Raw genomic sequence first — 40,695 nt, 5'->3', positions numbered from 1 at the left:
ATCCGCCAACGCGACCAGAATCGACTCCGCCAGGCCGGCCTGCTCATCGGTCAACCGGCCGGTCGCCGCGCAGATCGCCGTCACATACCCCTCCGACAGACTGTCGTCAGCGAACCGGGCCCGGACTACAGGCAGACGAGCCAGCTCGACCGCGAGCGCGACCAACCGCCCTGCCCCCGCCGCGCTCATCCCCGCCGCCGTCCGCAACCACAACTTCGTCGACGCATGCCCATGCGCCCTGGCCTCACCAGCGGCGTGGACCCGCTCCACTCGCGCCGCGACCGCCGAAACCAGCCGATCCCGCGCGAACAACAGATCCTCTACCTCGGCCAGACACACAGGCGCGGACTCCGGCACCACCGCGAGCGCCAGAGCGGACGCCGTCTCCCGGACCGACGCCACCAACGGCCACGACACCCGACCCGCGCCCCTCGCAGTAGCACGGGAGGGGTCGTCGGCGCCTGAAGCCCCGGCGGCCTCGCCGCCACTAAGAGGCTCGCCCCCACTCAGAGGCTCGTCCCCGCTCAGAGGTTCATCTTCGCCCGGAGCCTCATCTTCGCCCGGAGCCTCGTCTTCGCCCGGAGCGTCGCCGTCGCTGGAAGTCTGGTCACGGGCAGGGGCATCGGCATGGCTTGGGGCGGCGGCCGCGCTGTGGTCGGTGGCGCTCAACCTTCCGTCGTCCGTGGGGCCCTCGATGGGGAAAAGGGGCGATTCGGGGGAAGCGCTGTGGTTGTCAGTGGCGGCGCCCGGCTTTTCATTGTCGACGCGAGCGGAATGGACGGAGTCCTTGTCGGGGGCGAGAGCCGAGCTGCCGTCCGATTTCCAGGCCTTCGTTCGAGCCGTGATTCGTTCCCACCACTCGGCATCGCATGGACCGGTCTGAGAAGGGCGCTCGTGCCGCGAAAAGAACTCCAATGACCCGAAGAGCTCCATCGCGCCCGCCCCCTCTCTCGAATATTCGAACGTGCATATGAATAATGCCATGTCCGAACACGTGCTCGCAACGGATTTGTGGCGAGGATTAAGAAGTTATTTTGAAATCAAATTTCATAATATGTCCCTTATTGGTGGGCGTAGTGGTGCACCAATGAGCGTTGTTCAACCTGAAGTGGCAGGTCACAAGCCCGTTGCAGGTCAGCAGTCTTGATCACAAATAGAGAAGCCCCTGGTGAGTGGGTTGTCGACCAAGAGCAACACCACTCCAGGAGCTTCGAGTGCTGTTCTACCGTGCCGCAAAAACGGGTGAGGTATCTCTTGGGTGGCCGACATGTGTCTGTCTACCGGCATACTTCTGTCGATGCGTCTCGGGTTCGTCCGCCGCTTCCGGTTGGCGTGCGTCACGGGGCACGCCCTTCGGCGTTTGTTGCTTATCAGTGGGCCGACGTTAGCTCGCAACGGGCGGCGCGTGATCCATGACCTTCGCAACTCGATGGTCGCCTACTCATGATCAGGGAGCGATGGCCTTGGTCGGGTCCACGTGCGCCTGTGGATGCTCTGCCATTCGGATTCCGGGTCTTGCCGAATCGTATGCGGTCACGGTCGGCCGGTTGGTGCAGTCTGAATCCACCCAAGAGTTGGTCTAGGGGTGAAATGTCCCCGCTGGGCGCCATAATGGGCGATCGGGACCTCTCTCCACGTGCATTCGGTCCGTATTCTGGTCAATTAATTCAAGGCGTCACACGCAGGATCAATCCCACCAGAATGACCAGGCGTTCTTGCCGCAGATCTGCTCGGCGTAGTCCGCGAGCGTTCCGGGCCCCTGCAGGATGCTGTCGGGGCAGAACGTCCAGTGCTCGGCGGCGACGTGCAGCGCGTGCTCGAAGGTGGCCGGAGGCGCGGCGACGCTGAGGTCGAGGGTGTTGAATCCCATGCCGATCACCCGTACGCCGAAACGTTCCTCCCAGCTACGCACGACGGCGGCCAGGGGGACGGTCCATTCGTTGTGGTGCACCGCGCCCTGCCAGCCCATCACCGCGAGGGCGTCGGCACCCCGCTCGACCGCCGCCAGACCGAGTGGTGTGCGGCGTCCGGCCACGATCCGGGCGTACCAGTCGGCCACCACGTCGGGGTCGGCCACCAACCGGCCGGGTTCCGCCGTGCCCGGACAGTCCTGGCCGTAGGGCGCGAGGTCGGCCACTCCACCGGCGAGCAGGTCCTGCCAGACCTCCGCCATGAACGCGCCGGCCCGGTAGTTGTCGATCTCGGACGCCGGCTCCGGCGCGATCTGCCCCGCCGACCAGGGCTGTACGGAGTCTTCCAGGAGTACGGGCCACAGGCCGGACCGGGGGTGTTCGGCCCGTAGGTGGGCCCACAGCGACGCGGGGACGGGCGCGTCGCTGAGCCAGAACGAGGGGCGGCGGTGCGTCCGGAGCTTGTCGTACTCCGGATCCGGCCACACCAGGGACCCCGGCGGGAGGCCGGACGGGAGGGCGCGGTCGCCCCCGCCGTCCGTGAACAGTAGCCCCAAATGTTCACCGTCGTCCGTTCTGATCACCACTACCCCAGGATCTCAGAATCACTGTCGGAGTCACCTGGGTCCATTCCACTTCTTCGCGGTGGACCAGATTGAGTGCTGTTCGAGTGGGTGTGCGGCGATCTCAAGCCGAGCAACGTCCCGAGAACGCTCGACGGCCCGGTATGTGGAGCACGGTCATGCGCCGCGTCCACTGGAAGGCGGATCAGCCGCGACCGCAGCCCAGATCCTCGGGAGCCGCGGTCTCCGGCAGGTGGCGCCGCCATTCGTCCTCCGTCAGCGGGCGGCCCGCGACGGCGCACACCGCCTTCTGCGGATCGTCGGGAAGGTTCGTGCTCCACAGGCGTACGGTGCCGTCGTCGCCCGCGCTGGCCAGGACCTTCCCGTCCGGGCTGAAGACGAGGGAGGTGACGAATCCCTGGTGACCCTTGATCGGCGCGCCGATCGGCCGGCGGGTGGCCACGTCCCACAGCCGGATCTCGCCGTCACGGCCCGCGGTGGCCAGCGTGCGCCCGTCTGAGCTGAACGCCGCGGCATCGGCGCCGCCGGCGTGGGCCTGCCATGGCGCGCCGATCGGCCGGCGGGTGGCCACGTCCCACAGTCGGATCACGCCGAAGTCGGGGTCGGTGGGGTCGAGCCAGAGCGTGACCGCGTGGTGGCCGCTCCTGTCGATCTCCACGACATCGGCGCTGGCCTCCTCGGTCTTCTTCGTGGTGCGGCCGGTGGCGACATCCCAGAAGCGCAGCACCCCGTCCACCCCGGCGGAGGCCAGAGTTGCGCCATCAGGGCTGAAAGCCATGTCCGCGATGCCGTCGATGGGGCCGGTGATGACGTTGTTGTCGGGGTCGTGTCCCGTGAGGTCCTCTCCATGACCTGTCATGACGCGGCTGAGGGGGCGGCCGGTGGCCAGGTCCCATACCTGGATGTCGTTCCTTTCGGCGATCGCGACCGAGCGCCAGCCCGGGCTGAACGCGATCTGCTGCATATTCCCGTCGCAGCGATGCCCCTACGCGGCGGCCCGTCGCACGATCTCGAAGCACGAGCTTCCCATCCTGCGCGACGGCGACCGTCCGCCCGTCCGGGGATACGGCGAGCGCGCCTGCCGGAAGGGTTTGACCTCGCCTGCCGTCGGTCGTCCACTGCTGGAGCACGTCGTCGATGGCAACCGTCAACGCGCTGCCGTCGGAGCCGAAGGACAGCACCTTCGCGTAGCGGTCGGAGGAGGTTCCGGCCTTGCTGAGCGTTATAGGATCGCCGATCCGGGCCAGGGTGGTGGTGTTCCAGAGCCGCCCCGTCCCGTCATGGGACGTGGTCCACAGGCGGGCGCCGTCGCTGGTGAAACTCATCGCGACGATGTCGTCGGTGTGGCCGGTGACTGTCGTCCCCGTACGGCGGCCGGTTTTGACGTCCCAGTATTGGACGCTTCGGTCGACGGCCGTGGCCAGGGTCGAGCCGTTCGGGTTGACGGCGAATTTCTCGATCTTCCCCGTGCGGATGGGATCGCCCATGCTGCGGAGCGAGGACGCCTGCCAGAGCCGGACCTCGCCGTCGTGGTACGTCAGGAGAATGCCGCCGTGGAGGCCCAGGAAATCCACCTTGACGGGGAGGTCGGACAGCCGCTGCCCGGTGACCCTGTCCCAAACGCGCATGGTCTCGTCCTGGACGGTGAAGATCGTGCGGCCGTCGGGACCGAACGCCATCTGACTCGTGTCGGGAGGTCTTCTCATCGGCGAGCCTGCGGGCTTGCCCGTAACGACGTCGTAGAACCTGATCCGCTCATCGAGGGTGGCCACAGCGATGACTTCGCCGTCCGGGCTGAAGCCGACGGTGTCCACGCGGCCGTTCGGGTCGGAGACGTCGGGGACCGGCATGATGGGCGCGTTGACCGGCTTGCGAGAGGCCACGTCCCACAGGCGTACTGTATGGTCCTGCCCCACGCTGGCCAGGATCTTCCCATCGGGGCTGAAGAGCGTGCCGAAGATGGAACCGGTGTGGCTGTCCGGCAGGGTGCCGACCCGCCTGCGGCTCTTCACATCCCACACCTCGATCGTGTCGCCGGTGCCGATAGTGACGATCACGTCGCCGTCGGGGCTGATGCCTCCGGCGGTCGAAACGGGCATCACCGTCTGCGCCGTGGTGGCCAGGAAGTCGAGCATGCCCTGCCGGGCTTCGCCACTGTGCCAGATCTGCCACGCGGCTGCGGCCAGCAGGCCCGACATGAACGGATCGCTCTGCCGCACGGCATGACTCCGGTTCATGACCGTGGCCGAGAGTGAGCGGGCCTCGGCCAGAGCCCGCTCGTTGCTCGTGCTCATCCAGGTGACGCCCGCGATCGTGACAAGCGCCACCGTCGCCGCGAGCCAGGCGAGACCCTTCCTGCGGACCTTCTGGGCCGAGGCGGTGAGGAACGCCTCGGCCACCGGCTCCAGCGGCGGGTAGCGGTCCCGGTCGCCGGCCTTCCAGCGGGCCACTGTCTTCCTGACGCTCCTGATCCGGCGGCGGCTGTAGAGCGAGTCGCGGCGGCGCCCATTCCGTTTCCAGCTCTCGGCCTCCTGGTGCAGCTCGGCGATGAGCAGGCGTTCCGCCTCATCCCCGTTCAGCCATCCACGCAGGCGCGGCCAAGCCGTCAGCAGCACGTCGTGAGAGATCTCGGCGCTGTCCCTCCCCAGCACTATGAGGCGCATCGCGGCGAATCTCTCCAGAACCGCCCTGGACTCCGCGTCGTTCACCCGCACCGCCCGCCGGACGTGGCCGCCGTCGGGAGTGATCTGGGTCAGGCACTGGAACAACGTGGGGACCAGCTCCTGCTGCGCCGGCGGCAGGGCGTGGTAGACCTCCTCCGCCGCAGTGCGGACAGCGTTCTCGATGCCGCCCGCCGCGACGTATCCCCGCCGGGTGAGCCGGTCGCCTTCGCGTCTTCGCCAGGTCATCAGCATGGCCTGGGACAGCAACGGCAGCACGCCCGTGTCGTCGGAGCGTGACCCGAGATCGGCCGTGATCATGTCCGCCAGGCCGCCTTCGAGCTCCAGGCCCGCCAGTCTGGCGGGGCCCATGACGGCCTGCAGGCGTTCGGTGTCCTTCATGCCGCCGAGGGTGAACGACCGGGAGTTCTGGGCTTCGTTCAGCAGGTCATACGGGGTGCAGTGGGCCCAGTAGTCGGCACGCAAGCCGAGTACGACGATGGCGGGTGGCCGGTCGTCCGAGCCGACAGGCTTCTCTGTGATGGCGCGCAGAATCTCCAGGAACACGGAGACCTGCTCGGGTGACCGTCCGGCGGCGATCGTGAAGATCTCCTCGAACTGGTCCACGATCAGGAGCAGCCGCCCGGGGGCACCTCCTCTCGCGTGTACCAGGAGGAGTCGGTAGACGATCTCATGTGCCAGGTGCGGTTCGTCGACGACCCGTTCGAGCGGAGCGGCGGATTCGGGGCCGAACGCGACCGTCAGGTGGGCGATCAGCTCGGTCAGAGGGGACGCGGTGGGAGTGAGTATCGCGCGCGGCCACCGTACGGCCTGGGGCAGCTTTTCGTGCCCCGCCGAGAGGCAGGGCAGCAGCCCGGCACGCAACAGGGACGTCTTGCCCGCGCCTGACGCTCCCGCGAGCAGCAGCAGGCCGGAACCCGTCATCCGGGCGGCGACCGCTTCGACCAACTGCTCAGACACCCGTTCTCGGCCGTGGAAGAAAGGAAAGTCCTCCGTTCGCCCGGGCGGGGTGATGCTCGTTCTTCGTCCGGAGGATCCAGCGGCGGACACCCCGGTGAATCTCGTCGCGTACCGGTTCGGGTAAGTCCTGATCGTCGGCGGCCGTGCTCATCGGTTCGACCTCGCCTCCTCGGCGAGAGAGGGAATAGTGAAACGGCAAACGTACGGCTATCTTTTCAAGTTCCGGGTCCCTGTCCCAATAGTCCTCACTCCCTGCTCTCAACTAGTTCGCAGGGAAGAGCCCGCTTCATTATGAAAAGTGCAGGTGAAGGCCTATTGGAGTGATACGGCGATGGTTGCGGCCATGTATTTGGGATCGACATATTGTCTGGCGCCATGCTGATGGGTTCGGCGTCACGACTTTGAGGACGGCGTCCGAGTCGACGCCGTTGACAGCCGAAGAAGTGAAATGTTCCGCTCAGCTGCCATGCGGCGGCCGGACATCGGCGCCGCGTGCGCTCAGGGGAGATCCAGCCGGCAAAGACCTTCGGCCAGTGCCTTCGTGGTCAGGCGCGTACGGCTGTCGCACCCCAGCTTGGCGAAGACGTGCTCCAGGTGGGTGGTGACCGTCCGGACGCTGAGGACCAGAGCGGCGGCGATCTGGGGGTTGGAGTCGCCCCGCGCGACCCGGGTGAGCACCTCCAGTTCCCGCGCCGTCAGTTCGTACGGCAGGGCGCAGGGACGCTCGGCGATGAGGGCGCCCTGGATGGAGCCGTGGAACCCGACGCCGGCGCGGTGGACGCGAAGCTCCCGCCACTGGCCGGCCCCGTCGAGCCACAACCCGCGCCGGGAGAGCTCACGCGAGTCGATGAACTCGCGGGCCAGCGCCGCCATGGCCGGCTCGGTGGCCAGCGCGTCGGACGGGGGCCAGCCCGCCACGGTACGGCACCGCCCTCCGCGCTCGAACGCCAGCGCGCGGAATCCCGGCGGCAGCCCGAGCGTGTCGATGACGCACCGGGTGAGGTCCGTGACGTGCGCCAGCGCGGGGGAGACCGCGGAGATCACAGCGGTGGTCTCCGGAGGAAAGGCGTCCCGCGTGTGGAGGTGCAGCAGCCCGGTGTAGCGCCCCTCGGAAAGGAACAGCGGCGTCGTGATCCCGGCCTGCCAGCCGTACGGCTCCAGGTGGCGGCGGAAGTACCGCTCGGTGCCGGGGGAGCCCATGACCAGGGGCTCCTTCAGCGACATCGCCCGGCGATAGGGGGCGAGGCTGGTGTATTCCTCCGCGGCGTCGGCGTCGACGCGGGCGTACCCGGCGGACACCAATGACCGGTGGCGCCCGGTCGCCGGATCGAACGCGACGAACTCGTAGGCCTCCACCGGGATCACCTGACGCAGCGCCGTCATCGCACCGTGCGCCCCGTCCTGGGCCACTCGAAAGCCCAGTTCGGCGACCGCGTGGAGGTGGCGCGCGCTCAGGCTGATCTGATCCATGGGGTCCTCCAGGATTAGCGTGCCCGAGATCGGTTTGGCAAGGAATACGTAAACCATCCGATGTAGGCGCTTGAACCGCTCTTTACCCTCACCGCAACAGTAGAGGCGGAGGATCAGTGACGCTCAGCAGAAGACGAACCGCCGCGCTCGCGGTGGCGGCGGTCATCCTCGGCGGGGTCAGCGGATGCGGCGGTTCGGGCGACGGGCAGGACAAGCAGGGCGGCGGGGACGCGCAGGCGCCGAGCCGGTTCTCGGTCGCGCTCACCGAGCCGGACCACCTGACACCGGGCAACACGTCGAGCAGCTATTCGATCGCGGTGCTCGACACCATCTTCGACACCCCCGTGTACATCGACGCCGACGGCAAGCCGCAGATGCGCGCCGCGGAGTCGGTGACCAGTTCGGACCAGAAGGTCTGGACCATAAAGATCAAGCAGGGCCAGAAGTTCAGTAACGGCGAGCCGGTCACGGCCGAGAGCTTCGCGGACTCGTGGAACGCCTCGGCGTACGGTCCGAACGGCTGGACCAACAACTACTACTTCGGCAACATCGAGGGCTACGACGCGCTGAACCCCGAGGAGGGCCAGCCGACCACGGACAAGCTGTCCGGGCTGAAGGTCGTCGACCCCAACACGTTGGAGGTCACCCTCACCGGCGCGTTCAGCCAGTTCCCGATCACGCTGGCGTACATCGCGTTCGCGCCGATGCCGAAGGCCGCGTTCAAGGACCTCAAGGCGTACGACCAGGCTCCGATCGGCAACGGCCCGTTCGAGCTCGACGGCGCGTGGCAGCACAACAAGCAGATCGCGGTCAAGAAGTCGGCGGCGTACGCGGGTGAGCGCGCGGCCCAGTCGGACGGCGTCGACTTCAAGATCTACGCGAGCAGGGACACCGCCTACACCGACCTGCGGGCCGGCAAGGTGGACCTGCTGACGACGATCCCCCCGGCGAGCGCGCCCGAGGCGAAGAAGCTGCTCGGTGACCGCTTCGTGTCGACGGCCGGCGGCACGATGGACTACCTCGGCTTCCCGACGTTCGACAAGCGGTTCGCCAACGCCGACCTGCGCAAGGCCGTCTCGATGGCCATCGACAGGCAGGCGATCGTCGACGCCGTGTTCAACGGCGCGTTCAAGCCGATGTCGTCGCTGGTCGCCCCGCTCGTGCCCGGCTATCGCGAGGGCGCCTGCGGTGAGAGCTGCGCCTACGACCCGGCGAAGGCCAAGCAGCTCTTCGACAAGGCCGGAGGGTTCAGCGGCACGCTCAACCTGTACTTCTCCAACGCCGACCCCAGCTACGAGCAGTGGATGACCGCGGTCGCCAACCAGCTCAAGCAGAACCTCGGCATCCAGGACATCAAGTTCCGCAAGATCCCGGCCTCCGACTACCTGACCACGCTCAGGGAGCGGAAGGAGGACGGTCCGTTCCGGCAGAACTGGGTCATGGACTATCCGAGCCCGCAGAACTACCTCGAGTACATGTGGGGTGAGGGCAACCGGATGGGCTGGGAGAACAAGCAGTTCAACGACCTCGTCAAGCAGGCCAACGAGGCGGCGAGCGTCGAGGCCAGCCTCCCGCTCTACCAGCAGGCCGAGGACATCGCGCTCGCCGAGATGCCGCTGATCCCGCTGTGGAACTGGCAGGACCAGTCCGGCTACACCAAGAGGCTGGGCAACGTGAAGCTCACCGCGTATACCAACAACCTCTACACGATCACGGTCGACCGGCAGTGAGGTACGCCGTCCAGCGCCTGATCCAGGCCGTCCCGGTGTTCGTCGTGACCACCTTCCTGATCTACACGATGGTGTTCGCACTGCCGGGAGACCCGATACTCGCGCTGGCCGGCGACAAGCCGGTGCCCGAGCAGGTGCTCGACGTCATGCGCGAGCGCTACCACCTGAACGACCCGCTGCTCGTCCAGTACGGGCACTACATGCTCGGGGTGTTCAGGGGGGACCTCGGTGAGACCTTCACCGGGCAGCCGGTGAGCGAGCTGCTCCAGGACCGGTGGGCGGTGACCGCGCAGCTCGCGGTCACCGCCTGGATCTTCGAGCTCGTCGTCGGCATCGGCCTGGGGGTCCTCGCGGGCCTCCGCCGCGGCGGAGTCGCCGACACGGCCGTCCTCGCCGGTACGACGTTCGTCATCGCGGTCCCCGTCTTCGTGGTCGGGTACACCGCGCAGATCCTGTTCGGCCTCAATCTGGGGCTGTTCCCGACGGCGGGCACGGACGAAGGCTGGCCGGTCAGCTACCTGCTGCCCGGCATGGTCCTCGGCTCGTTCGGCCTCGCCTACGTCGCCCGCCTCACCCGGACCTCGCTCGTGGAGAACCTCCGCGCCGACTACGTCCGTACGGCCACGGCGAAGGGGCTGCGACGCGGGCGGATCATCGGGCTGCACGCCCTGCGCAACTCGCTGATCCCGGTGGTGACGTATCTCGGCATCGACTTCGGCAACCTCATGGCCGGGGCGGTGGTCACCGAGGGCATCTTCAACCTGCCCGGCATCGGCCAGCAGGTGTTCCAGTCCATCCAGCTCCAGGAGGGTCCCGTCGTCGTCGGCGTCGTCACCCTGCTTGTCATGATCTTCATCGTCGCCAACCTGGTCGTGGACCTCCTGTACGGCGTGCTCGACCCGAGGATCCGCCGTGCTTGAGACCATGCCCCAACCCAGGCCAGAACCCGTGTCCGACGTCCCGGACGAGACCGAGAAGGCCCGTGGCTCGCTGTGGCACGACGCCTGGGTGGAACTGCGCGGGCGGGTCGTGTTCTGGCTGTCGGCGGTCATCCTCGTGCTGGCCGGCGCGATGGCGGCCTTCCCCGACGTGTTCGCCGCGATGGGCCCGAACGAGAACTGCAACCTCCGCATGTCGAAGCGGGGCCCCGGCGGTGGTGCGGTCTTCGGCTACGACCTGCAGGGCTGCGACTACTGGTCGCAGATCGTGCACGGCGCCCGGGCGTCCATCATGATCGGCGTCGCGGTCACCGTCTTCGCCTTGGTGATCGCCATCGTCCTCGGGCTGGTCGGCGGCTACTACGGGGGCGTGCTTGACGCGCTGATCTCCCGCGTGACGGACGTCTTCTTCGGCATCCCGTTCGTCCTCGGCGCGACCGTCGTCCTGGTGGCCTTCCCCGGCCACGGGATGTGGGCCATGACGCTGGTCCTCGTCGTGCTGGGATGGACGACGATGACCCGGCTGATGCGCGGTCAGGTGATCGCCGTGAAGGACATGGACTTCGTGGCCGCCGCCCGCATGCTCGGCGCGGGCGACCGGCGGATCATGTTCCGGCACATCCTCCCGAACGCGATCGCGCCGGTCTTCGTGGTCGCGATGCTCAACGTCGGCAACGTGATCGCCGGTGAGGCCACTCTCGACTATCTCGGCGTCGGGCTGCAGTACCCCGACGTGTCGTGGGGTCTGCAGCTCAACGTGGCCCAGGCGTTCTTCGCGGAGTATCCGCACCTGCTCGTCTTCCCCGCGCTGTTCCTCACCGCCACCGTGCTGAGTTTCCTCATGCTCGGTGACGTCGTCAGGGACGCCCTCGACCCGAAGCTCAAATAGCGGCCTCGGCGCCCCGGCGGAAGCAGAAGTCTCCGGCACCGTCCTGACCCGGTACCGGAGACTTCGTCGTTCTTCGGCCGTCCTGAGGCCGTGTTCTCAGGAGGCGGCGGGTGCCGCCGGGCCGTCGACGAGCAGCCGCTCCAGCACGCGGACGCCGAACTCCAGCCCGTCCACCGGCACCCGCTCGTCCACCCCGTGGAACATCCCGAAGTAGTTCAGGTCACGAGGCAGCATCAGCGGCGCGAAGCCGTACCCCCGGATGCCGATCTTGGCGAACGACTTCGCGTCGGTGCCGCCGCTCATCACGTACGGCACCGGGTGGCCGGTCGGATCCTCGGCGCGGAGGGCCGCGGTGAGGCTGTCGAACAGGCCCTCGGCGGGGGAGGAGACCGCGTCGTCGAGGCTGACGAACTCCCGGGTGACCTTCGGGCCGAGCAGCCGGTCGATCGTCTCCAGGAACTCGTCCCGGAACCCCGGGAGAAACCGGCCGTCCACGTGCGCGTGCGCCGCGCCCGGGATGACGTTGACCTTGTACCCGGCCTCCAGCATCGTCGGGTTGGCCGAGTTGCGCAGGACGCCCTTGAAAAGCGTGGCCGCCTGGGGCAGCCGCTCGATCTCCTCGTCCAGCCGGTCGATGTCGATCGTCGTGCCGAGCGCGCGGGAGAGCCCCTCGATCAACTGCGCCACCGCGGGCGTGAGCCGCACCGGCCACGCGTGGTCGGCGATCCGGACGAGTGCCCGGGACAGCTCCACGACGGGGTTGTCGGCGGCGGGCTTGGAGCCGTGCCCGGCGACACCTTTGGCCGTGAGCCGCATCCACGCGGTGCCGCGCTCGCCCACCGCCACGGGATAGATCCGGGTGTCGCCCTGGTGCCAGCTGAAACCGCCGGACTCGCTGATCGCCTCCGTGCAGTCGGCGAACCAGTCCCGGTGCTTCTCGACGACGTAGCCGGCGCCGTACTCGCCGGTGGCCTCCTCGTCGGCGACGAACGCGAGCACGATGTCGCGCCGGGGACGCACCCCGCGCCGGGCCCACTCGCGCACCGCCGTCAAGGTCATGGACAGGGTGCCCTTCATGTCGACCGCGCCGCGGCCGTGGACGCAGCCGTCCTCCACCTCGCCGGAGAAGGGGTGCAGCCGCCACTCGGACGGGTCGGCCGGGACGACGTCGAGGTGGCCGTGGATCAGCAGCGCGTCCGGGTCCGTGCCGTCGCCGGAAATCCGGGCGAGCACGCTGGTGCGCTGCGGGGCGGACTCCACCACCGTCGGCTCGATGCCGACCTCGTCGAGCAGGCCGGCGACGTACTCGGCGGCCTTCCGCTCGCCGGAACCGGGATTGGTGGTGTCGATCCTGATGAGGTTGGAGCAGATGTCGGCGACCTCGGTCATGCGGTATCTCCAGGAGTGAACGTCACGGGTTGGGGCCTCTCAGCACGAGCGGCGGGACCTCAGGCGTCGGGAAGTCGAAGATCAGGCCGTAGAAGGCGAGCTCGGCTTCCAGCACCGCGACGATCGTCTCCTCGCGCCGCCACCCGTGTTGTTCCCCGGGAAACGCCAGGTACGCCCAGCGTCCGCCGTGCCGGTCCAGCTCGGCGGCGAACCGCTCGGCCTGGGACGGATCGACGATCGCGTCCTCCAGGCCGTGCATGAGCAGCGCGGGACCGGACGCCTGGGCCGCGTGCAGCGCGGGAGAACGATCGATGTAGCGCTGCCGCGTCTCGGGAAGCGGGCCGATCAGCCCGTCGAGGTACCGCGACTCGAAGTCGTGGGTCTCCGCCGCCCAGCTCTCCGGGTCGGCGATCGCGTAGTGGGCGACGGCCCCGCAGAACACGTCGCTGTGCACCAGCGCCGCGAGGGAGGTCCAGCCGCCCGCGCTTCCGCCTCTGATGGCGACCTTCCCGGCCCGGCCGTCGGTGAGCAGCCGGCGTGCCACGGTCTCGGAGTCCCGGACGTCGACGATCCCCCAGTTGTGCCGCAGCCGTTCACGGTAGGCCCGGCCGTACCCGGTGGAACCGCCGTAGTTCACCTCGGCCACGCCGATGCCGCGGCTGGTGAAGTACGCGACCTCCAGGTCGAGGATCGGCGCGGCGGCGCTGGTCGGCCCGCCGTGCACGAACACGACGTACGGCGGAGGCCCCTCGGCCGTGCCCTCCGGGGAGGGCGAGCGGAGCGGCGGGTAGAGATGGGCGTGGACCCCGTCGATCGTCACCGACTCCGGCGTGGGCAGCAGTTCCGCCGGGGGCAGGTTCTTCGCGGGGGACAACGTCTCCCGCACGCCGGTCGCGAGCTCGATCCGCACCACCTCGTAGGGCCGGTACGGCGAGGCCGCCACGCCGACGACGTGGGTGCCGTCGGTGGACAGGGTCGGGGACCAGTAGGTGGCGTCGCCGCCGATCTCCCTCGGCGGCGCGCCGCTCTCGTCGAGCACGCCCAGCCGCCGCCGGTCGGCGGTGCCGTACATCGTGACGAGGCTGCCGCCGGAGACGGCGAAGAACGTCTGGCCGAGCTTCCACACGGCGTCGCCGAACTCCATGGGCAGCGGCGTGAGATTGCGGGCCACCGCGCCGGTTGACGCCGTCTCCCCGCCGCTTGTCTCCCCGCCGCCTGTCTCGCCGCTGTCCGGGGCGCCGGGCGGGAGGTCGAGCGGGACGAGGTGGATGTTCCACCAGCCGGTCGTGTCGGTCACCGCGTACAGGCTCCGCGCGTCGCGCCACTCGGCCTGGGCGACGGCGCCGCCCGCGACGACCGTGTACGGCCGGTCCGCGAGGGGGGCCTCCTCGGCGGAGGCTCCGGACGTGCCGTCGAGAGGGGCCACGCAGAGCTCGGTGGCGTCCCATGGCATGTCCGGGTGGTTCCAACCGATCCACGCGATGTGTCGCCCGTCGGGGGAGATGCGCGGATTCATCAGGAAATGTTGGGCTTGGATGACGACACGGAGCGGCCCGCCGTCGAGGGGGACCGCCACGATGGCCCGATCGCGGCCGATCTCCCGTACGCACCACACCTCGTCGCCGTGGATCACGAGGTCGCCGTACCGGGCCGGGCCCTCGGGGGTGAGCGGAACCGGCTCACCGCCGGGAGGGCAGAGGTAGAGCCGCTGGTCCGCCCAGTTGGTGAACACCAGCGAGCCCTGATGGGAACGCCACGACCGCCCGCCGTACTCGATCACCCGGTTGCGGGCGTTCCAGCCCTTGGGGAGCACGTCCTCGACGGTCCCGTCGGCGCGGCGCCGTACGACGCAGCGCCGGCCGCCCTCATGCGGGCGCGGCTCATCCCACCACACTTCATTTCCGGAAATTTCCACCCAAAGCGGTCGATCATCCACCCGGGCCACGTCGATGGCGCTGATGCTCACCGGTTCGGTTCGGCTCACCAGTTTCCTTCGGAGAGAGGGAGTGGGACGTCCGGCGGGTGGACCACATGGACGATCCCCCCGCTGCTGGAGCCGCGCAGCCAGACGTTCTGGAACGCCTCGCGCGGATAGACCCGTCGCACGGTCTCGTCTGAGGGCGCGGCCGGATCGTTGGCGATCACGTCGCCCGCCGGGGTGATGCCGGTGACGACCATGATGTGCCCGCTGGTCGAGTAACCCGATCCGGGCAACTCATGCTCCTTGAACGACTGCGACGTGATCACCGGGATGCCCGCGCAGATGAAGAGCTCCAGCTCTGACAGTGAGCGTAGCCGGGTGACGAACCCCTCGAGCCCGTAGCGGCCCGCGTAGGCCACCCCGAACGGCCAGTTGCCGGTGCCCTGGTAGCCGTGGTCGTACATGTCACGCGCGGCGTGGTCCACGCCGGGGCACGGATCGTCGGGGGAGACCCACTCCAGATCCTCCGGGGACGGGCCGCGCCCCCAGTAGCCCAGCACCATCGTGAACGAGGCCGGGCTGCACCAGGACTCGCCGCCGCCGTCCCACTGCGGCTGGTGGCCTGCGTGCACCTTCTGCGATCGGCGCGGCACGTTCAGCTCGACGCCCGCCGCCTCGGCGCGGGGCGCCCGTGCCGACCGCGCGTCCTGCGCGAGCCGCGCGATCCGGGTCAGCTGTGCGTCCTGAGCGTCCAGTGCGTCCTGGGCGTTCGCAGCGGGGGTGGCCGGTGCGGCCAGGAGGGCCGCCGCGGTCAGAGTGGCATGGGTGGCTTCTGCGGCCATGGTGGTGTTCGCGGCCGATGCCGGTTCGAGGGCCGGGACCTGGTCCGGGGACTCGTCGGCGAGGGGCCGTCCGGCCGGCGCCGTTCCCGCGCCTGCCGTCCCCGTCACTGTGGTGCTGACCGCGCTCGCGGGTCCTCCGGGGGGCACGGCCGACGCCATCACGCCGATGGATCGTATCGAGGCGCCCTCGCCGTACAGGGTGATCCGGATCCGGTAGGCGACGATCGGGCGGGTGGCGACGAAGGTGTCCACCGCGACGTCGCCGTCCTGGTCGCCCTGTCCGGGCAGGGAGGTGCGGTGGATGTCGGTGTCACCCTCGGCCCAGCGGCCCATGCAGTACCACTTGGTGAGGGCGCCGCCCATCGTGCGCGCCTGGAGCTCGACCTCCAGCCATGCTCCGGGAGGTGTGTTCGCCGTCCAGGACGGCACCAGCTCGGTCGCGGGGAAACCGATCTCCCGTTCCGGCGAGGTCCAGCGGGTGTACGTCCAGCCCCTGCCACCGTCACCGTCGATGTCGCCGTTTCCGCCAGGGTTGCCGGGTGAGAGGCCGAACGGATCGAGGTAGACGGCCACGCCGCTCTCTTGGCCCTCGAAGGACCACCGGTGGAGTACAACGCTGCTCACGCGTGCCGACGACGGGGTGACCACCTTGTTGATTGTGGTTTGCGACCCTAAGCGGCGCATCGGATGGTTTACGTATTGGTTTACCTAACCGAAACATTGACCGTGCATGCGGCGCGGCTGCGTGCGCCTCCGGACCGGACATATGCGACAAAACGGTGCGTAGTACTCTCGTCACTGTACGTCGAGGGCCCTTCGCAGGCGGACGCGTATGGCACCACACATGCGGACACCTGAGGTGAGGCCGTCAACCGGGGGTGTCTGCATGGATACATTGCGCCTCGTCCTGGTTTTCCTCCATCTCGTTGGATTCGCCGCCCTGCTCGGCGGTTTCCTTCGCCAGATGCAGCTGCGAATGATGGTGATCGGCCGTCCCGTCATCATCGCCGCCGTCGCCCAGTTCGTCACGGGCGCCGCGCTCGTATGGATCCGTACCGCGCTCGACATGTCGGTCGCCGACGCGAAGATGATCGTCAAGGCGGGCCTCGACCTGGCCATCCTGCTCCTGGCGGTCGCCGGAGTGCGGGCCAGGCCGCCGTGGATGTTCTACGGCGTCGGCGTCTTGGCCGCGGCGGCCACCGGAGTCGCGGTCTTCTGGACCTGACCGGCACCGCGTGCCGGGGATTGGTCGATGCGATCTGTGCCGCACGCGCCGACGATGATGGGCGCCTCGTCCGCCCCTCGGCCTCAGAGGTAGAGGCCGGTGGAGGTGGTGGTCTCCGGTGCCGCGAGGCCGCGCCCCTCCCGGAGCGCGAACAGCTCCGCGAGGGTGGCTCCCTCCGGCCCGATGCCCGCCGCGCCGTACGGGGAACCGGACGCGCCGGACGCGGTGCCGGACGTGCCGTCCGACGTGTTGAGCCAGGCCGCGGCCTCGTCTGGAGCCAGACGTCCGATCTCGATCTGCGCCAGGCATCGGCCCGGCCGGACCACCGCGGGGTGGAGCTGGTTCAGGTCCTCGTTCGTGGTGATCGCCACGAGGACGTCCCGCCCCTGCCCGAGCAGGCCGTCGGTCAGGTTGAGCAGCCGGGACAGGCCCTGACCGGTGGACTGCTTGGCCTCGGCGCGGATCAGCTCGTCGCAGTCCTCCAGAACGAGCATCCGCCAGCGGTGCTCCTCGTCGTGGTCGGGGCAGTCGCAGCCGACCGCCACGTCCATGAGGTATCCGGGGTTGTTGAACAGCCGCTCCGGATCGAGTACGCAGTCGACCTGGCACCAACCGGCCCACTCGCGGGCGAGCGTACGCAGCAGAGTCGTCTTGCCGGTCCCCGGCGGGCCGTGCAGCAGGAGCAGGCGGCCGTTCACGTCCTTCGGCGTGATCGCCATGAGCTGGTCGAGCCGGGTCTTGGCGGCGCGCGGGTAGTTGGGCCTGATCCCGTCCCAAGGGGAGGTCGTGATCGGCTTCGCGGAGCGGCGCTTGCCGTGGTCGGACAGCCACACGAAGCCCATCGCGACGTGGTCCTCGTCCTTGGCGGACGTGTCCTCCGCGCCGCGGGTCGCCTCGTCGAGCACCGAACGGGCCAGCTCCTCGCTGGTCGCGGTCACGGTGAAGGTGGCGGACCTGCTGCTGTAGCGGACCACCCGCAGGGTCCAGCCCTCGCCAGAGATCAGGCGTGACTCGTGACCGTCGCTGTGCTGGGCGACCCGGAGCACCCGCCCGCCCGGAGGGACCGTCGCGGCGTCCAGCCGGACCCGGTCGACGGTGGTGCTGCGGGACCACGGTTGCGTGCCCGTGGCGAACGGCGAGAGGGCGAGCGCGTCGATCACGTCGGCCGGGCTGTCACCGTCGTCGAGCCACACGTTCATCGGCAGCGGCTCGCGGGGTTCGGGGCTGGAGGAGAAGTCGACCTCCTTAACGATGGACATGCCTGCCATGATCCTCGTGCATTGTTGGCGTGTCGACGGATTTAGCACTGTTCGTCGATTACGTGTTCGCACCTCTCATCAGCGTGGCCCTGGCCTGGGTGCTGGCCCGCTCACCGAACATCCTGCCCATCCCCGGCGCCGGCTCGCTCGACCACCTGGAAGAGAACGTCGCCGCCAGCACGCTGAAGTTGAGTGCGGAGGACATCGCCGAGCTCGGGTAAGGCAAGGCGACCTGCCCCCGCCGCGGCCGTCCTGACCGTTGCGCCCGGGACGATTCACACGAAGACCACGAACCGTGGGGCGGATGCTGGCCGGCCGTCCCCTCCCTCGGTCCGCCATAAGGCCCTCGGTCCGCCATGGGGTCCGGCGTCAGGCGGGCAGCTCCCGCTGGAGGAACTCCAGGCGGTTGCCCATGGCGTCGTGGGCGTAGAAGCGGCGGTGGCCGGGGAAGTCGTCGTCCCAGACCACCTCGACACCGTGTTCCGTCAGGCGGGCGGCCAGGCCGTCGAGGTCGGCGACATGGATGCCGGGATGAGCCTTGCGAGCCGGCCGGAAGTCCTTCTCGACGCCCAGGTGGATCTCGACGGTGTCGGCCCGCACCCACAACCCGCCGCGCGTGGCGAGCGCCGGCGGCTTGGGGATCTCGATCATGCCGAGCACGCCGACGTAGAAGGCGCGGCAGGCGTCCTCACCGCCCGGCTCGATCGCGAGCTGGACATGGTGCAGGCCGTAGCCGAAATCGGACACGTGGTCCGGGCCGTATCCCTTGCCGGAGATGGTCTCCTCGGTCATGGGTCCTCCTCAGCGTTCGCCGGATCCGGTACGAGTCTGCATCAGAGATGACCTTCGCATGGCACGACGTACCTCGCACATCCCCGAGATACCTCTGGATCCCAGGTATCTCTGTGGAGACGACGCGCGTCCTCGCATGTCCTTTGTCCGGTGTCGCGTGTCGCGTGGGCCATGCCAGGGCTGATATTTCGGTAGTTTGCCCGATATGCGGACGATCGACTGGGTGGACGGCGCCATCGAACTCGTCGACCAGACCCGGCTTCCGGGGGACTGCGTCTTCCTGCGGATCGAGACCGTCGCGGACCTGATCGGCGCCATCCGGCGCCTTGCCGTACGCGGCGCGCCCGCGCTCGGCGTCGCCGGGGCGATGGGGGTCGCGCTCGCGGCGCGTACCGGCGAGCCGATCGACGCCCTCCGGGCGGCCAGGCCCACCGCGGTCAATCTCGCCTGGGGTGTCGACGAGGCGGCCCGGCACCTGCCGGACGCCGACGCCGTACTCGCGCGGGCCCTGGAGATCCGCGACGACGACATCGCCGCCTGCTATCGGATGAGCGCCCTCGGCGCCGACCTGGTACGCGAACTGACCGAAGGGCCGGACCGGTCCGATGCGTCCGGTGCGTCCGGCGGCTCGGGCGGGTTCCGCCGGATAAGGGTGATGACCATATGCAACACCGGCGGTCTCGCCGCGGTCGAGCGCGGCACGGCCCTCGGCGTCGTCCAGACTCTCCACGAGCGGGGCCTGCTCGCCGAGACGCTCGCGCTGGAGACCAGGCCGCTGTTGCAGGGGGCGCGGCTGACCGCCTGGGAGCTGGGCAGGATGGGCGCGCCGCACCGCCTCGTCGTCGACGGGGTCGGGCCGTACCTGCTGGCCAGAGGAGCGGCCGACGTCGTGCTCATCGGCGCGGACCGGATCGCCGCCAACGGCGACACCGCCAACAAGATCGGCTCCTACTCCCTGGCGCTGGGCGCGCGGCGCGCCGGGGTGCCGTTCGTGGTGGTCGCGCCGGAGACGACGATCGACCCGGCGATCACCTCCGGCGACCGGATCGAGATCGAGGACCGGGGCCCCGGCGAGGTCCTCTCCATCCATGGCGTACGGCTCGCGCCGGAGGGGACGGGTGCCGCCAACCCGGCGTTCGACGTCACCCCGCACGACCTGATCACCGCCATCGTCACCGACCGCCGGGTCATCCGCGTCGATCGCGGCGAGACGCCGTACGAGTCCGGGACGGCCTGAACGCGGGCCCGCGGGGGAGGCGGCGGACCTCACCCTGTGGGCCTCGCCGTGACAGGGCCTCACCGTGACAGGGCCTCACTGTGAGGGCGGCGCGGGTGTCAGGGGGCCTCGCGGGCGGCGCGATGGAACGCGGCACATCAACCAATTAGGGCACCAGGAAAAATCTGGGAAACGATGTTATTTGTTAGGTATGGGGGTTAAGGTCTCTCTGCCAGTAATCCCCCGATCGTGTGCGCGTCCGCGATCGACCGCCGGTTCCGGTCCGATCCCGGGCAGGGACTCCGGCGCCCCCTGTCCGTCGTCGCTCACACGGGAGTACATCCGTGGCCATCGACCTCGTGTCCCGCGCAGAGTGGGGTGCCCGTGCCCCAAGGGGCTCCTACTCGCGGCTGACCTCCACAAAGGGCGTCAAGGTCCACTACACCGGCGGAAGGGTCGATCCGGCGATCGTGGACGACCACGCCCGGTGCGTCGCGGTCGTCAAGTCCATCCAGAGCTTTCACATGGACGGCAATGGCTGGATGGATATCGGATACTCAATGATCGCTTGTCCGCATAGAAAGGTATTTGTCGGGCGAGGTCCGCACAACCTGCCCGCGGCCAACGGATCCGGCCTCAATTCCGGCCATTACGCCGTACTCGGCCTGGTCGGCAACTCCGGGTTGGTCGAGCCGCCCGACGGCGTCCTGCACGCGATCCTCGACGCGGTCGACTACCTCCGGGCCCAGGGCGGCGCGGGCAAGGAGATCAAGGGACACCGCGACGGCTATTCCACCGACTGCCCCGGCGCCGCCCTGTACGCGTGGGTCAAGAAGGGTGCGCCACGCCCGGGGGGCGGCGGCCAGGAACCGGATCCGGAGACCACTCCGAAGTGGCCGGGACGTCTCCTGAAATATCCGCCCATCATGCGGGGCGACGACGTACGCGACTGGCAGCGGCAGATCGCCCGGCTCGGCTACACGATCGAGGTGGACGGCGCGTACGGCCCCGAGTCCAAGGCCGTCTGCGTCCGCTTCCAGAAGGACAGGAAGCTCGACCCCGACGGCGTCGTCGGGAAGCTGACCTGGGACGCCGCCTTCACGCCGCTGCCCTGACCGGGCGGCGAGGCGGCCTCGCCGGGGATCCCGGTCACCCGCCGGTCGCCCGCGGATCATCGCCGGCGGCCCGCGATGTGAGACTTCCGCTCCCGGACATCGGGACCCCGGATAATTGTTCTGGAGGCAGTGCGCCTAGCATCCCTCGCATGACGGTGCCGCCTCTTGAAGTCGCCGCAGCGTTCCCGCCTGGCACGCGGGAGCAGTGGCGCACGCTCGCGCTCGGAGTCCTCCGGAAGTCGGGTGTCCTCGCCGAGGACGCCGCGCCCGCCGCCGCGGAGGCGGCGCTGTCCTCCACGACGTACGACGGCGTGACGATAGCCCCGCTCCACGACGCCTCCGATCTGCCCGGCGCCCCGCGCGTCGTCCGGTCCGCGGGCCCATGGGGCGTACGGCAACGCCACGCCCACCCCGACCCCGCGGTCACCAGGGAGGCCGTGCTGGCCGACCTGGAGAACGGTGTCACCTCCATCTGGCTGGACCTGTCCTCCCTCGGCCCCGAGGCGCTGCCCCGGGTGCTCGACGGCGTGTACCTCGACCTCGCCCCGGTGGTCCTCGACGCGGGCGATCGGGCGGCTCCGGCGGCCACCGTCTTCCTCGACCTGCTGGCCGAGCGGGGCGTGACCGCCCCCGGCGGCAACCTCGGGCTGCCCGCGCCCGTCACGGGCACCCTCGATCCGGCCGCCGCCACGCTCGTACGTCGCTGCCTCGCCGAGCAGCCGGCCCTGCGCGCGTTCGTCGTGGACGCCCTGCCGTACCACGACGCGGGCGGCAGCGACGCCGAGGAGCTGGGCTGCTCGATCGCCACGGGCGTCGCCTGCCTCCGTGCCATGACCGGCGCCGGGATCTCCGTCGAGCAGGCGCTCGGGCTGCTGGAGTTCCGTTACGCGGCGACCGCCGACCAGTTCATGACGATCGCCAAGCTCCGGGCGGCCCGGCGGCTGTGGGCCAGGGTGGCCGAGGTCGTGACGACGACCACGGCGACCACGACGACCACGGCGACCACGACGACCACGGCGACCACGACGACCACGGCGACCACCGGCGGTCCCGGCGAGCAGCTCCAGCACGCGGTCACCTCGTCGGCGATGATGACCGCGAGGGACCCCTGGGTGAACATGCTGCGCACCACGCTGGCCTGCTTCGGCGCCGGGGTCGGCGGCGCGGACGCGGTGACCGTTCAGCCGTTCGACGCCGTCCTCGGCCTGCCCGACGCGTTCGCCCGGCGCATCGCCCGCAACACCCAGTCGCTGCTCCTGGAGGAGGCGGGCGTGGCCCGCGTCCTCGACCCGGCCGGCGGCTCGTGGTACGTCGAGCGACTCACCGCCGACCTGGCGGAGCACGCCTGGGCGTGGTTCCAAGAGATCGAGCGCGCGGGCGGGATGGCCGTCGCGCTGGAGCGGCTCGTCCCCGAGCGGCTCGCGGCCACCCGCGCCGCGCGCGCGGACGGAGTGGCGCACCGCCGCGACCCGATCACCGGGGTCAGCGAGTTCCCCCACCTGAGCGAGAAGCTGCCGGAACGCGAGCCGGGCCCCGGCCTCGCCGTAGCGGGCGCGACCACGGAGGTGGGCCTGCCCCGGATCCGGTACGCCGAGGAGTTCGAGGCGCTGCGCGACCTGGCCGACGCCAGGGACGAGCGGCCCACCGTGTTCCTCGCCACGATCGGCCCGGTCGCCGTGCACACGGCCCGCGCGTCGTTCGCGGCCAACCTCTTCGCGGCGGGCGGCGTCGCCACCGTGACCAGCGGGCCGGGAACCGACGCCACCGCGATCGCCGAGGCGTTCCGCGACGCGGGCACGCCCGTCGCCTGCCTGTGCTCCAGCGACCGGCTGTACGGCGAGCACGCCGAGGCCGTGGCGGCGGCTCTCCGCGAGGCGGGGGCGACGCGCGTCTGGCTCGCGGGCAAGGGCGAGTATGAGGGAGTGGACGACCGTGTGTACGCGGGATGCGACGCGCTCGGCGTGCTCCGCACCACCTTCGACGACCTGGGAGTGAACCGATGAACATTCCTGACTTCTCGGGAATCGACCTGGGATCCGCCGCGGGCGCCGCACCGGACGTCGACGGCCGGGCGTGGGAGACGCCGGAGGGGATCGAGGTCAGGCCGTTCTACACGGCCGATGACCTCAAGGGGATCGACTTCCTGGAGACCTACCCCGGTATGCCGCCGTACCTGCGCGGGCCGTACCCGACGATGTACGTCAACCAGCCGTGGACGATCCGCCAGTACGCCGGGTTCTCCACGGCGGAGGAGTCCAACGCGTTCTACCGGCGCAACCTCGCCGCCGGGCAGAAGGGCCTGTCGGTCGCGTTCGACCTGGCCACGCACCGGGGCTACGACTCCGATCACCCCAGGGTCGCGGGCGACGTCGGCATGGCCGGCGTCGCGATCGACTCGATCTACGACATGCGACAGCTCTTCGACGGGATCCCCCTCGACAGGATGAGCGTGTCCATGACCATGAACGGCGCGGTCCTGCCCATCCTCGCGCTCTACATCGTGGCCGCCGAGGAGCAGGGGGTGGCACCCGAGAAGCTGGCCGGGACCATCCAGAACGACATCCTCAAGGAGTTCATGGTCCGCAACACCTACATCTACCCGCCGGGCCCGTCGATGCGGATCATCTCCGACATCTTCGCGTACACCTCGCAGCGGATGCCGAAGTTCAACTCGATCTCGATCTCCGGCTACCACATCCAGGAGGCCGGGGCGACCTGCGACCTGGAGCTGGCCTACACGCTCGCCGACGGCGTGGAGTACCTCCGCGCCGGTGTGGCCGCGGGCCTGGACATCGACGCGTTCGCGCCGCGCCTGTCGTTCTTCTGGTGCATCGGCATGAACTTCTTCATGGAGGTCGCCAAGCTCCGCGCGGCCCGGCTGCTCTGGGCCGAGCTGGTCCGTGGCTTCGGCGCGAAGAACCCCAAGTCGCTGTCCCTCCGCACGCACAGCCAGACCTCCGGGTGGTCGCTCACCGCGCAGGACGTGTTCAACAACGTCGTACGGACCTGCGTCGAGGCGATGGCCGCGACCCAGGGCCACACCCAGTCGCTGCACACCAACGCCCTGGACGAGGCGCTCGCCCTGCCGACGGACTTCTCGGCCCGGATCGCCCGCAACACCCAGCTCCTGCTCCAGCAGGAGTCGGGCACCTGCCGGGTGATCGACCCGTGGGGCGGCTCCTACTATGTCGAGCGGCTCACCAACGATCTCGCCGCCAAGGCGTGGGGCCACATCCAGGAGGTCGAGCGGGCCGGAGGCATGGCCCGCGCGATCGACCAGGGGCTGCCCAAGCTCCGCATCGAGGAGGCCGCGGCCCGCACCCAGGCGCGCATCGACTCCGGCCACCAGCCGGTCATCGGCGTGAACAAGTACCGCCCCCAGGCCGACGAGCCCATCGAGGTCCTGAAGGTCGACAACACGGCCGTGCGCGAGCAGCAACTCGACAAGCTCCGCAGGCTGCGCGCGGAGCGCTCGCAGGCCGACGTCGACGCCGCCCTCGCCGCGCTGACCAGGGCCGCCGCGCAGGGCGGGAACCTGCTGGAGCTCGCCGTGGACGCCGCGCGCGCCAAGGCGACCGTCGGGGAGATCTCCGACGCCCTGGAGAAGGTGTTCGGACGGCACGCCGCGGAGATCCGTACGATCTCGGGGGTGTACCGGGAAGAGGTGGGCGAGAGGGTGGACGACGTCCGCGCGGCCTGCGCCGAGTTCGAGAAGTCCGAGGGGCGCCGCCCGCGCATCCTGGTCGCCAAGATGGGCCAGGACGGGCACGACCGGGGCCAGAAGGTGATCGCGACCGGGTTCGCCGACCTCGGCTTCGACGTGGACGTCGGCCCGCTGTTCCAGACGCCGGAGGAGGTCGCGCGCCAGGCCGTGGAGGCCGACGTGCACATCGTCGGCGTCTCGTCCCTCGCCGCCGGGCACCTCACGCTGGTCCCGGCGCTGAAGCGGGCGCTGGCGGACCTCGGCGCGGACGACATCATGATCGTGGTCGGCGGCGTGATCCCGCCCGGCGATTTCGAGGCCCTGCGTGAGGCCGGGGCGGCGGCGATCTTCCCGCCCGGCACCGTGATCGCCGACGCCGCGCTGGACCTCCTGCGCGCCCTCTCCCACGCCTGATGACCGAGAACCAGCTCAACGACTACGTCAACGGCGTGCTCGCGGGGGACCGACGGTGGATCGCCCGGTCCATCACGCTGGTGGAGTCCACCCGCGCCGACCACCGCGAGCTCGCCCAGCGCCTGCTCGCCGAGCTGACCCCGCACGCGGGGAAGGCCCGGCGGGTGGGCGTCAGCGGCGTGCCCGGAGCGGGGAAGTCCACGTTCATCGAGGCCCTCGGCACCCACCTCACCGGGCGCGGGCACCGGGTGGCGGTGCTCGCGGTCGACCCGTCGTCGAAGCGGTCCGGGGGCAGCATCCTGGGCGACAAGACGCGGATGGCCCGGCTCGCCACCGACCCGAACGCCTTCATCCGGCCGTCGCCCACGGCGGGGACGCTCGGCGGCGTCGCCACGGCCACCCGGGAGGCGATGGTCGTCGTCGAGGCCGCGGGCTACGACATCGTGCTGGTGGAGACGGTCGGCGTCGGCCAGTCGGAGACCGCCGTCGCCGACATGGTCGACACGTTCCTCCTCCTCACCCTCGCGCGTACGGGCGACCAGCTCCAGGGCATCAAGAAGGGCGTGCTGGAGCTCGCCGACGTGATCGCGGTCAACAAGGCCGACGGCGAGCACGAGATGGCCGCCCGCCGGGCCGCGCGTGAGCTCGCCGGGGCACTAAGGTTCCTCCGCTCGGGTGAGACGGCCCCCGTCCTGACCTGCAGCGGCCTGACCGGCGCGGGCCTCGACGAGCTGTGGAAGCACGTCGTACGCCATCAGGAGGGCGTCGACCTCGCGGGCAAGAGGCGCCGCCAGCAGGTCGAGTGGACCTGGGCGCTGGTGCGGGACCGGCTGCTCGCCCGGCTGCACGAGAAGGCCGGGCCGATCGCGCCCGAGATCGAGCGGCAGGTCCTCGACGGAAGCCTCACACCGAGCCAGGCGGCGGACCGGATCCTCGCCGTGTTTCCTGGTGCGGCCGGGGATTTATGACGAGACTTTCGGGTGCGGTCGGGGATTTGTGACGAGCGGGTCGCCTCATTTCCTCCGAGGTGTTAGATACCGCTACCCCTGGGTGAGTACCGCCGTCCGCGCGCGGCTTTCGGTCCAGAGTGCCGTGTGAATATGGCCCCGTTAGCGATTACGGGGAGGCACGATGCATCACGACCCGTTGCTGCCGCCGCCGGTGGCGCGCGCGTTGGAGGAGTACAGGCACCTGCTGACCGAGCACGGGATCACCTGGGGGGAGCCGCCGCTCGACTACGTCCGGATGATGACGTTCCTTCGGTTTCCCGAGGAGGCGGACCGCATGGACATCGGCGCCGACCTCGACGCCGCCTTCAGGGACGTGCTCGGCGAGACCCTGCCGGACGGGCTCGTCGCCCTCCGGCTCACGCCCCACGGCCACCGCTTCGAGCCGGGGGCCGTACGCGCGGTGGTGGCCGCCGAGCCACTCAGGGCCGTGCTCATCGTCGACTCCTCGCGCGACGCCGCCACCGCCGTCGAGGTGGACGGCACGCCGTACGAGATCCGGGCCCGGGGGGCCCTGTTCGTGGACATCCGGAGCGACTCGGTCGTGACCGTGGACGGCGAGCCGGTCGACCTGTCCCCGCTCCGGCGGCACGCCGTACCCTCGCGGCTGCGGCTGCGGGCCGGCTTCCCGTGCCGCTGGAGCGTGACGTCGGAGGGCGGCCAGGGGTGGTACCCCGGGGGCGCGCCGCACCGCGTCGACTACCACGGCAGTCCGTTCTTCCACGGCGACGACGTCGTCCTCGACGTCCCCGCCGAACCGCTCACCGTCCGGGTCACCCGCGGCATGGAGTATGACTGCGCCGAGGTGACCCTCGTGCCCGAGCCGTGGCGGGAGACGCTCGTCGAGCTGACCCCCGAGCGGATCTACGACGCCGCCGCGCGCGGCTGGTACGGCGCCGACCTGCACGTCCACCTCAACTGGGCCGGTGATCTCGTCGCCCCGCCCGCCGCCGCGGCGTTGATGCAGCACGGCGAGGACCTGCACGTGCTCAACCTCGTCGCGGGCAACGTCTCGGGCGAGCGCGTCTACGACCGGGAGGCCCTCCAGCACTGGGCCGGACGTGACCTGCCCTGGTCGGACGCCGGGCACATCGCCCGGATGGGCGTGGAATACCGCAACGACCTGTTCGGGCACGTCCACGCGTTCGGGGTGACCACCCCGCCGGGTCGCTTCCACACCGGCTTCGGCGGCGAGGCCGACTGGCCGCCGAACGGCACGGCCTGCGGTGAGATGCGGGAGACCGGGGGGGTGCTCGCCTACGCCCATCCCTTCCACGCTCCGATCACCGAGCCGGAGGAGATCATCGGTGTGGGGCGCAGGAACTGCTCGGCCAGGGCCGTCGTGGTCGACGCCGCGCTCGGCCTCGTGGACGGCATGGAGCTGCTGCACTTCTCCGACATCATCGGCACCGCGGAGGTCTACCGGCGGCTGATCGGCGCGGGCAACCGGCTCACGGCGCTCGCCGGGACCGACAGCATGCTGTCGTTCACCCGGCAGGAGACCGTCTCCAGCCCGCCCGGCTGGGAGCGCGTCTACGCCCGGCTCGACGGTCCGCTGACCGCTGAGGCGTACGTCGAGGCCATCCAGCGGGGCCGCACGTTCGCCACCACCGGGCCGTGGCTGGAGTTGTGCGTGGACGGCCACCAGATCGGCGACACCCTGGACCTGTCGCCGGGCGATCGGGTGACGGTCCGAGCCAAGGCGATCGGGCCCGAGGTGCAGCGGATGGAGATCCGCACCGCCGACGGCGTGCTCGCCGAAGGAGGCGGAGGCGAGCTGACCGCGGCGCTCACCGTGACGGAGCCGACGTACCTCGTCGCGATCACCTCCGGCGGCAGGCACCCGCGCTCGCTGCACCGGCAGGTCTACGCCCACACCAGTCCGATCTATCTCGACGTGGCCGGGCGGCACGTCGCCCGCGCCGACGACGTCCGCTGGTGCCTGCGCTGGCTGGACCTGCTGGAGGAACTCGTACGGGGGCAGGCCAGGCTGGACGGCGAGGAGCAGCTCCGCGACCATCTCGACCTCGTCGAGAAGGCGCGCGCGGTCTACCGCTCCCGGCTCTGACGGATCTTTTTCGACGGATCCGGTGGGGTCACTCCGTGGCGAGGGCCTCCGACATCGCCCGCGCCACGGCCATGGCCCCGGCCAGGCTCTCCTTGCCGCCCATGAGCCGGGACTTGCGGGAGTTCAGCGGAGCGCCCTTCGGCCGGTCGGCGCCGTAGAACTCGACGGTGACGACCACCGGACCGTACAGCGCGGTCACCTGGCCGATGCCGGCGTGCACGGTGGGCGTCCGGTTCGTCCGGTACTGGCGGAACGCGGCGTCACCCAGGCCGGTGACATCGGTTGACCTGTACCAGAACAGGCTGTCGGTGATCCCGCTCCCGGCCCACTTCCTGCCCTTCGCCCGCTGGTCGACGAACTGGTTCTTCGCTCCCTTGGGATCCTCGGCGCCGACCCGGTTCGTGAAGCGCTGGACGGTGACGAACATGCCGCGCATCCGCGCCTTCGCGCCCGCGGCGAGGTCGCGGTTCAGCCAGGCGCACTCGACCGTGGTCGAGGCGCCATCCTGCGTCTGCGTGGCCTTCGGCGTGGCATCCGGCGCGTAACGCAGCGCGACCGGCGACGCCGTCGAGCACTCGGCGGGCAACGCGATCGCGGAAGGAGACGCCGAGGGGGCGGCCGACGGCGAAGCGGCCGGGGTTGGGGCCGCGCTGGACGCGGTCGAGTCGACGGGGGCGGTGGCGCCGCCGGCGTCCCGCCAGGCCGCCACGGACACGGCCACCTCGCCGAGGATCCCGGAGACCTCGCGGAGCGCGTTCTCCTCCGTCACGCCCTGGGCGCCCTCCATGGACAGGATCGGGGCGTCCTTGCGCTGCTGGCCGGCCTGGTATTTGACCTGGATCACGATGTTGCCGACCCGCCCGATCCCCTGGCCGAAAGAGTACTTGTTGCTCTTGGCGTCCCGCGCCCAGGTGTAGCGGGCGAACGCCTCCTCGCCGACCCCGGGCAGCGTACGGACCTTGGAGCTGTAGTTCTCCCTCGTCGAGTGGGTCTCGGCGTACTTCCCCGAGGTCAGCTCGGCGTCGTAGAAGTTCCTGGCGACGCGGAGTGCGGTCAGCTCACCGTCCGCGTCGTACCGGGTCAGCTTGACCTCGATGCTGCGTGACCTGATGTACTCCCCGAACGAGAAGTTGTCGTTGCGCAGGGTGCAGATCCACGTGATGTAGCCGCTCGCGTCCTGCCGGTCCCAGGTGTCCCTGGTGGCCGTCGCCTGGGGGACCAGCCGCTCGACCGTGGCCTGCTTCGGCATGGCGCACGCGTCCGGCGGCGCGACCGACGTCCGTGCCGGGGAGGCCGCACCCGCCGCGCGTTTGTCCGCGCCCCTCCCCGGCCCTTCCTCCGAGCGGAGCACGACGAACGCGGCGACCGCACCGGTGGCGGTCAGTGCGGTGACGGTGGCCACGACCGGAACCACCCAGCCCCGGCGGCGCCGCGTGTCCCGCGAGATCGGCCTGACCAGCGTGTGCTGCCTGATCTGCTGGGGGTGCCCCATCGGCGCGGTCGGCCCTGCCGTCATGTGGCCCGGCCCCCCGGCCGCCGTCGGATGGGTGGGGCCGTGCTCCTGGCTGTCCATCTGTCTCCTCGGGGATCAGCTGCGGCCGATCGCGTCCGCGGCGAGTCTCGCGGCGCGTTCCGCCGTACGCCGGGCGGCCGGGGTCACCTTCGGGCCGTCCAGCCGGTGGTACTCCACTTCGGTGATCAGGTTGTCGGTGCGGAACCAGACCGTGCTGGTGGTGGACTTCTGGAAGGCGTTCGAGACGTCCTGGGCGAAGGCTTCGTCGCCGGTCCCGCGCACGTCCCGGACGGCGTACGTGGTCTCGGGGAAGGCGGTTCCCCGCATGGACGCACGCGCGGAACGGCGGCCGGAGAAGGACAGGCGGGCGGCGTCCGGGCCGCTGCCGCCGTCCCGGGCCTGCTCGGCCCTGAGCCGCACGGTGATCGTCCGCCAGACGATCCCGTTCTTGCGGAACCGCCACGCGCACTCGCCCGCCACGGTCGCGGTGTCGGTGGGGCCGCCGAGAAGCTCGCCCGCCTGGGCGTCGGTGAGCAGCCCGCATGGTCGCGGAGCGGTGGGGAAGCGGCCCGCGTTCGCCACGGCTTCCGGGCGGAGGGCGAGCCAGCCGACCGCACCGGTGGCGACCAGGGCGAGCAGTGCGCCGCCCGCGATCAGCGCCGGTTTCCGCCGCGCGGGCGGCGTCTGCGGCGAGGCTGACGGGACGGACAGGGTCGGCGGTGCGGTCGGCGGTGCGGTCGGCGGATGCGGTGACGGCACGCCGACGGTCATCTCCCGCGTCGTCCCGCCTCGGGAGGCGATCCCGCGCAGGGTCTCCCGTACGGTCTCGGGGGACGGGCGGGCCGCCGGGTCCTTGGCCAACATGGCGAGCAGGAGCGGGCCGAGCACGGGACCGGCCCGCATCGGCGCCGGAGGATCGTGGAAGAGAACCGCGGCGACGACGGCGGCGGGCAGGTCACGCTGGAACGGAGCGCGTCCCTCCACGGCCGTGTAGAGGGTGGCGCCCAGCGACCACAGATCGGACGCGGGGGTCGTGGGCGCTCCGGAGAGCCGTTCCGGCGCCGCGTACCCGGGAGAACCCGCCGAGGCGAACGAGGCGGTCGGCTCGGCTTGCCCGGCGTCCCCCGCTTCCCCGGCACGCTCGGGCGACGCGGTCGGCACGGCGATGCCGAAGTCGGCGAGCATGGCCCTGCCGTCCTCGTCGAGCAGCACGTTGGCGGGCTTGACGTCCTGGTGCAGGATGCCCTGGGCGTGCGCGGCCGAGAGGGCGCCGAGCACGCGCAGGCCGATCTCGGCGACGTGGTGCGCGGGCAGCGCCCCGCCGCTCCTGATCGCCCGGTCCAGGGACCGGCCGCCGACCAGATCCATCACGATCCACGGCCGGTCTCCGTCGAGTACGACGTCGTGGATGACGACGATGGCCGGATGGCTGAGTCGCGCGGCGGACCGGGCCTCCTGGATCGCCCGCCCGCCGAAGGCGCGCCTGGCGTCCTCGCCCAGCCCGGCCGGGACGCGGACGTCCTTCACGGCGACGTCGCGATGGAGCATCTCGTCCCTGGCCCGCCACACGGTCCCCGCGCCGCCTTCGCCGAGAGTCTCCAGCAGGCGGTATCGGCCGGCCAGCAGCACGCCGCTCATCCCTTCGCGCGCAGCGCGGCGTCGGCCATGCGGGCGGCGGTGAGCGCCGCGCTGCGGATGTCGTCGTCGGTGGGCGTCGTGGACAGCGTCGAGTAGGCGGCCTCGACCACGAGGTCGCCGACACGGAAGAGCACGACGCCGGCGTAGGCGTGGCCCTGCCGCGTCGCGAACTCGTAGGCGAGGGCCTCTTCCCCGACGCCGTCGACGGTCCGGGGCGTGGTTTGTGTGAACGTGATCGGCCGGGTCTGTCCGATCTCCTTCCAGGTCCAGTCGCCCTTCTGGCCCTTGGCGTACTTCTTGGCCAGGCTCTCGAAGAGGAGCCGCGAGGACTCCTCGGTCATGGCCCAGGGGTCGGGCGTGTCCGAGTCCTTCTTGGGGATCAGGCTGACGCCCTCGCCGCTGACGGTCCATTCACAGCCCGCATCGGAGGCCGTGCCCTTCGGGGCGGGTGCCGTACGGATGAGCTGGTGGACCTGGTCGCCGGTGAGCAGGGAGCAGAAGTCGACGGGGAGGGTGAACGACGGCGGGCCCGCCTCGGCGTCGCCCGGAATCACCACGAGCGCCACGACGAGGGCGGCCGCGGCCGCCACGGCGACACCGGCGCCGCCCAGGATCCAGCCCCGCCGGTCGGCCCGTGACCGCCCCGTCGCGCCCGCATGCCCCGCCGGCGCGGCGGGCCCGGCGGGTCCGTTCGGCGGCTGCCCCGGGGCGGCTCGCCCGGCCTGCTGGCCGGGCGCGGTCGAGGCGTTCGGTACGTCCGGGAAGCCCGGCTGGGCGTACGGGCCGGGTGACACCGGGGCGTACGGTGCGGGGGAGCGGCCTTCGGCGACATCGGTGAGCAGGCGCTGCGCGGTCGCGGTGTCGGGCCTGGCCGCCGGATCGCGGTCCATCATCCACGTCACCAGCGGTCCGAGCGTGCCCGCCCGCCGGGGCGGCGGGGGAATCCTGCTCGTCAGCGTGGCCTGGATCCGCTCGACCGGAGACCCGCCGTACGCGGGCCCGCCCTCGGTGGCCAGGTACAGGGTGGCGCCGAGGGACCACAGGTCGGAGGCCGGACCGCCGGCGGCGCCGTCCAGCCGTTCCGGCGCGATGAAGCCCGGTGAGCCGATCGTCGCGTCGGCGGCGGTCAGCGTGGCATGGCCGTCCAGCTTGGCGATGCCGAAGTCGGTCAGGACCGCGCGCCCGTCGTCGCTGAGGAAGACGTTGGCGGGTTTCACGTCCCGGTGTTGGACGCCGTGCGCGTGTGCCTCCCGGAGGGCGTCGAGGACCTGCGCCCCCAGCCAGGCGGCCCGGTCCGGAGGAAGCGGCCCCCGGTCCTTGACCTCGTCGGCCAGCGTACGGCCACGCAGCAGCTCCATGATGATCCACGGCCGTCCGTCGTGGACGAGCACGTCATGGAGGGCGACGATGCCGGGGTGCCGCACCTGCGCGGCGGCGCGCGCCTCGCGTACGGCGCGTTCGACGGCTTCGGCACGCTGCGCCTCGTCGAGGCCGTCGGGCAGGCGGAGCTCCTTGACCGCCACCTGCCGTTCGAGCATCTCGTCCCACGCCAGCCAGACCGTGCCCATCCCACCGCTGCCGAGGGGACGGCGCAGGAGATAGCGAGAGGCGAGCCGTCCCCCAGAAGACTCGGGCATATCGGGAGGATAGTGGATGGAGTCGATGTGAACGTCGGGTTGGGAGTGACTGAAGCGATCCTGTTAGGCGTCCCTCGTGGCGGGGGCCGCACAGGACCGGACCCGCACCTGCCCACCCCGCGAGACGAGCCGGGTCAGGTGAAGAGCGCGCGTCCCCAGTAGTCACCCGCGTCGGTCACGCCGGGCGGGCAGGCGTACAGGCCGCTGGAGACGTGCTTGATGTACTCGTTGAGCGCGTCCTTGGCGGCCAGCTCCCGCTGGATCGGGACGAACTGCTTGTGCGGATCCCGCTGGTACGCCATGAAGAACAGCCCCGCGTCGAGACGTCCCAGGCCGTCGGTGCCGTCCACGAAGTTGTAGCCGCGCCGCAGCAACCGGGCGCCGCCGTGGACCGAGGGATGCGCGAGCCGTACGTGGGAGTTGTCGGCGATCACCGGCCGTCCGTCCGATCCGGCCTTCGCGAAGTCGGGGTCGTCGAACTCCGCCGCGCCGGTCAGCGGCGCTCCGGCGCCCTTGTTCCGCCCGAAGATCGCCTCCTGCTCGGACAGCGGGGCGCGGTCCCAGGTCTCGATGTGCATCCGGATCTTGCGGGTGACCAGGTAGCTGCCGCCGTCCATCCAGGCCGGGCCGTCGCCGGCGGCCGCCCACAGGTGGTCGCGCAGCATCTCGGTGTCCTCGAGCTTGAGGTTGGCGGTGCCGTCCTTGAAGCCCATCAGGTTGCGCGGCGTCGCCTGGGCCCGGGACGTCGAGGACGTACGGCCGAAGCCGAGCTGGGAGTAGCGCACCGACACCTTGCCGAACCCGATCCTGGCCAGGTTGCGGATGGCGTGCACCGCGACCTGCGGGTCGTGGGCGCACGCCTGGACGCAGATGTCGCCGCCGGAGATCTCCGCCAGGATGTCGTCGCCGCGGAACGCGGGCAGATCGGCCAGGGCGGCCGGCTTCCTGTCGGCCAGCCCGAACCTGTCGTCGAACAGCGACGCGCCGAAGCCGATCGTCAGGGTCAGGCCGGAGGCGGGCAGCCCGAGGGCCTCGCCCGTGTCGTCCGGCGGCGCCTCGGGGTCCCCGCCGACCGCGCCGAACGTCCCCGCGTCCTTGCCCTGGGTCATCCGCGCGGCGGCGGACGTCCAGTCCTGGAGCAGCTCGACCAGCTCGGCCCGCTTGTCCGTCGTCACGTCGAACACGACGAAGTGCAGGCGGTCCTGCGCGGGGGTGACGATCCCCGCCTGGTGGGCCCCGTAGAACGCGACCGGATCGGACGTCGACGCGGCGTGCGCCGCCCCGGGCAGGTCCACGACCAGGGCGCGGGTCGCCACCGCGCCCGCCCCGACCGCGGCCACGCCGGCCGCGCCGAGCCCGAAGAGCTTCCTGCGGCTGATGTTCATGCCCTGCTCCGTCCCGTACGGCTGTCGCCGATGGTCCTCACGTGCCGACGATTCGTGGTTACTTGCTGACGGTGGAGGCGATCCGGCTGATCGGCTCGGACAGAGCGTTGATCACGTCGGACAGCTTCTTCAGGTCGTCCTTGGACAGGTCGGTGTGCAGCTTCCAGCCGTCGCCCTGGCGGTGGGTCTCGAGCGCGGCCTCGGCGGCGGCGAACTTCTCGTCCAGGGTCTTCACCAGCTCGGCGTCACGCTCCTCGAGGACCGGGCGGAGCGCCTGAACGGCGGCCTTGGAGCCCTGGAGGTTGGCGTCGAAGTCCCACAGGTCGGTGTGCGAGTAGCGGTCCTCCTCGCCGGTGATCTTCCCGGTGGCGACCTCGTCGAGCAGGCCCTTGGCGCCGTTGCCGAGCTGGAGGGGCGAGAGCGTCGCCTCGTTCGACTTCTCGACGATGGTCTTGATGTCGGCCATCAGCTTGTCGGCGATCGGGCCGTCCTCACTGACGTCCTTCTCGACCCAGAGGTCCTTCTCGATGCGGTGGAAGCCGGTCCACTCCTGGCCCTTCTCCACGTCGTTCTCGCGGGCGTCGATCGCCGGGTCGAGGTCGCCGAAGATCTCGGCCACCGGCTCGATGCGCTCCCAGTAGGTCCGAGCGACCGGGTAGAGGTTCTTGGCCTTCTCGATGTCGCCGGCCTTGACGGCGTCCACGAACTCCTGGGTCTTGACGAGCAGCGTCTCGCTCTGGGTCTTGATGTAGCGCTTGTAGCTGGCGGTGGCCTCGGAGAGCTTGGCGTCGTCGCTCAGCGGCTTGTGCTCGCCGGTCACCTTCAGCGGGTTCCGGATGCCCTTGCCGATCATGCCCGGCTTGCACGTCGCCTCGTACGTCCCGGCGGGCAGCTCGACCATGACCTCACGGGTCAGGCCGGGCACGATGTTCTCCACCTCGCCCATCACCCGGTCGCCGCCCGCGTAGACGTAGAACTCCGTCACCTTGCTGCCGCTGTTGGTGATCTGGAAGGTCGAGGTGCCGGCGGGGAGCTCCGCCGTGGCGACCTTGCACTCGGTGTCGCTGGCCGCAACGGTGATCTTGTCGGGCTTGGCCGCGCCGCCGGACGCGGAGGAGTCGGTCGTGCCCGAGGAGCAGGCGGCGGCGAGCAGGCCGAGGGCGGCGAGGGCGACGACGGCGGGGGTGCGCATTGCGGAGGACTCCAGTTCTGGGAAAGCAGGATGGGGCGTCGGACGGGGCGGTGGCCCGCGCTCAGGAGGCGGGCACGGTGGGGGTGTCCCCGGCCGGTACGGCAGGGCCCCGCGTCGCCTTCGGCCGGCCCGACGGGCGGAGGAAGAGAATGAGGACCGGGACGGCGTAGACGACCCACGCGACCATCTCCAGCACACTCGGCTGCGCCGTGATGTTGAACATGCCGCTCAGCAGCGCGGAGTACCAGGCGGACGGGTCGAGCACGCCGCTGATGTCGAAGGCGTGGGTGGTCAGCCCCGGCAGGATGTCGGCCTCCTGCAGGTCGTGCACGCCGTACTTGAAGATGCCGGCGGCGACCAGGATCAGCAGCAGGCCGGTCCAGGTGAAGAACTTGGTCAGGTTGATCCGCAGCGCGCTCTTGTAGAGGCCCCAGCCGAGCACGACGGATGTGAGCAGGCCGAGGCTGATGCCGATCAGCGGGCTCGCGGTCGCCGCGGCGCCCTGGGCGGCGGCGAACCAGATGAGGGCGGTCTCCAGACCCTCCCTGGCCACCGCGAGGAAGGCCATGACCACGACGGCGGTGGAGCCCAGCTCCAGCGCCTCGCCGAGCTTGCCGCGCAGGTCGCTGGACATCCGCCGCGCCGCCGTGCGCATCCAGAAGATCATGAACGTGACGAAGACGGTCGCGGCGATCGATGTGACCGCGTCGAACAGCTCCTGCTGCATCTGGTTCAGATGCGCGGCGGTGAAGGTGAGCAGGGCTCCGAACCCGACGGAGAGGGCGACGGCGCCGGCGACGCCCGCCCACACCAGCGGGAGACGGTCGCGGCGGTCGCTTTTCACGAGGAAGGCGACGAGTATGGAGACCACGAGGGTCGCCTCCAGGCCTTCACGGAGGCCGATGAGGTAGCTCGCGAACACGTGCCGCTCCTGCGAGATCGAGTAAGGGTTACCTTATTTAGGTCAGCGTTACCTTACCCGTCACCTGAGGCCCTCATCCAGGGGGGTACCCATTTGTCACTCCAGTGACGTTCGCCACGTCGCACCGCCTCCGGGCCGCGTGTGCACCGGGCGATTAATTGGTGGCGGGCAGCAGGGGCGGTGCGTACAGTGAGGTCCGCCCTGTCACCTCCCGTCCGGAGAGCCCGTTGAAGTTCTGAGGTCGCCGACACCGCGCCCGTGACCGCCGCCCATCGCGGCAGGTCGGCGCATCGACCTCAGCGGACCGTCTCCTCGCAGGGTTCTCCGCCCAGGCTTCTCCGCCGGGCTTCCTCGCCGGGGTGTCCTCCCTTCCGGGCATGTGCCCGCGGTGTCCCTCGCATGTCGCGCGGCGGTAACCCCGTCGCGCCGTTCGCCACGACCTAAGGGGAGCCGCCTCATGTCATTTCCGATCGTCTGCAGTGATCTGTCGTTCTCCTGGCCCGACGGCACGCCGGTGCTGGACGGGCTGGACCTCGCGTTCGGCACCGGCCGCACCGGCCTGATCGGTGTCAACGGCTCCGGCAAGTCCACGCTGCTCAGGATCATCACCGGAGAACTGACCCCCGCCAGGGGATCGGCCGACGTCAAGGGGGAGATCGGCTATCTGCCGCAGAACCTCCCGCTCGGCGCGAGCCGTACGGTCGGCGACCTGCTCGGCATCACGCCCGCGCGCGCCGTGCTGCACGCCGTCGAACGCGGAGAGATCGACGGCGTCGACTTCGACGCGATCGTGTGGGACGTCGAGGAGCGTGCCGGGGCGGAGCTGGCCCGGCTCGGCCTCGGCACGGTGGACCTCGACCGCACGGTGGCCACGCTGTCCGGAGGGGAGACGATCCTGGTCGGCCTGGCCGCTCTGTTCATGCGGCAGCCGGACGTGCTGCTGCTGGACGAGCCCACCAACAACCTCGACATCGACGCGCGCGAGCGCCTGTACGACGCCGTCACGTCGTGGACGAGGACCCTGGTGGTCGTCAGCCACGACCGGGCGCTGCTCGACCTGGTGGACCAGATCGTCGACCTGCCGGTCAGGCGGACGTTCGGCGGCACGTTCAGCGAGTACGAGGAGGTGCTGGCGGTCGAGCGGGAGGCGGCCGAGCGCATGGTCCGCGCGGCCGAGGGCGACGTCCGCCGCCAGAAGCGGGAACTGGCCGAGGCCAGGACCAAGCTCGACCGCAGGGTTCGGTATGGCAAGAAGATGTACGACCAGAAACGCGAGCCGAAGATCATCATGCAGGAGCGCAAGCGCCAGGCGCAGGTGTCGGCGGGCAAGCACCGCTCCATGCACGAGGAGAAGCTGTCGGAGGCGCGCGACCGGCTGACCGAGGCGGAGGAGGCGGTACGCGACGACGCCGAGATCCGGGTGAAGCTGCCCAGGACCGAGGTCCCCGCCGGTCGTACGGTGCTGACGGTCACCGGGCGGGCCCTCCGTGGTCCCGCGACCGCCGCACCGGCCATGATCGCGCCGATCGATACCGCGCAGATCGATACCGCGCCGATCGATACCGTGCAGATCGAGGCCGAGGGCGAAACCGAGGACGGGATCGCCCGGCCGGGCAAGGTCCTGGAGGAACTCGTCGTACGCGGGCCGGAGCGCATCGCTCTGCTCGGGGCCAACGGCTCGGGCAAGACCACCCTGCTCAGGAGGATCGCTGGCGAACTCGACGCGTCCGGGCTGGTCCAGGTGGACGTGCCGGTGCGCTACCTGCCGCAACGGCTCGACGTGCTGGACGACTCGCTCAGCATCCTGGAGAACGCCCGCGCGTTCGCGCCGACCGCGCCGGTCAACACGATCAGGGCGCAGCTCGCCCGGTTCCTGTTCCGAGGTGACCGGGTCGAGCAGGCGGCGGGCACGCTCTCCGGCGGCGAGCGCTTCCGTGCCGTACTGGCCGCGCTGCTGTCGGCGGAGCCGGCGCCGCAACTCCTGCTGCTTGACGAGCCCACCAACAACCTCGACCTCGCCAGCGTGCGGCAGCTGTCGCAGGCGCTGGCGGCCTACCGGGGGGCACTGCTCGTGGCCGGCCACGACCTGCCCTTCCTGAGGTCGATCGGCGTGCGGCGCTGGCTCAGGACCGACCGCGACAGGGGGCTGGTCGAGATCGACGCCCCCTGACCCGGGCCCTGAGCACACCAGGTCGGACGAGGCCGGTCGTTTCGTACGAGTCAATAGTCGGAAATCTTCCAGGTTGACACATCCTGACTCGTGCCGAGACAGTTGTGCGGGTGATCTCCCCGCGACTCTCCGCGCTCGCGCTCGCCGCGACCTTGACGTTGACCGTGACCGCGTGCACCTCGGGTGGGAGCCGGGGCTCCTCCGGCTCCGGCTCCGACGGTTCCGCTTCGGGATCCTCAGGGGGATCGGCGTCGTCGCCGAGCGGAGCTGCCGCACTCACTCCGGAGGCGTACCAGGTCGAGCTGGACGCCGCCGGCCAGCCGGTGGCGAACGCGTTGCGGGACATCTCCAAGGCCCGCACGCTCAAGTCGCTCGGCCAGCGCGTACAGCGTGCGCAGACGGCCGTGGCGGCGGCGACGGAGCGGCTGGAGCCGCTGCGGCCGCCCGCCGAGATCGGCACCGAGCACACCGACTACCTGGCGGCGTTGCGCGCCATGGACGGCAGGCTCGACGAACTGGTCCAGGACGTGGACGGGCGGTCGCTCTGCACGGCGTCGAGCGTGCTCGCCCGGCTCGGCAAGTCCAGCGAGTTCGGGAACCTGAAGGAAGCCGGGGCCGATCTCGCCGGGGGAGGAGACTACCGCGGCGGCCTGATCAAGTTTTCGCCGCTGAAGGAGCGCACTCGCCGCCTTGCCAGCGGCACGATCCTGGTGTCGAGCATCCGCGGTGGGCGCGGCGGCCTGACCGTGAAGAACGGCACGGCAGGCGACAGCGTCGTCACCCTGGTCCTGGGCAAGAAGAAGGCCGTCAGCGTGTACGTCCGCAAGAGGTCGACGGCCAAGGTGTCCAACATCAAGGACGGCAAGTACCGCGTCTACTTCACGAGTGGTACCGACTACGACCGTGCGGCGCGGAGCTTCACCCGGAACTGCAACTTCTCGAAGTTCGACGACCCGCTGCCGTACAAGACGACCTACACCTCCACCCAGATCCGCTGGGACAACTGGACCCTGAGCCTCAACAAGGTCGTGGGCGGCAACGCCCCGACGAGCGACGTCTCCCCGGACGACTTCCCCGCCTGACGCCGCCCCGGCTCCGCTTTCCCCGGTGGGCCTCCGCTGCGTGCTTCCGTCCCGCGGGGACGCGGTGGCGGCCCGAACGATCATCTACCCGAACGATCATCTACCCGTACGGTCGTGATCATTTGTCGGGCAAGCTCTGAGGGCACGCCGTCGGATCCCAACGGCTACCGGTCGGAGGTCTCCCGCTCGCGGAACCTGGTCTGACGACGGCGGCGGGCAACCAGAGCCGCGACGACGATCCCGCAAAGGGCGATGAGGAGAAGCAGCAGTGCCCAGGGGATGGTCCAGGCGTGCGTGGTGCTCTCGACGGCGGCGAGCGGGGCGACCGAGCCCGACGCGTCGGTGAGCAGCGGGACGAGGGTGACCGTCCCCGCCAGTCTCAACACGGGAGCCACTCCGTGTACCGGCACGGAGACCTTCCAGGTGTCGCCCGGCAGCAGTTGCGGCGAGTCGTCGATCTGGGCCGCGTGGACGCCCAAGCGCCCGAAGGGGCCGGATACGGCCACCGCTTGCCGAGCGGTGAGGATGGCGTTGCCCGTGTTGCGGATCGTGTACGTGACGGTGGCATCACCCGTCCCGAACGGACTGGGCGTGCCCGAGTAGCGCACGTGCAGGTCCTCTACCGACAGGGCCGGCTTGAGCTCCCCACCCACGCGCAGACGGATCCGGATGCCGAGACGCCGGTCCCCATCGATCCCGTCCGCTTCACCGGCCTGCGCCGGCGAGGTGACGATGCCGCCCATGTATTCGCCGGGCGCGGCGCTGTCCGGAAGAGCGACGGTGAACGGCACCTCGACCGACTCGCCGGGCGGGACCCTCACGTCGGACCGGTTCGTGTGGACCCACGCGCCCACTTCGGTCGACTTCGCGTCCTTGGCGGCCAGGTCGAGCCGGCCCTGCTCGGTGGTGAACCCGTCTGCGGCGTACACGGCCAGGCGGAGCGGTGTCGTGCCGTGGTTGACGATCACGAGACCGTCATCGAGCCGCCCGCCCGGGTCGAGGGTGTAGTTGTAGTTCGGCCGGCCGGTCCCGAAGTCGCCCGA

General features: G+C 70.4%; 31 protein-coding genes. 14 read left to right on the top strand and 17 right to left on the bottom strand.

The features are described from left to right. A partial coding sequence (locus AB0I59_RS40775) for a DUF222 domain-containing protein (RefSeq protein ID WP_358142152.1) occupies window positions 1-405 on the bottom strand: 405 nt, incomplete at its 3' end. 577 nt (window positions 406-982) lie between these two features. On the opposite strand from AB0I59_RS40775, the gene AB0I59_RS40770 reads away from it, so the two are divergent. Beyond that, window positions 983-1,147: a hypothetical protein gene (locus AB0I59_RS40770; protein ID WP_358142149.1), complete on the top strand. Its 165-nt coding sequence runs from the start codon at window positions 983-985 to the stop codon at window positions 1,145-1,147. A gap of 540 nt (window positions 1,148-1,687) precedes the next feature. Here the strand turns inward: AB0I59_RS40770 and AB0I59_RS40765 are convergent. The 4 genes from AB0I59_RS40765 to AB0I59_RS40750 form a co-directional block, all read right to left on the bottom strand. Beyond that, complete coding sequence (locus AB0I59_RS40765; protein WP_061261494.1) at window positions 1,688-2,497, bottom strand: DUF4253 domain-containing protein; 810 nt, start codon at window positions 2,495-2,497, stop codon at window positions 1,688-1,690. A gap of 181 nt (window positions 2,498-2,678) precedes the next feature. Further along, window positions 2,679-3,272, bottom strand: a complete 594-nt coding sequence (locus AB0I59_RS40760; RefSeq protein WP_358142146.1) for a WD40 repeat domain-containing protein — start codon at window positions 3,270-3,272, stop codon at window positions 2,679-2,681. After that, window positions 3,256-6,225 (bottom strand): nSTAND1 domain-containing NTPase, encoded by a 2,970-nt coding sequence (locus AB0I59_RS40755; protein ID WP_358142143.1) that lies wholly within the window; start codon window positions 6,223-6,225, stop codon window positions 3,256-3,258. The genes AB0I59_RS40760 and AB0I59_RS40755 overlap by 17 nt, the downstream gene beginning before the upstream one ends. A 408-nt stretch (window positions 6,226-6,633) precedes the next feature. Next, window positions 6,634-7,605, bottom strand: a complete 972-nt coding sequence (locus AB0I59_RS40750; RefSeq protein ID WP_061261489.1) for a helix-turn-helix transcriptional regulator — start codon at window positions 7,603-7,605, stop codon at window positions 6,634-6,636. 116 nt (window positions 7,606-7,721) lie between these two features. On the opposite strand from AB0I59_RS40750, the gene AB0I59_RS40745 reads away from it, so the two are divergent. Genes AB0I59_RS40745 through AB0I59_RS40735 form a run of 3 tightly spaced genes read left to right on the top strand, consistent with a single transcriptional unit; the run spans window position 7,722 to window position 11,162 of the window. Beyond that, entirely contained in the window at window positions 7,722-9,335 is a 1,614-nt protein-coding gene (locus AB0I59_RS40745; RefSeq protein WP_358142139.1) for a peptide ABC transporter substrate-binding protein, read from the top strand. Then, the gene (locus AB0I59_RS40740; RefSeq protein WP_061261487.1) at window positions 9,332-10,255 is read left to right on the top strand and encodes an ABC transporter permease; all 924 of its coding nucleotides are present in this window, start codon (window positions 9,332-9,334) and stop codon (window positions 10,253-10,255) included. The genes AB0I59_RS40745 and AB0I59_RS40740 overlap by 4 nt, the downstream gene beginning before the upstream one ends. Next, window positions 10,248-11,162: an ABC transporter permease gene (locus AB0I59_RS40735; protein WP_358142135.1), complete on the top strand. Its 915-nt coding sequence runs from the start codon at window positions 10,248-10,250 to the stop codon at window positions 11,160-11,162. Before AB0I59_RS40740 ends, AB0I59_RS40735 begins: the two co-directional genes overlap by 8 nt. A 96-nt stretch (window positions 11,163-11,258) precedes the next feature. Here the strand turns inward: AB0I59_RS40735 and AB0I59_RS40730 are convergent, their stop codons facing one another. From AB0I59_RS40730 to AB0I59_RS40720, 3 genes are read right to left on the bottom strand one after another with little or no spacing between them, the layout of a single operon-like run. Next, the gene (locus AB0I59_RS40730; protein ID WP_358142132.1) at window positions 11,259-12,551 is read right to left on the bottom strand and encodes a M20/M25/M40 family metallo-hydrolase; all 1,293 of its coding nucleotides are present in this window, start codon (window positions 12,549-12,551) and stop codon (window positions 11,259-11,261) included. 22 nt (window positions 12,552-12,573) lie between these two features. Beyond that, complete coding sequence (locus AB0I59_RS40725; protein WP_358142129.1) at window positions 12,574-14,535, bottom strand: prolyl oligopeptidase family serine peptidase; 1,962 nt, start codon at window positions 14,533-14,535, stop codon at window positions 12,574-12,576. Beyond that, on the bottom strand, window positions 14,532-15,938 hold the full coding sequence (locus AB0I59_RS40720) for a C39 family peptidase (protein ID WP_358142126.1): 1,407 nt from the start codon (window positions 15,936-15,938) through the stop codon (window positions 14,532-14,534). The genes AB0I59_RS40725 and AB0I59_RS40720 overlap by 4 nt, the downstream gene beginning before the upstream one ends. Before the next feature lie 262 nt (window positions 15,939-16,200). Here AB0I59_RS40720 and AB0I59_RS40715 point away from each other — a divergent pair, with 262 nt between their 5' ends. Continuing rightward, window positions 16,201-16,539 (top strand): hypothetical protein, encoded by a 339-nt coding sequence (locus AB0I59_RS40715; protein ID WP_061261484.1) that lies wholly within the window; start codon window positions 16,201-16,203, stop codon window positions 16,537-16,539. Window positions 16,540-16,622: 83 nt separating this feature from the next. On the opposite strand, the gene AB0I59_RS40710 is transcribed toward AB0I59_RS40715, so the two are convergent. Next, window positions 16,623-17,798, bottom strand: a complete 1,176-nt coding sequence (locus tag AB0I59_RS40710) for a DUF5925 domain-containing protein (RefSeq protein ID WP_358142123.1) — start codon at window positions 17,796-17,798, stop codon at window positions 16,623-16,625. A gap of 62 nt (window positions 17,799-17,860) precedes the next feature. Here AB0I59_RS40710 and AB0I59_RS40705 point away from each other — a divergent pair, with 62 nt between their 5' ends. Beyond that, window positions 17,861-18,019 carry an aldo/keto reductase gene (locus AB0I59_RS40705; RefSeq protein WP_358142120.1) on the top strand — a complete coding sequence of 53 codons (159 nt, stop codon included), beginning with the start codon at window positions 17,861-17,863 and terminating at the stop codon, window positions 18,017-18,019. A gap of 148 nt (window positions 18,020-18,167) precedes the next feature. Here the strand turns inward: AB0I59_RS40705 and AB0I59_RS40700 are convergent, their stop codons facing one another. Continuing rightward, on the bottom strand, window positions 18,168-18,590 hold the full coding sequence (locus AB0I59_RS40700; protein WP_061261482.1) for a VOC family protein: 423 nt from the start codon (window positions 18,588-18,590) through the stop codon (window positions 18,168-18,170). A gap of 205 nt (window positions 18,591-18,795) precedes the next feature. Here AB0I59_RS40700 and mtnA point away from each other — a divergent pair, with 205 nt between their 5' ends. From mtnA to AB0I59_RS40670, 6 genes are all read left to right on the top strand, one after another. Continuing rightward, the gene (gene mtnA, locus AB0I59_RS40695; RefSeq protein ID WP_358142116.1) at window positions 18,796-19,827 is read left to right on the top strand and encodes an S-methyl-5-thioribose-1-phosphate isomerase; all 1,032 of its coding nucleotides are present in this window, start codon (window positions 18,796-18,798) and stop codon (window positions 19,825-19,827) included. A 323-nt stretch (window positions 19,828-20,150) separates the two neighbouring features. Further along, window positions 20,151-20,921 (top strand): peptidoglycan recognition protein family protein, encoded by a 771-nt coding sequence (locus AB0I59_RS40690; RefSeq protein WP_358142113.1) that lies wholly within the window; start codon window positions 20,151-20,153, stop codon window positions 20,919-20,921. A 149-nt stretch (window positions 20,922-21,070) separates the two neighbouring features. After that, the gene (locus AB0I59_RS40685; RefSeq protein WP_358142110.1) at window positions 21,071-22,924 is read left to right on the top strand and encodes a methylmalonyl-CoA mutase family protein; all 1,854 of its coding nucleotides are present in this window, start codon (window positions 21,071-21,073) and stop codon (window positions 22,922-22,924) included. After that, window positions 22,921-25,038 (top strand): methylmalonyl-CoA mutase, encoded by a 2,118-nt coding sequence (gene scpA / locus AB0I59_RS40680; protein WP_358142107.1) that lies wholly within the window; start codon window positions 22,921-22,923, stop codon window positions 25,036-25,038. The genes AB0I59_RS40685 and scpA overlap by 4 nt, the downstream gene beginning before the upstream one ends. Beyond that, window positions 25,038-26,006, top strand: coding sequence for a methylmalonyl Co-A mutase-associated GTPase MeaB (gene meaB / locus AB0I59_RS40675; protein ID WP_061261477.1), 969 nt, complete (start codon window positions 25,038-25,040; stop codon window positions 26,004-26,006). The genes scpA and meaB overlap by 1 nt, the downstream gene beginning before the upstream one ends. A gap of 163 nt (window positions 26,007-26,169) precedes the next feature. Continuing rightward, window positions 26,170-28,113 (top strand): CehA/McbA family metallohydrolase, encoded by a 1,944-nt coding sequence (locus tag AB0I59_RS40670; protein ID WP_358142102.1) that lies wholly within the window; start codon window positions 26,170-26,172, stop codon window positions 28,111-28,113. 28 nt (window positions 28,114-28,141) lie between these two features. Here AB0I59_RS40670 and AB0I59_RS40665 read toward each other — a convergent pair whose 3' ends face one another. The 6 genes from AB0I59_RS40665 to efeU all read right to left on the bottom strand — a co-directional run bounded on the left by AB0I59_RS40665 (window position 28,142) and on the right by efeU (window position 36,400). Then, on the bottom strand, window positions 28,142-29,686 hold the full coding sequence (locus tag AB0I59_RS40665; protein ID WP_358142099.1) for a hypothetical protein: 1,545 nt from the start codon (window positions 29,684-29,686) through the stop codon (window positions 28,142-28,144). 15 nt (window positions 29,687-29,701) lie between these two features. Next, window positions 29,702-31,264: a serine/threonine-protein kinase gene (locus tag AB0I59_RS40660; protein ID WP_358142096.1), complete on the bottom strand. Its 1,563-nt coding sequence runs from the start codon at window positions 31,262-31,264 to the stop codon at window positions 29,702-29,704. Continuing rightward, on the bottom strand, window positions 31,261-32,901 hold the full coding sequence (locus AB0I59_RS40655; protein WP_358142093.1) for a serine/threonine-protein kinase: 1,641 nt from the start codon (window positions 32,899-32,901) through the stop codon (window positions 31,261-31,263). The genes AB0I59_RS40660 and AB0I59_RS40655 overlap by 4 nt, the downstream gene beginning before the upstream one ends. A 134-nt stretch (window positions 32,902-33,035) precedes the next feature. Then, window positions 33,036-34,286, bottom strand: a complete 1,251-nt coding sequence (efeB, locus tag AB0I59_RS40650) for an iron uptake transporter deferrochelatase/peroxidase subunit (protein ID WP_061261472.1) — start codon at window positions 34,284-34,286, stop codon at window positions 33,036-33,038. 58 nt (window positions 34,287-34,344) lie between these two features. Next, window positions 34,345-35,478 (bottom strand): iron uptake system protein EfeO, encoded by a 1,134-nt coding sequence (efeO, locus tag AB0I59_RS40645; protein ID WP_061261471.1) that lies wholly within the window; start codon window positions 35,476-35,478, stop codon window positions 34,345-34,347. Window positions 35,479-35,539: 61 nt separating this feature from the next. Next, a complete protein-coding gene (gene efeU / locus AB0I59_RS40640; RefSeq protein WP_061261470.1) occupies window positions 35,540-36,400 on the bottom strand; it encodes an iron uptake transporter permease EfeU in 861 nt (286 codons plus the stop codon). 457 nt (window positions 36,401-36,857) lie between these two features. Here efeU and AB0I59_RS40635 point away from each other — a divergent pair, with 457 nt between their 5' ends. After that, a complete protein-coding gene (locus AB0I59_RS40635) occupies window positions 36,858-38,570 on the top strand; it encodes an ABC-F family ATP-binding cassette domain-containing protein (protein WP_358142089.1) in 1,713 nt (570 codons plus the stop codon). A 110-nt stretch (window positions 38,571-38,680) separates the two neighbouring features. After that, window positions 38,681-39,652, top strand: coding sequence for a hypothetical protein (locus AB0I59_RS40630; RefSeq protein WP_358142086.1), 972 nt, complete (start codon window positions 38,681-38,683; stop codon window positions 39,650-39,652). Between the two features lie 164 nt (window positions 39,653-39,816). Here AB0I59_RS40630 and AB0I59_RS40625 read toward each other — a convergent pair. Beyond that, window positions 39,817-40,695 (bottom strand): WxL protein peptidoglycan domain-containing protein (locus AB0I59_RS40625; RefSeq protein WP_358142083.1); only part of this gene is annotated, 879 nt, incomplete at its 5' end.

The sequence above is a fragment of the Microtetraspora glauca genome (assembly GCF_040656155.1).
Lineage (GTDB): Bacteria > Actinomycetota > Actinomycetes > Streptosporangiales > Streptosporangiaceae > Microtetraspora > Microtetraspora glauca.
The sequence above is the reverse complement of the archived record's forward strand: the minus strand, read 5'-3'. Positions and strand labels throughout refer to the sequence as shown.

Coding starts and splice junctions, on each gene's coding strand:
- AB0I59_RS40655 (WP_358142093.1), bottom strand. CDS start 32,901: ATGCCCGAGTCTTCTGGGGGACGGCTCGCCTCTCGCTATCTCCTGCGC.
- AB0I59_RS40750 (WP_061261489.1), bottom strand. CDS start 7,605: ATGGATCAGATCAGCCTGAGCGCGCGCCACCTCCACGCGGTCGCCGAA.
- efeO (WP_061261471.1), bottom strand. CDS start 35,478: ATGCGCACCCCCGCCGTCGTCGCCCTCGCCGCCCTCGGCCTGCTCGCC.
- AB0I59_RS40665 (WP_358142099.1), bottom strand. CDS start 29,686: ATGGACAGCCAGGAGCACGGCCCCACCCATCCGACGGCGGCCGGGGGG.
- AB0I59_RS40730 (WP_358142132.1), bottom strand. CDS start 12,551: ATGACCGAGGTCGCCGACATCTGCTCCAACCTCATCAGGATCGACACC.
- mtnA (WP_358142116.1), top strand. CDS start 18,796: ATGCGGACGATCGACTGGGTGGACGGCGCCATCGAACTCGTCGACCAG.
- meaB (WP_061261477.1), top strand. CDS start 25,038: ATGACCGAGAACCAGCTCAACGACTACGTCAACGGCGTGCTCGCGGGG.
- AB0I59_RS40660 (WP_358142096.1), bottom strand. CDS start 31,264: ATGAGCGGCGTGCTGCTGGCCGGCCGATACCGCCTGCTGGAGACTCTC.
- AB0I59_RS40760 (WP_358142146.1), bottom strand. CDS start 3,272: ATGGCTTTCAGCCCTGATGGCGCAACTCTGGCCTCCGCCGGGGTGGAC.
- efeB (WP_061261472.1), bottom strand. CDS start 34,286: ATGAACATCAGCCGCAGGAAGCTCTTCGGGCTCGGCGCGGCCGGCGTG.
- AB0I59_RS40685 (WP_358142110.1), top strand. CDS start 21,071: ATGACGGTGCCGCCTCTTGAAGTCGCCGCAGCGTTCCCGCCTGGCACG.
- AB0I59_RS40635 (WP_358142089.1), top strand. CDS start 36,858: ATGTCATTTCCGATCGTCTGCAGTGATCTGTCGTTCTCCTGGCCCGAC.
- AB0I59_RS40670 (WP_358142102.1), top strand. CDS start 26,170: ATGCATCACGACCCGTTGCTGCCGCCGCCGGTGGCGCGCGCGTTGGAG.
- AB0I59_RS40710 (WP_358142123.1), bottom strand. CDS start 17,798: ATGTCCATCGTTAAGGAGGTCGACTTCTCCTCCAGCCCCGAACCCCGC.
- AB0I59_RS40700 (WP_061261482.1), bottom strand. CDS start 18,590: ATGACCGAGGAGACCATCTCCGGCAAGGGATACGGCCCGGACCACGTG.
- AB0I59_RS40715 (WP_061261484.1), top strand. CDS start 16,201: ATGGATACATTGCGCCTCGTCCTGGTTTTCCTCCATCTCGTTGGATTC.
- AB0I59_RS40770 (WP_358142149.1), top strand. CDS start 983: ATGTCCGAACACGTGCTCGCAACGGATTTGTGGCGAGGATTAAGAAGT.
- scpA (WP_358142107.1), top strand. CDS start 22,921: ATGAACATTCCTGACTTCTCGGGAATCGACCTGGGATCCGCCGCGGGC.